This window comes from Mesorhizobium sp. WSM4833, assembly GCF_055811095.1.
The window spans coordinates 461,150-517,311 of the sequence record NZ_JBVVQG010000001.1 but is presented as its reverse complement, the minus strand read 5'-3'; the positions used below and the strand labels follow the sequence as shown (position 1 = coordinate 517,311).

The window sequence follows — 56,162 nt, the reverse complement described above, 5'->3', positions numbered from 1 at the left end:
GGAGGTCGGGTGAGGGGGCGGCGCCGACGGATTCGACCAAGAGAAAGGTCGGGGCAACCGCTCGCGCCCGAAAGCTGCGGGTTGACGAGACCGAGGCTGAATACAGGCTTTGGGGGGAGCTGAGAGGCCGTCATCTCAATGGCTACAAATTTGTGAGGCAAGTGCCGCTTGGACCGTTCATCGCGGACTTTGTTTGTCGCGAGGTAAGCCTGATTGTCGAACTTGATGGTAGTCAGCACGCAGATTCTCCAACCGACCCTTCCAGGACAGCTTGGCTGAACGGACAAGGTTATTCGGTTCTCCGGTTCTGGAATCATGAGGTTTTGGCCGAACGTCGAGCGGTCCTGGATACGATCTTGGCTTGCCTTGACGGAAAGATTTTTACCCCCTCACCCGACCTCCGCTTCGCTCCGGCCACCCTCTCCCCGTTGGGGAGAGGAGGGCGCCAGTCGGCTGAGGCCCGCTAGATGGACACCTTCCGCGACAAGCTCGTTCCCGTCACCTCCATCCTCGTTGGCGTGGTCGCGCTCTGGTATGTCTTCGCCGTCATCCTCAACACGCCGTTCCAGCGCGATCTCGATCGTCGCGCCGGTGAAACATCCACGTTCAGCGAACTCATCGGCAAGACGCTGTCGCAGCCGAAGCCGACATTGCCGGCGCCGCACCAGGTGGCGGTGAATTTCTTCGAGAACACCTTCCTGCGGCCCATCACCTCCAACCGCAGCCTGGTCTACAATGCCTGGGTGACGCTTTCGTCGACGCTGCTCGGCTTCGCTTTCGGCACGGCGCTCGGCATCATCATCGCCGTCGGCATTGTCCATGTGGCGACGCTCGACCGCAGCCTGATGCCGTGGATCATCGCCTCGCAGACCATTCCCATCCTGGCTGTGGCGCCGATGATCATCGTCGTGCTGGGGGCGATCGGCATCAGCGGGCTCGTCCCGAAGGCGATGATTTCGACCTATCTGTCGTTCTTCCCGGTGACTGTCGGCATGGTGAAGGGCCTGCGCTCGCCCGAGATCATGCATCTCGACCTGATGCACACCTACAATGCCAGTCGCGCGCAGACCTTCTGGAAGTTGCGCGTGCCTGCCTCGGTGCCGTTCCTGTTCACATCGATGAAAGTGGCGGTGGCGGCAAGCCTGGTCGGCGCCATCGTCGGCGAACTGCCGACTGGCGCTGTCGCCGGCATCGGCGCCAAGCTGCTCGCCGGCGCCTATTACAGCCAGTCCATCGACATCTGGTCGGCGCTGGTCGCCGGTTCGGTGGTGGCCGCCCTTCTGGTCATGGTGGTCGGCATTGCCGGGCGCCTCGTCGACCGCGCCATGGGCGGGAGGCCGGCATGAACTGGCTGAAACCCTCCTGGCAGGCAGTGCTGGCGATCGTGCTGTGCCTGATCGCAGTGGCGCTCGGCCCGATCGCCGCGCCGAAAGTGGATGCACTGGCGCAGCCTGCAGGGACGTTGATATATCCCTATGTGGCGACGACCTGGCTGATCTTCGGCGTTCTGCTTGTCGCTGCTTTGATCTCGATGGCCAGAATACCGTCCATCGTCGAAGCCGTTGTGCTTTTCATCGGCGCGCATTTGCTCGCGTGGCTGCTGATTGGAGGCATCACCGGTTTCGAAGGCCTGGCGCGGACGCCGTACTTCCTGCTTCTCACCGCCGCATGGCTGCTTGGCTGGCGCTGCGTGGCGGTGCTGTCATCATTGCGTCCGTTCGCCAAATGGGCTCGCACCGCGCTGCGCCTGATCATCCCGGCCATCTTCGGCGCCTGGATCCTGATCATCTGGGAAGCGGTGACGCGTGGGGCCGGCATACCCTTCATCCTGCTGCCGCCGCCAAGTGCCATCGGCGCGCGCATCGCCGGTTCGCTGCCGGTGCTCGGCGCCGATGTCCGCCAGACCATCTTCAAGGCGGTCATCTTCGGCTATGTCGTGGGCAGCGGCGCCGGCTTCATCACCGCGGTGCTCGCAGACCGTGTGCCGTTCCTGCGACGCGGCCTGTTGCCGATCGGCAACATGGTCTCGGCGCTGCCGATCATCGGCGTCGCGCCGATCATGGTGATGTGGTTCGGCTTCGACTGGCAGTCCAAGGCGGCGGTGGTCATCATCATGACCTTCTTCCCGATGCTGGTGAACACGGTCGCCGGTCTGGCCGCCTCCGGCCATATGGAGCGCGACCTGATGCGCACCTACGCGTCGGGCTACTGGCCGACGCTCTTGAAGCTTCGGCTGCCGGCAGCAGCTCCCTTCATCTTCAACGCGCTGAAGATCAACTCGACGCTGGCGCTGATCGGCGCCATCGTTGCCGAGTTCTTCGGCACGCCTGTCGTCGGCATGGGCTTCCGCATCTCGACCGAGGTCGGGCGGATGAACATCGACATGGTCTGGGCCGAAATCGCAGTTGCAGCACTTGCGGGTTCGGTCTTTTATGGCGTGGTCGCTCTTGTCGAAAGAGCCGTCACGTTTTGGCATCCCTCTGTCCGTGGTGGATAGGGGCGATGGGTTTAGGGCACTAACTTCAGAGGGTAACAAAATGAAAAGACTGATTATTCCCGTTCTGGCTGGCGCGATGTCGCTTGCCGCTTTCCAGGCAATGGCCGCCGACAAGGTGACGTTGCAGCTGAAATGGGTCACGCAGGCCCAGTTTGCCGGCTACTATGTCGCCAAGGCCAAGGGTTTCTATGAGGCCGAGGGTCTCGACGTCGACATCAAGCCGGGCGGTCCCGATATCGCGCCCGAGCAGGTGATCGCCGGCGGTGGTGCCGACGTTATCGTCGACTGGATGGGCGGTGCGCTGGCTGCCCGCGAAAAGGGCGTGCCGCTGGTCAACATCGCCCAGCCGTTCAAGAAGGCCGGCATGGAGCTGGTCTGCCCGAAGGACGGCCCGATCAAGACCGAAGCCGACTTCAAAGGTCACACGCTCGGCGTCTGGTTCTTCGGCAACGAGTATCCGTTCTACGCCTGGATGAACAAGCTCGGCCTGAAGACCGAGGGCGGCCCGGACGGCGTCACGGTGCTCAAGCAGAGTTTTGACGTGCAGCCGCTGATCCAGAAGCAGGCGGACTGCATCTCGGTCATGACCTACAACGAGTACTGGCAACTGATCGACGCCGGCTACAAGCCGGAACAGCTGACCGTGTTCAACTACTCGGCCATGGGCAACGACCTGCTCGAGGACGGGCTCTATGCGTCCGAAGACAAGCTCAAGGATCCGGCCTTCGAAGACAAGATGGTGCGTTTCGTGCGCGCCTCGATGAAGGGCTGGAAATATGCCATCGACAACAATGACGAAGCCGCAGGCATCGTCATGGACGGCGGCGGCCAGGACGAGAACCACCAGAAGCGCATGATGAGCGAAGTCGCCAAGCTGATCGACAATGCCGACGGCAAGCTTGACCCGGCGACCTACGAGCGCACCGCCAAGGCGCTGCTCGACCAGAAGATCATCACCAAGGAGCCGACCGGCGCCTACACCACCGCCATCACCGACAAAGCGGTCAAGTAAGCCTAGCCGGCAACACATCTATCCAGAAAGCGGCGCCTCCGGCAGAAATGTCAGAGGCGCCGTTCCTTTATGGTGTTCATGACGAAGCTGGTCTCGATCGAGGCGACGCATTTCAGCCGCGCGATCTTTTCCTTGATGAAGCGCTCGTATTGTTCGAGGCTTCCCGTCACCACTTTCAGCACATAGTCGCGCGAACCGGTGACGAGGTGGCATTCCAGCACCTCTTCCCAGCCGCGGATCGCGTCCTCGAACATCACGATCTCGTCTTCGTTCTGGCGGCTGAGCCGGATGGTGGCGATGGCGACCATGCTCCAGCCGAAGGCTGAGGGATCGACCAGCGTGGTGTAGCCTCTGATGACCCCGGTCTCCTCCAGCCGCCGCACCCGCCTCAGGCAGGGCGACGGCGACAGGCCGATGCGCTCGGCAAGCTCGTTGTTGGTGATGCGGGCGTCGGCCCGCAGCTCACGCAGGATTTTCAGGTCGAAATCGTCGGCTATCTTCTGCTGCATTTTCGGTCTCTCCAGGCAATTTGTTGCGGGGATGCAGCCATGTGAGCCCAAAAATAGCAAGGATTGATGGAACGAGATCGCATAAATTGCCGTTCACTATTTCACTCGAACAGGCAGGAAAAGCCATGACCGCGCCACGCCCGTCGAAAAGCCATATCGGCAACCACAAGCTCCACCCGGAGACGCTGATGCTGAGCTATGGCTTCGATCCGCAGCTTTCGGAGGGCGCCGTCAAGCCGCCGGTGTTCCTGACCTCGACCTTCGTGTTCAAGTCGGCGGAGGAGGGACGCGACTTCTTCGACTACACCTCCGGCAGGAAGGAGCCGCCGAGCGGCACCGCCTCCGGCCTGGTCTATTCGCGCTTCAATCATCCCAACAGCGAGATCGTCGAGGACCGGCTGGCGATTTATGAGGGGACGGATGCCTGTATCCTGTTTTCATCGGGCATGTCGGCGATCGCCACGACACTGCTCGCCTATGCCCGTCCGGGCGACGTCATCCTGCATTCGCAGCCACTCTACGGCGGCACGGAGACGCTTTTGACGCGCACGCTCTCCGGTTTTGGCATCGGTGCTGTCGGTTTCGCGGATGGCGTGGATGAGTCGGCGGTGCGCACGGCCGCCGACGCGGCCGTCGCGAAAGGCCGCGTGTCGGTCATCCTGATCGAGACGCCGTCAAACCCGACCAACAGCCTGGTCGACCTCGCGCTGATGCGCAAGATCGCCGACGAGATCGGCGCGAGCCAAGGGTCAACGCCGATCATCGTGTGCGACAACACATTGCTGGGTCCGGTGTTCCAGCGGCCGATCGAACATGGTGCCGACGTGTCGGTTTATTCGCTGACCAAATATGTCGGCGGCCATTCCGACCTGATCGCGGGTGCCGCCATGGGCAGCAAGGCTATCACCAAGCCGATCAAGGCGCTGCGCGGCGCGATCGGCACGCAGCTCGACCCGCATTCCTGCTGGATGCTCGGCCGCTCGCTGGAGACGCTGTCGATCCGCATGGAGCGGGCCAACGACAATGCTCGGCTGATCGCCGAATTCCTGCGCGACCACGCCAAGGTCGACAAGGTGCACTACCTGCCGTTTCTGGGCGAGAATACGCCGGCCGGCCGCGCCTACAGGGCGCAATGCAGCGGCGCCGGATCAACCTTCTCCTTCGACATCAAGGGCGGGGAGAAGGCGGCTTTCGCCTTCCTCAACGGATTGCAGATCTTCAAGCTGGCGGTGAGCCTCGGCGGAACGGAATCGCTGGCCAGTCACCCCGCGGCCATGACCCATTCGGGCATTCCCTTCGAGGTGCGCCAGCGCATCGGCGTGCTGGAGACCACGGTCAGGCTGTCGATCGGCGTCGAGCATCCGGACGATCTGATCGCCGACCTGACGCAGGCGCTGGCGGCGGTCTGACCGCTATCGCTAAAGCCGGACAGGACGGCCCCTAGGATCTCTATACGTCATCACAAAAACGTGTGGTTGGATACATTGTGCCGCCAGGCCGTTCCGTTGGCGCATGCGCGCGCCGGGGAGCCGCGACGCGTGCACAGTCAATCGGAGGTTCTTCATGCGCACCCAATCCTTCTTACCGGCGCTGTCGGCGCTGGCCATTTCGACCGCTTTCCTGTTCGCATCGCCGGCCCTGGCAGCCATGGAAAAGTTCAAGGCGACACTAGACGGCAGCCAGCAGAGCCCGCCCGTCACCACGAAGGGTAAGGGCACGGCCACTTTCACCTTCGACACGACCAAGAAGAAGCTCAACTGGAACGTCAAATATTCCGGCCTCAGCGGACCGGCGACGGCCGCGCATATCCATGGCCCTGCGGCGATGGGTGAAAACGCCGACCCTGTCATCCCGTTCAAAAAACTCAAGAGCCCGATCAAGGGGTCGGAGACGCTCACTGATGCCCAGGCGGCTGACCTTGAGGCCGGCAAGTATTACGTCAACGTCCACACCAAAGCGAACCCGAATGGGGAGGTCCGCGGCCAGATCGAGAAGGCGAAGTAGCTGACCGTTGAAGGTTGGCGGGACAGCGCCCCCCTCTGTCCTGCGGGACATCTCCCCCTCAAGGGGGGAGATCGAATGTACTTCGGGTTTCGCCAATCGCCAGTGTTGGAAGAAGGGCGAGACGACGAAACTGCCAATCTCCCCCCTTGAGGGGGAGATGCCCGGCAGGGCAGAGGGGGCGTGAAGGAACTCGACTTGCCCCGGTCGGCTCTCAAACCTTGTCGCGGATCTGGGTCATCGTCCGGGTCGGGGTGATCGCTTCGGGGTCGAGCCTGATCTCGACGATCGCCGGCTTGCCGCTGGCGCGGGCGCGTTCGAAGGCCGGGGCGAAGTCCGCCGTCTTCTCAACCGTTTCGCCATGGCCGCCATAGGCGCGGGCGAGAGCCGCGAAATCGGGGTTCTTGAGGTCGGTGGCCACCACGCGGCCGGGATATTCGCGCTCCTGATGCATGCGGATGGTGCCGTAGATACCGTTGTTGACGACGACGACGACGATCGGCAGGTCGTATTGCACGGCAGTGGCGAATTCCTGCCCGTTCATCAGGAAACAGCCGTCGCCGGCGAAAGCGACCACGGTGCGCTCTGGAAACAGCTCTTTGGCGGCGACTGCCGCAGGCGTGCCATAGCCCATCGAGCCTGACGTCGGCGCACCTTGAGTGGCGAAGCGGCGGAAGCGATGGAAGCGATGCACCCAGGTGGCGTAATTGCCTGCGCCGTTGGTGAGAATGGCGTCGTCGGGCAGCATCTTTTCGAGATAGTTCATGATCGGGCCCATCTGGACCGGGCCGGGGCCGCTTTCGGGTGGTGTCGACCAGTCGAGATAGGCGGCATGCAGCTTTGGCGTCTCGGCTGCCCAGACGGGTGCGGAGGCCGGCTTGCGTTTGGCGAAAGCGTCGACGAAGGCGGACGGCGAGGCGTTGATCGCCAATGCCGGCCTGTAAACGCGGCCGAGCTCGCCGGAATCGGCATGGACATGGACCAGTGTCTGGGCCGGGTAGGGGCTTTTCAGCAGCGTGTAGTCCGAGGAGGGCATTTCGCCCATGCGGCCGCCGATCAGCAGCAAGAGGTCGGCCTGCTTGATCGCCGTGGCCAGCTTCGGGTTGATGCCTATGCCGACATCGCCGGCATAGTTCGGATGCAGATGATCGAACAGCATCTGGCGGCGGAAGGAACAGCCGACCGGCAGCGACCAGGCCTCGGCGATCGTGCGCATTTGTGCAACCGCCTCGGCGTCCCAGCGCGTGCCGCCAAGGATGACGAAAGGCCGCTTGGCGTTGGCCAGCAGTTTCTCAAGCGCATCGAGTTCGGCTTCCCCGGCCCGCGTTTCGACCGGTGTGTGCGGCAAGGCGACGGGCGCTTCGACGACACTGGTCAGCATGTCTTCGGGCAGCGAGATCACCACTGGGCCGGGACGGCCCGATGTCGCCACGGCGAAGGCGCGGGTGACGAATTCTGGGATGCGCGAGGCGTCGTCGATCTCGACTACCCATTTGGCGATGTCGCCGAAGAACCTCTTGTAATCCACCTCCTGGAAAGCCTCGCGCTCCTTGGCGTGGCCGGCGACCTGGCCGATGAACAGGATGGCGGGTATCGAATCCTGCATGGCGATGTGGATGCCGGCCGAGGCATTGGTGGCGCCGGGGCCGCGGGTGACGAAGCAGATGCCGGGCTTGCCGGTCAGGCGGCCGTGGCAATCGGCCATCATGGCGGCACCGCCTTCCTGGCGGCAGACGATGGTGCGGATCGCTGAATCGTGCAGCGCGTCGAGCACCGCCAGATAGGATTCACCGGGCACGCAGTAGACGCGGTCGGTGCCGTTGGCTTCGAGAGCGTCGACGATGAGTTGTCCGCCGGTCTTCATTGTCCAGACTTCTCCAGTTCGGCAAGGATTTCTTGCGTGTGCTCGCCCAGGCGCGGCGAGGGGCGCTCATAGACCAGCGGCGTGCCCGACATCACCATCGGCGCGCGCACCGAAGGCAGAAGATTGCCATGGCCGTCGTCCAGGTCGAGCCGCATGCCGCGCGCGATCGTCTGCGGGTCGGCGAACATCTGGCCGATCGTGTTGATCGGGCTCGCCGGCACGCTGGCCGCTTCGAGCTTTGCCAGCAGCGGATCGCGATCAAAAACCTTCAGCGCCTCGACCATGCGTTCGCGCAACTTGGCCCGGTTGGCGACCCGGGCGGGATTGGTGGCGAAGTCGGGATTGGCAGGCAGGTCGTCCAGCCCGACGGCAGCGCAGAATTTGGCGAACTGGCCGTCATTGCCCACCGCAAGGATGATGTGCCCATCCCGGACCGGCACCACCTCGTAGGGGGCGATGTTCATATGCGCATTGCCCATCTGCACCGGCGATCTGCCGGAGACGAGATAGTTCAAATTCTGGTTGCCGAGCGCCGAGATCTGGGTGTCGAAAAGCGCCATGTCGACATGCTGACCTTCCCCGGTCTGCTCGGCATGGCGCAGTGCTGCCTGGATGGCGATGACCGAATAAAGGCCGGTGAAGATGTCGGAGATGGCGACGCCGGCTTTTTGCGGCTCGCGGCCGACCTCGCCGGTGATCGACATCATGCCGGCCATGGCCTGGATGATAAAGTCGTAGCCGGCGCGCGGTGCGTACGGACCGTCCTGGCCGAAGCCGGTGATCGAGCAGTAGACGAGGCGCGGGTTGATCTTGCGCAGGCTATCATAGTCGAGGCCGTATTTCTTCAGGCCGCCGAGCTTGAAGTTCTCGATCAGCACGTCCGAAGTGGCGACCAGCCGGCGCACCGTCTCGGCGCCTTCCGGGGTCGAGAAATCGATGGCGATGGAGCGCTTGCCGCGATTGCAGGAATGGTAATAGGCGGCCGACAGGTTCTCGCCGTCCTTGCCCATGACGAAGGGCGGGCCCCATTTGCGGGTGTCGTCGCCGCCATCGGGGCTCTCGACCTTGATGACATCGGCGCCGAGATCGGCAAGCAACTGCCCGGCCCATGGCCCGGCAAGGATGCGGGCGAGTTCGACGACGCGGACGCCTTTCAGCGGGGGCTCAGCCATGGATCACCGTGGTTGCCGCAATCACTGCGATTGCTGCGAAAGCAGAGCCTCTATCAAGCCCTGCAACGGCTGTCACGGCTCTTGCAATGGGCCAATCCGTCACGCTTTGAGGACTTCGTCGGCCCAGGCGGCGAAATCATCCATGATAATGTCGCGATTCACCTCGTTCAGGCTTTCGTGGCGGGTGTCGGCGTAAACCTTTGAAACCAGATTCGAAAAGCCCATCTTGCGCATGCGATTGGCAAGATGGGTGATCCCTTTGCCATAGTCGGAAGCCGGATCCTTCTCGCCTCCGACGATGCTGACGGGCAGGTCGCGCCGGATACCGGCAAAGCCGGCATCCTTGCCGCCGTTCAGCGCCATACCGACGACGTCGCGCCACATCGACACCGAAGCGTCCCAGCCGCACAAGGGATCGGCAATGTATTTCGCCACTTCCGCTTCGTCGCGCGACAGCCAGTCGAACACTGTGCGGTGATTGGGCACCGCCCTGCCCCAGGCCTGGAAGGTGAGTTTCGGCAGCAGGCGCGATGGCACGTCGGAGCCGAGCCGCATCCGTTCCCAGGCAAGGATGCCGAGCGCAAGCTGCCCAAGCGGGCCTTGGGAGAAATTGCCATTCCAGATTGCTGCCGCGTGAACGCGTGGCGAGTGGCGCAACAGGTAGTTCAGCGCCACCGACGCACCCATCGAATGGCCAAACAGGATGACCGGTCTGTTTGGCCGTTCGCGGGCGATGAGATCATGGATGACGTCGACGTCGGCGATCACCTTGGCGGCACCGTCCCTGTCGGCGAACCTGCCGAGCGGAGCGTCGGACGCCTTGGTCGCGCCGTGGCCGCGATGATCGTGGACATAGACGTCGAAACCGCGCGAGCCAAGAAAATCGGCAAAGCGGGCATAGCGCGCTGCGTGCTCGGCTAGCCCGTGATTGATCTGGACGACGGCGCGTGCCCGGCCATCGGCCTGCCTGACGAAAAGATTGAGCTCGGCACCGGTCGGCGAGGCAACCACGCGCTGCTGGCTGAATGACATGCCGCCTGATCCCGCCCCTGCTTTTGTCGTCGTTGGCTTTGTTTGCGCCGGCCCACATTATGCGTCAATCCGGCAAACCCGCTTTTCGCGACGATGTTTCTTGCGTTCGGTCAGCAAAATATCGCAATTCTGACATGGAGACAGCTTCAGTCTGTCGCCCACTTCTTCAGCCGGGGATTCTCCATGCGCATCGGTGTCGTTTTCGGATTGGCCATGTTGGCGGCGTCGCTGGCCGGGGCCGCGCATGCCGACGTGAAGATGAGCGGCAGCTTCGTCGCCGACGCCGCCTGTCCGGCGACGCAAGCGATCAAGAACGGCAAGAACCCCGGCAATGTCTCGACCGATGCCGGGCAGAGCTATCAGTTGCTTGCCGGCAACAAGGATGCGCCGACGCATTATCTCATCCTGGTGCCGGGCGCCGATCCGGAGCGCCGCTGGGTGAAGGTCAGCTGCGGCCATGTTTCCGGCAGCAGCGCGGCGACCGTGCCGGCCGCGCCTGACGGGCAAGGCAAGCCGGCGGCATCGGGGAAGCCAGAATACGTCTTCGCGCTGAGCTGGCAGCCGGCGTTTTGCGAGACAAAGTCGAACAAGACCGAATGCAGGGCACAAAGTGCCGGCGATTTCGACGCCACGCATTTCACCTTGCACGGCCTGTGGCCGCAGCCGAATGGCAATTTCTATTGCCAGGCGACGGCGAGCGACAAGGCCAACGACAATCCGGCCCACTGGAAAGACCTGCCGTCGGTCAATCTTGACGCCAACACCCGCACGGAACTCGACCAGGTGATGCCTGGAACGGCCTCCCATCTCGAACGGCATGAATGGATCAAGCACGGCACCTGCTACGGCAAGAGCCAGCAGGACTATTTCTCCGACGCGCTGAATTTGATGCGCGCGGTGAACAGTTCGCCGGTGCGCGATCTCTTTGCCAAGAACATCGGCGGCAAGCTGACGGCCGACCAGATCCGCGGCGCTTTCGACACTGCCTTCGGGGCGGGAGCAGGGGACCGCGTGCGCGTTTCCTGCGTCATCGATCCGTCGAGCGGCAGGCGGCTGATCGGCGAACTGACCCTCGGCCTCGCCGGCCCGATCGGCCCGAACAGCGCGCTCAAGGACCTGCTGCTGGCTTCGGTGCCGACCAACAAGGCAGGCTGCCCGACCGGCACCGTCGACGCTATCGGGTTCCAGTAAGGGCGGCTGAACGGCGCCTAGACTGCACGAGCAGCGGTCCACACTTGTCCGTGTGATTGGCCTGATCTGGCAAAAGCGATTGCCGTTCGCCGCCGCATCGCCTACATAGCGGCCAACCTCCATTCAATTCGACAAATCCAGTCGGTTTTTCAGGGAAAGCGCGCGTGGCACGCCAGTTCATCTATCACATGGCCGGCCTCAACAAGGCCTATGGCACCAAGAAGGTGCTCGAGAATGTCCATCTCTCCTTCTATCCGGACGCCAAGATCGGCATCCTCGGCCCCAACGGTTCGGGCAAGTCGACGATCCTCAAGATCATGGCTGGGCTCGACAAGGAGTGGAACGGCGAAGCGTGGCTCGCCGAAGGCGCCACTGTCGGCTACCTGGCGCAGGAGCCGGCGCTCGATCCGGACAAGACCGTGTTCGAAAACATCATGGAAGGCGTCGCCGCCAAGACCGCCATCATCGAGCGCTACAACGAATTGATGATGAACTATTCCGACGAGACGGCCGACGAGTCGGCCAAGCTCCAGGACGAGATGGACCGGCTCAACCTGTGGGATCTCGAACAGCAGGTCGAGATGGCGATGGAAGCGCTGGGCTGCCCGCCCAAGGATTCGGAAGTCACCAAGCTGTCGGGCGGCGAACGCCGCCGCGTCGCACTTTGCCAGCTTCTGCTGCGCCAGCCCGACCTTCTGCTGCTCGACGAACCGACCAACCATCTCGACGCCGAAACCACGGCATGGCTGGAAAAGCATTTGCGTGCCTATCCGGGCGCCGTGATGATCATCACCCACGATCGCTACTTCCTCGACAACGTCACCGGCTGGATCCTCGAACTCGATCGCGGCCGCGGCATTCCCTATGAGGGCAACTACACCAAGTACCTCGAAGCCAAGGCCAAGCGGCTCAAGCAGGAAGGCCGCGAGGACGATGCCCGCCAGCGCGCCATCGGCCGCGAGCGCGAATGGATCCAGTCGAGCCCGAAGGCCCGCCAGACCAAGTCCAAGGCGCGTATCCAGGCGTTCCAGGACCTTTTGGATGCAGCCGACAAGCGGCGTCCGAGCGATACGCAGATCGTCATCCCGCACGGCGAACGGCTCGGCAATGTCGTGATCGAGGCGGAAGGCCTGTCGAAGGGCTTTGGTGACACGCTGCTCATCGACGGCCTGGAATTCAAGCTGCCGCCCGGCGGCATCGTCGGCGTCATCGGCCCGAACGGCGCCGGCAAGACGACGCTGTTTCGCATGATCACCGGCCAGGAAAAGCCGGATGCGGGTTCTGTGCGCGTCGGCGAAACGGTGAAGCTCGGCTATGTCGACCAGAGCCGCGATGCTCTCGATCCGTCGAAGACGGTGTGGGAAGAGATTTCCGGCGGCGCAGAAGTGGTCAAGCTCGGCAAGTTCGAGGCCAACACGCGCGCCTATTGCGCGTCGTTCAACTTCCGTGGCGGCGACCAGCAGCAGAAGGTCGGCAACCTCTCCGGCGGCCAGCGCAACCGCGTGCATTTGGCCAAGATGTTGAAGACCGGCGGCAATGTGCTGCTGCTCGACGAACCGACCAACGATCTCGACACCGAAACGCTGGCCGCGCTCGAAGACGCGCTGGAAAATTTCGGTGGCTGCGCGGTCATCATCTCCCACGATCGCATGTTCCTCGACCGCCTGGCGACGCATATCCTCGCCTTCGAGGGCGACAGCCATGTCGAATGGTTCGAGGGCAATTTCGAGGATTACGAGCAGGACAAGATCCGCCGCCTCGGGCCAGATGCCGTCAACCCGCACCGCATGACCTACAAGAGGCTGACGCGGTAAGGGGTTTTCCGGGCGGCGATCTCAACCGGCATGAGGAGCTCAAATGGCTGATTGGTCCGCCGCCCAGTATCTGAAATTCGAGGACGAACGCACGCGGCCCGCGCGGGATCTTGTGGCGCAGGTGCCCGTCGACTTTCCGCGCCGGGTCGTCGACATCGGCTGCGGGCCTGGCAACTCGACCGAACTGCTCGTCGGGCGCTGGCCGGATGCTGGGGTGAGCGGCTTCGACACTTCGCCCGACATGATCGAGAAGGCGCGGGCTCGCTTGCCCGAGGTCACCTTTGATCTGACCGATGCCTCCAAATGGCAGCCGGCGGAGCCGGTCGACGTGATCTTCGCCAATGCGGTGTTCCAGTGGCTGCCCGAGCATCCCGCAGTCTTCCAGCGGCTGATGGGTTTCCTCGCGCCAGGCGGCGCGCTGGCCGTCCAGATGCCCGACAATATGGGCGAAGACTCGCACCGCCTGATGCGCGAGACCGCCGCCGAAATGCCGTTTGCCGAAAAGTTCAAGGGCGCGGCACGCGGGCCGTTGCCGCCGGTGTCGTCCTACTATGACCTCCTGTCGCCGCACAGTGATCGGCTGGATATCTGGCATACCATCTACAACCACCCGCTTGCCGACGCCGAAGCGATCGTCGAATGGGTGAAGTCGACGGGCCTGAAACCGTTCCTCGATCCGCTGGATTCCGACGAACGGGCGATGTTCCTCGAAAGCTACACGGCCAAGATCGCCAAGGCCTATCCGAAAACGGCTAGCGGTAAGGTGCTTTTGCGCTTTCCACGCATCTTCATCGTTGCCAAGCGGGCCTGATTATCCACGTTGCACGAGGACCAGTCCGGCCTAAACCTTTGGTTTAAGCCGGCGTAAACCGCCGCGGTGAGAAAACTGTTGCGCCGGAGCGTTCCGGCGCCCACATGAAGCCCGCAACGCTTGCGGATGGGACGGACTGGACATGCATCGCGTCATCATCAGCGGCATCGGCGTTGAAATCCCTGAAGCCACAATCACCAATGAAGAGCTGGTGGCCAGCTTCAATGCCTGGGTCGACGCGGAGAATGCGCGCCGCCTGGGCACCGACGAGCCGCCGCTGGCGAAATCGGATAGCGACTTCATCGTCCACGCTTCGGGCGTGCGCACCCGTCATGTCATCGAGCGCGAAGGCATTCTCGACCCGACCCGCATGTCGCCGCGCATTCCGGCTCGGCCCGACGATGCGCTGTCGCTCGAAGCCGAGTTCGGCATCGCCTCGGCAAAGAAGGCTCTCGAGCATGCGGGACTACAGCCGTCGGATATAGACCTGGTGATCTGCTCGGCCTCGCATCACCAGCGGCCCTATCCGGCGATCGCCATCGAAATGCAGGAGGCGCTGGGCACCAAGGGCGCAGGCTTCGACATGGGGCTCGGCTGTTCTTCGGCGGCGGCGGCCTTGCACATCGCCGTCAATTTGGTGCGGTCGGGCGCGCACAAGCGCATTCTGGTGACGACGCCCGAGATCATCACCGGCCATCTCAATTTCCGCGACCGGCAGACGCATTTCATTTTCGGCGACGCTTCGGTGTCGATGGTGGTCGAAGGCCTGGCCAAGGGCGACAAGCGGCCGGGGCGCTTCGAGGTGCTCGACACGCGCATCTGGACGCAGATGTCGAACAACATCCGCACCAATCTGGGCTACCATACCCGCACCGCCCAGGATGATCCTTACATGATCAATCTGGAAGGCAATCTGATCAAGCAGGTCGGCAACAAGGTGTTCAAGGAAGTCACCGTCGCCGGGCAGAAATTCATCGTCGAATTCCTCGCCGAGCACGGGCTGACGCCGCAGGCGATCAGGCGCTTCTGGCTGCATCAGGCCAATGCGCGGATGAATGCGATGATCCTGAAGCTGTCGTTCGGCCACGAGGTCGATCACGACCGCGCGCCAATGGTGCTGGAGCGGCTGGGCAACACGGCGGGCGCCGGGGCCATCGTCGCGCTGTCGGAGAACCACGCCGACATGAAGCCGGGCGATTTCGGTCTGATCTGCGCCTTCGGCGCGGGCTATTCGATCGGCGGCGCGCTGCTGAGAATGCTTTGAGGCTGCCGCGTCATGCTGGTGCGAACGGCACCAGCATCGGAACGCGCGCGGCATAGTCGTCATAGGCGCTGCCCAGTTCGCCGCGCAGGAAATTTTCTTCCAGCCTGGCTTTCGTCACGATGCCGATGATGAGCAGCGCGGTTCCGGCTATGCCCCAGACGGTGCCCTTGGCCGCCATGGTGGCGAGGATCGCCAGCAGCAATCCGGTGTAGATCGGATGCCGGACAAGGCCATACGGGCCGGTGTTGACGACACGGTGCCCGGCCTTGGCGGTGATGGTGCCCGACCACAGCCTGCCGAGATGCAGGCGCGCCCACCAGGCAAAGGCGATGCCGATGGCGATCAGGGCGACACAGATCCAGGCTTCGGGGAGATCAGGCATCCACAGCCTGTGCCGGCCTTCATAGCCGTGCGCCGGAATGAACAGCAGCACCGCGCCGGCTACCCAGAGACCCCGATAGCGGGCCTCCGCCTTGAACCCGGCGCGCTTCTGGGCAGGGTCGGACCACAAAGCGGCGACGGCCCAGCTTCCTGCCCAGATCAACCAAAGCAACGTGATCGCCGTCACAGGTCGCATGATCAGCCTCCGCAAACCGTCTGGACGTCACTATGAAACCGGCACCGCGCGCCGGCAATGCGGTGCGAGATCGATGACAGGTAAGAAAAGCGTGATCGCGATCCTATCGGTGCTGTTGATCGGACGATCAGCACTTTCGACTGGACGCCGCGAAGCGCGCCCGGCTAACTCGCTGGATGACGAATGGAAAGAACGCCATGCCGGATCTCTTCCCCGAGGCTGAAAAGCCGGTTGAAATCATCGCCGCGCGAAAGCTTGCCGCCAGGGCGGCAGCGCTTTACGTGGCGCCGGCAGATCATTTTCAGACGCGCCCGGTGGACGAATTGCGGCTGGGTTTCGACGGCATATCAGGCGATTTCCATGCCGGACCGACGCGGCGCTCGGGCGGGCGCGAGCCCTGGTATCCGCGCGGCACTGAAATGCGCAACGAGCGGCAATTGTCCATCGTGGCAGCGGACGAGCTGGCGGTTGTCGCCGAGCGCATGGATCTGGCCGAGATCAGGCCGGAGTGGATCGGCGCCAATCTGGTGATCGAAGGGGTGCCGAACCTCTCCATGTTGCCGGCCGGCACGCTGCTGTTCTTCAAGGGCGGCGTGACAGTCAAGGTCGACGCGCAGAATGGCCCGTGCCGCATCGCCGGCCGGTCGATCGCGGAGAACGCCGGAATGGCCGACGTCGAAGCCGGCGCGCTGCTGTTCCCGAAAGCGGCGAAGCGGCTGCGCGGCATTGTCGCCTGGGTAGAGAAGCCAGGCACGGTTAGGGCAGGCGAAGAGATATCGCTGCGCGTGCCGGAGCAGTGGATTTATCAAGCCTGAGGGCCGGCTACGCCGCCCATGGAGCGGCGCAGCAAAAGCGCTGGACTTCAGCCCTTGCGGTTCTTCTTCACGCCTTGCGCCATGATGGAAACGTCGTCCCACTTCTCCCAGGTGGCAATGCGGTTGGCGTATTCCTGCTTGATCATCGGCAGGCCGCCATCGCCGAAGAATACCCGCAGCGGCGGCTCGGCGGCGTCGACAATGGCCAGCATGGCCGGCCCGGTGGCGTCTGGATCGCCGGCGACCGAATTGGCGCGGCGCTCGGCCATCTTGGCACGGGCGGGCGCATAGGCCTCGATCGGCTGGGACACCTTGGCCGACGGCCCGGCCCAGTCGGTGGAGAAACCGCCCGGCTCGACCAGCGTCACATGGATGCCGAATTCCGCGACCTCGATGCTGAGCGACTGGCTGAAGGCCTCCAGCGCCCATTTCGAGGCGTGGTAGAGGCCGAGCGAGGCAAAGGCATTGACGCCGCCGATCGACGAGATCTGGATGATGTGGCCGGAACGCTGTGCCCGCATGATCGGCAGTGCGGCCTGAGTGACCCACAGAGCGCCGAAGACATTGGTTTCGATCTGGTCGCGAGCTTCCTGTTCGCTGACCTCCTCGATGGCGCCGAAATGGCCGTAGCCGGCATTGTTGATGACGACGTCGAGCCGGCCAAAACGCTTGTGCGCCTCGGCGACAGCGGCATCGACGGCTTTCTTGTCGGTGACGTCGAGCTTTATCGCGGCAACCCTGTCGCCGTATTTCTCGACGAGATCGGCGAGCGTGCCAGCATCGCGGGCGGTTGCCGCGACGCGGTCGCCTCGGGCGAGTGCAGCCTCGGCCCAGACGCGGCCAAAGCCCTTCGACGATCCGGTGATGAACCAAACCTTGTTTGTCATGATCTTGGAGTCCTTGCCCCTGCGGGCGTGATTTTGGATGAAAGCGGAGGCTTCTCCGCTTTCGGGCATATACGGTCGATCCTCTGATTTTCCAGAGGCGACGGGAATCTTTTGACAAAGACGCCTGAATTATCGGGGATAATTCACCTGAGACGACCAGGCCGGGTCATCGTGCTTTTGCCAGTAGCGCGCCATCAGCCGGCTGGTGATCGGTCCGACCTTGCCATTGGCGATCGCCGCGCCGTCGATCTCCGTCACCGGCATGATGCCGCCCGCAGTGGAGGTGATGAACACCTCGTCGGCCTCGCGCAATGCGGTGACGCTGAGATCGGTCGCCGTGGCGGCAAGGCCTTCTTCTGCACAGAGATCGAAGACGGTGCGGCGGGTGACGCCGGGCAGCACGCCGGTGGCCGGCGTCGACAGTTTGCCGTCCTTGACGCAGAAGACGTTGAAGCCCGGGCCTTCGGCGACATTGCCGTTGAAGTCGAGGAGCAACGCGGTCTCTGCACCGCGGTCATAGGCATCGTAGAGGCCGCGCACCAGATCGAGCCAGTGGTAATTCTTGATCGCCGGGTCGATCGAGGCCGGCGGAATACGCATCTTGTCGCTGATGGCGACGCGCAGGCCGCGCTGCAGCTGCTCGGCGTTGGCGACCGAGCCGAACGGCACGGCGAAGGCCATGAAGCGGTTGACCGCCTGGCGCGGGTCGCGGCTGAAGGTCGGAGAGGCGCCGCGCGTGCACAGCATTTCGACATAGGCGGCGCGATGACCGGACAGCGCTACGCAATTGTGCAAGATTTCGGTCACGCCGTCGCGGTCGAAGGGAATGGTCATGCGCAGCTTTTCCAGCCCGCCGAGGAAGCGGTCGAGATGCAGATCGAGGCGGAAGAAGCGGCCGTTCCAGACATGCACGGTGTCGTAGGTGGCGTCGGAATGCAGAAAACCCCAGTCCAGCACCGAGATCTTGGCCTGCGACATCGGCAGGTATTGGCCGTCGAGAAAGGCGATGCCGTCGGGGTAGGAATGCGGGTCGACATGGCGGTCGCCAACCGCGGGCAGTTGCTTCTCGTCCTGTGTCGTCGCCGTGTGGCTCATCGGGGCCTCCTGTCACGCAAGGCGAGTCAGCAGGCTATCGGCGCAGGGCAGAACGCATAGAGCCACCCGCCCGGTGCTGTTCGGCCTCGATGACGATCTCGCCGATACATTGGATCGGAATTGCCTTAGATTGCGCGCTCTGAACGGGAGGGGGAAGATGGGCAGGCTTGGGGCCGTCATAGCAGCCATGACGATGTTCGCCGCCGCGGGCGAAGCCAGCGCCCAGTGCGCGCGCGAAGGCGAGGAATTGTGCCAGGGCGGGCAGACCTATCGCTGCGAGAAAACCGGCAGCGAATTGACACCGATCTTCCAGAACCTGCCTTGCGCGGTGCCGTCGCTGAGCGGCACCTGGGTCGGCAGCGGCCATCAAAGCCCGGCGGGTGACGCCGGGGCCGACTGGCCGATCGCCATGACCATCAACGATGGCAGCGCGTCGATCGACTATCCGTCACTCGGCTGCGGCGGATTGCTGTCACAGACGTCCAGGGACGGCATTTCGGCGGAATACCACGAGAGCATCACCTACGGTCAGGACAAATGCATCGACGGCGGCAACATCACCGTCAGGTTTTTCAAGGAAAATCTGTCCTGGACCTGGATCGGCCAGGCCGATGGTCAGCCCTATAATGCGGTCGCAGTGCTTAAGCGGAAGTAGCCGTGGTCATTCCTCCTCGTCATCCGCGTCGAGCAGGCGCGTCGCGCGCCAGCGAGTGAGCACGACGTTGGTCTGCTCGATGACGAAGAAACGCGCCGAGTCGCGGTCGTAACCTTCGCTCAGCAGTTTCTCGTAATCTGTGTGCATGTGGCGGATATGGGCAATCGTCGCCAGCCATACGGCGATGCCTGGTGGTAAGGTCTTCATGTGGACCGCGCCGGCGTCGCCGCGGATCTTCTCCATGTCGGCATAGGGTGCCAGCGGCAGAAGTGCTGTCAGCGCCTTGGCGATGGCGCGGCGGCGACCGGTGGGCGCCGTCATCGCCGAACCCCGGGCTCGTCGCGCCCTTCGATGGTCGCCTCCGATATAGCGTCGGTCGAGGCGAAATAGGGTTTTATGTCGATGACCGGAGTGCCGTCGAGCACGTCAATGGCGTCGAGATCGATGCGGCCGGTGTTTTGGTCGAGCCCGACGAGCCTGGCCACATGCAGCCCGATTGGATTGGGGCGGGCAGGGGAGCGCAGCGAAAATACGCCTTTTGCTTCGGCCGCATGGCGTGGTTTCTGCACAATCAGGTCCCGCGGCGCGTGATGCAGCCAGGACAGGATGATGACGTGGCTGGCGCGCTCCAGCCCCCGTAAGCCATTTCGATAGGGCGCGTCGATGGTCAGCACTGCCTTCTGCCCGGTCTCGCGCGCGGCGCGCATGTTCTTCGGGCAGGTTTCGCGCGTCGTCCACGGCGAGGCAATGCGGCCGATGAAGACGATGCCGTCATCCGGCGGCATCAGTGCGGGATCGTTTTCCAGCCTCTGCTCGCCTTCGCGGGCCTCGAACATCTCACGCGGTCCAGTCATGGCCCATGTCTCTTAAAACGCCACACAAGCGGCATTTTCTTGTCCGGAAGCGACATAGCGCTTGCAAGGTTTCGAAAACTGACATAAACATATGTTTATATCTTTTCAAAGAGAATACGCTGATGCATGTCTCGCTCGACACTATGGTGGATACGTTAAAGGCGGCGGCCGAATCCAGCCGATTGCGCATACTGGCACTTCTGTCGCGCGGTGACCTCACCGTTTCCGATCTTACCGAAATTCTCGGCCAGTCGCAGCCGCGCGTTTCGCGGCACCTGAAGCTGCTTCTGGAGGCAGGGCTGATCGGCCGCTACCAGGAAGGGTCCTGGGCCTTCTTCCGCCTGTCGGATGCGGATTCCGCGCGTGACTTCGTCATGGGCCTGGTTTCCGGCATTCGCGGCGCCGATCCGCAGGTCGAGCGCGATCTTGAGCGCCTGGCCTCGGTCAAGCGCAAGCGGCAGGACCGGGCGGTCGAGTATTTTTCCGTGAATGCGGCAAGCTGGGACCATATCCGCTCGCTTCATGTGCCGGACCGCGCCGTCGAAGCCGCAATGCTGAAACTGGTCGGCAAGCGGCCGTTCCAGTCGATGCTCGATCTCGGCACCGGCACCGGGCGGCTGCTCGAAATCTTCTCGCCGCTCTATCGGCGCGGTGTCGGCATCGACATGTCGCGCGAGATGCTGACCGTGGCGCGCGCCAATCTCGACAAGGCCGGCGTTTCGAACGCGCAGGTTCGGCAGGGCGACATCTTCGCGCCGCCGGTCGAGCGCGATGCCTTCGATCTCGTCACCATCCATCAGGTGCTGCACTATCTCGACGATCCCGCCCGCGCCATCCACGAGGCGGCGCGGCTTTTGCGTCCGGCAGGACGCCTGGTCATCGTCGATTTCGCGCCGCATGCGCTGGAATTCCTGCGCGAGGAGCATGCGCATATGCGGCTCGGCTTTTCCGACCGGCAGATCGCCGACTGGTTTTCGGAAGCCGGCCTCGATCTCGAAGATTCCCAGGAGTTCGAGCCGCGCGGTGGCAATGAGGCGAGGCTCACCGTGAAACTCTGGCTCGGCCGCGATCGGCGCCTGCTGATTGCCGATCCTTCCAACGACACAAGGCAGGCCAAAGCGAACTCGATGGGGGAAATCGCATGAACCAGTTCCGCTTTTCCCGCCGCCCCGACATCGGCGACAAGGTCAGGGTTTCCTTCGAATTCTTCCCGCCGAAGACGGACGAGATGGAAGCGAGGCTGTGGGAGACGGTCACAAGGCTGGAGCCGCTGAAGCCGAAATTCGTCTCGGTGACTTACGGCGCCGGCGGCTCGACACGGGAGCGCACCGCGCGCACTGTAAAGCGCATCTTGACGGAAACCGGTATTCCTGCAGCGGCGCATCTGACCTGCGTCGGGGCAACGCGCGACGAGGTCGATGCGGTCATCCAGGATTACAAATCGATCGGCATCAACCGGTTCGTGGCGCTGCGCGGCGACCCGGCCTCCGGAGTTGGCGAGCCCTACCGGCCGCATCCCGGTGGCTACGAGAATGGCGCGGAACTGGTCGCCGGGCTCAAGACGATCGCGGATTTCGACATCTCCGTCGCGGCTTACCCGGAAAAGCATCCGCAAAGCCCCGATTTCGCCACCGACATCGAGATGCTGAAGCGCAAGGTCGACAATGGCGCGACGCGGGCGATCACCCAGTTCTTCTTCGACAACGATCTCTACGAGCGCTATGTCGAGCGCGTCCGCCGCGCCGGCATCTACATCCCGATCGTGCCGGGTATCCAGCCGGTTCACAGTTTCAAGCAGGTCGCGAACTTTTCAGCGAGGGCGGGCGCGCATGTGCCCGGCTGGCTGGCGGAGCGTTTCGAAGGCCTCGACAAGGACCCGCAGACGCATGCGCTGGTGGCATCGGCGGTGGCAGCCGAACAGGTCATGGACCTGGTCGAGCGCGGTGTCGGCGATTTCCACTTCTACACCATGAACCGCGCCGATCTGGTCTTTGCCATCTGCCATATGATCGGTATTCGCTCGCACGAGGCGGCGGCCGCCGGATCAGCCGCGGCATGAGGTCGGGCTCAACAACAAAAGGCCGGGAAAAACCCGGCCTTTTGAATTGGTTGGACTATTTGGGTGCTGGTCTTCCCCGCTTTGGCGGTCAGGGAAGGAAGCCCATAATGAGGGCTCCGATAAAGGCGAACGCAGCACAGATCATCAATGCGTTGATAGGCCTCGTAAGTCCCATGACATAGCCTCCTCTTAAAGAGCTATGTCATGGAGTCTAGGTTCATTTGTGCCACAGGCAAGCGGAAAATGTGCTGCATTGCGACGTGATTGTGAAATCCGCGACATGTCTTTTGCCGTTAGGCTTTGAAACTCCTAGGCAAATACCGACTTCAGACCTGTGAATAAAATGTGGCCGGCTCGTGTCGCTGCCGTGTCATGGCAGCGCTACCGCCGCGAAAGTCGAATGCGACTTTCGCGGCGATGTGGGGGTTCAAAGGACGCGCTAACGTCTTCCAAGGACGCGCCCGTCGATGGTGATGAGGCCGAGCGCGATCAGCACCACCCCGCCGATTTCGAACAGCTCCAGCCGCTCGCCTAGGAACAGGAAGCCGAGCAGCATGGCACTGGCCGGCACGACAAGCGTGACCAGCGAGGCGTTGGTAGCGCCCGCCGAGGCGACGAGGTTGAAATAGAGGATGTAGGCGACGGCTGTGGACAGAAGTGCCAGCGCCAGCACCGCCGCCCAGACCGGCGGCGAGGCCGAGAACAGGCCGGATGGGCCGTAGGTGAAGAGCACGATCGGGATCATGATGATGGTCGAAGCGGTCAACTGCCCGGTGGCGACGACCGGCGAGGGCACGCCCTTGAAGCGGCGGGCGACCATCAGCGCAATGCCATAGGACAGCGAAGCGCCGATCAGCGCGAATTTGGCCCAGACGGGGCCGCCGAGCCCGGCAAGCAGGCCGGGGCCGATCATGACGGCCGTACCGGCGATGCCGAGCGCAATGCCGGCGAGCTTGTTCCAGGAGAGCTTTTCGTCCGATGTCAGCGTATTGGCGAGAATCAATGTCCAGAACGGCGTCGTCGCGTTGAGCACCGAGGCGACGCCGGCGCCAAGCTCCGTCTGGCCGGCGAAGATCAGCGAAAAGGGCACCACATTGTTGGTGAGCGCCAGCAGGAAGAACAGGCCTGCATGCGGAAGCGCGAGACGGAAGGACGGGCCGCGCAGGCCGAGATAGATCTGTAGCGCGATCGCGGCGATGGCGACGCGAAACAGCACCAGCACCAGCGGATGAAGTTCCGCCACCGCGATGCGGGCAAAGAAGAACGAGCCGCCCCAGATCGCGCCGAGCAGCAGGAGCTGCCCCCAGTCCTTGAGCACCATCGGCCCGCGCGGTGCTGATGTCGCGGCTATTGCCATGTGAGTCGCCCTCCCAGACGGCCTGAATGCCAGTCAGTCAGGCAGAAGCCATATCGGACTCAGTGACAAGAGCCACCCGAAACCTGATCGCTGGCAAGCGTTGCTGGCAAAGACCTAGCGCCCCAGCGTCAGCCGCACGAGACACAGAATTGTTTTCATTAGCCGCTAGCTTGGATTAATTGTGCGCAGCCGAAGTGAGGATTCGTCCATGCAGCGATTCGAGAATGCCCGCGAGGCGGCACTGGCGCTTCGTCCGGACGATCCGGTCTATTGCTTCCGCCCGCAAGTGCTGATGGCGGATGCCAGGCAGTTCATGGGCATGTTCCCCGGCAAGACCGCCTATGCGGTCAAGACCAATGGCGAGCAGATCGTGCTGAAGACGCTGGTCGAAGCCGGCGTCAAGGCTTTCGACGTCGCTTCGCCGGGCGAGTTCGCCGCCGTGCGTGCCGTTTCCCCCGATGCCGAGATGCTCTACATGCACCCGGTCAAGGCGCAGTCGGACATCAAGCTGGCGCTGGAGAAATACGCCATCCGCGTCATTTCGCTCGATCATGAGGACGAGATCACCAAGCTGACGCGAGTGGTGCGGGCTCTCGACATCGATCCGGGCTCGATCAGCGTGTTCGTGCGGGTGCAGACCAAGGGGCATGCCGCCTACGAACTGTCGAAGAAGTTCGGCGCCGGGCCGGCCTATGCCGTCGAGCTCGCGGAGCGGCTGAACCGTACCGGCTACAAGGTCGGCCTGTGCTTCCATGTCGGCAGCCAGATCGAGGATCCCGACACCTATGAGCGGGCGCTGGCTTCCGCCGACTGGGTGCGCAACCGGCTGACCTTCGATATTGCCGGGCTCGATGTCGGCGGCGGTTTCCCCGCCGAATACGGCCACGACCCCAATCGCAAGCAGATCGAGATGCCGTCGCTTGGCCAGATCATGTCGCGGCTGTCGGGCGATCTGAAAGAGTATCAGTTCGACCAGATGCCGCTGGTGGCTGAGCCCGGCAGGGTGATCGTGGCGCGCTGCCTGTCGCTGATCGTGCGGGTGTTGCTGCGCAAGGGCAAGCGGCTCTACATCAATGACGGCATCTGGGCATCGCTGTCGGATTCATGGACCGGCAAGATCACGCTGCCGGCGCGCTTCATTCCCGACCCGGCGATCCGCTCGCGCAATGGCGAGGAGAAGAACATCGTGCCGTTCAAGGTCTGCGGCGCGACCTGCGATTCCGTCGACATCCTGTCGCGGCCGTTCTGGCTGCCGGAAACGGTCGATACCGGCGACTGGATCGAGATCGGCCATATCGGCGCCTATTCGCTGTCGCTGAGGACCCGCTTCAACGGCTTCTATCCCGACACCTTCGTCGAGGTGACGACGCCGTTCGACGAGGGCGACGCGCCACAGGGGTTTGCCAGTTTGGAGACGATGGCGGATTGAGGGGAATAAGGCAGTAGGGGAATAGGGGAATAGGGGAATAGGGGAATAGGGGTGGCGGCAGTCACTGCTTCGGGCTAATTTGCCCTATTGCCCTATAATTTTCCCAACAGCTCCGGCGTCGGCCAGCCATCCACCGGCAAACCTAGCCGCGTCTGCTCCTTGCGGATCGCCTCGCGGGTGTTGGTACCCAAAATGCCGTCGACGGTGCCGACATCGTAGCCCTTGGCTTCCAGCTTGGTCTGCAATGCCTTCATCTGCTCATTGTTGAGACCGGTCTCGGGATTGCGCGGGTCCAGCGGCGGCGCGCCTGCCAGCCGTGCGGCAAGGTTGGCTGCCGTCAGCGCATAGGTGAAGGACTGATTCCATTCGAGATAAACGTCGAAATTGTCGTAGGCGAGGAAGGCTGGCCCCTTGCGGCCCATCGGCAGCGCGAGGCCTGCTTTCAGGCCGTTATCGACCAGCGGCGCGCCGCTGGGGTAGGTGACGCCCCATTGCGCCCACTGCGACAGCGGCAGCTTGTTGGTGCGACCGGTCTGATCCCACGGCATGTCTTCGGGCACGCGGACTTCCTGGATCCAGGGCTGGTCGCGTTTCCAGCCGCGCGACAGCACCTTGTTGGCAGTGGTCATGATCACATCAGGCACGCTGCCGCGCAGGTCGATCTTGCCGTCGCCGTCGCCGTCGACGCCGCGTGCCAGATAGTCGGAGGGCAGGATCTGCGTCTGGCCGATCTCGCCGGCCCAGGCGCCCCTGACATCGGCCGGCAGCACGCCGCGATCGATCAGTTCCAGAAGCGGCACCAGCTGTTGCCGGAAGAGCTGCGGCCGGCGGCAATCATGGGAAAGCGTCACCAAGGCGCTCAGCGTGTGGAAGTCGCCCTGCACGGCGCCGAAATCGGTCTCTAGCGCCCAGAAGGCGGCGACGATCGGCGCCTGGACGCCGAACTGCTGGTCGGCGCGGGCGAAGACATCCGCGTATTTCTTCATGTTCGCCGCACCTTGCTTCAGGCGATAGGCCGAGATCATCCGGTTGGAAAACTCGACAAAGGTTTGGGTGAAGACGCCCTGGGCGCGGTCGCGCGCCAACACCTTGTCATCTAAGGTTGCCGCTTCAAGGGCGTCGAGACCCACTGTACCTACGCCGGCCGCCTTGGCTTCCGCGGCGACGCCCTGCTTCCAGGATTCGAAGTCGCCGCCGCATTCCTGCGCCATCGCCGGCAAGGCCGTGGCGCACAGGGTCAGCGCAGCCGCGAGGACTTTGGAACGCAGTCGCATCAGCTTCCTTTCGAAACGAACAGGGGGTCATTTGTTGTGCTCCCCCCCGGGAAGCCCAACGCCCTGAATTACCGGCGGTTGCACTCTTTACCGCTGGCTGTGTCGAAAAGCAGGCGGCAGGCCCGGTGTCAACGGTGTTCTGCGGCAGCTTCTCTGCTGGAGTGATTTGATGCAGGGCAGTGCTGCCGTTGCACCGGTTCAACGGAAGCTCTGCTGGAGTGATTTGATCCAGGGCGGTGCTGCCGTTAAACCGGTTCAACGGAAGCTCTGCTGGAGTGCTTTTGATCCAGGGCGGTGCTGCCGTTGAACCTGACGTCAACGGGTGTTCTGCCGCAGCCATTTGTTCCAGGCGGCTTCGCTGCCGTTGAAGACGTTGATGTCGGACTTGCCGGTCATGCCGGGAACGATGCCGGTTCCGGTGTACTGCCAGAAGGTGAAGGGGTGGCTGCCGTATTTCTCACGCGGATGGCCGGCGACGGAACGCAGCCAGTAGGGATAGCCGCGGAACCCCGACAGCCCGTTGTCGTCGAAGAAGTCGACGGAAGTGTAGATGATCGGCTTCTTGCCGTAATGGCGTTCGACGATTTCGAGGAAGGTGGTCATCTCCGCGCGCACCGTGGCGGCGTCGGGACGCAGCCTGCAGGTCGGCGATTGCGGGTTCCATTCCATGTCGAGGACCGGCGGCATCGCCGAGCGATCGACGGGGACGTTGCGGATGAACCAGCGCGCCTGAACGGCAGCCGGGGTGCAGAAATAATAGAAATGATAGGCGGCTCGCGGAATCCCGTTGGCCTTCGTGCGCGCCCAATGCTCGCTGAAATACTCGTCGAAACGGTCGCCGCCCTCAGTCGCCTTGATGAAGGCGAAGGAGATGCCGCTGGCCCTGGCAGCCGGCCAGTCGACCGAGGTCTGGTATTTGGAAACATCGGTGCCGTGGACGGCATAGTTCCACGGCGCGCCGCTCTCCCATTCATGCGGCTTGGAGTCGGCAAAGCGCGGCGCGCGCACGGCAACCGTCGGGCTGCTCGAAGCGGATGGCGACAGCGGCGAGAGATCGTCGACGGTCGAGCAAGCACCAAGCAGCGCTAGCATGATCAGGCCCGCAAGACGGCGCATCGCAATTCCCGAGCCGGATTCAGCCGGTCGCTGATGGGTCTCTACACTGTTGGCCTGCTTTGTGATCGGGCCCCCTCCGAACGATCGCCCCACAGCATCGCTCAGCATATCCTGTGATCGCCGATCATGGTTGATAATCCGTTGATGACGCTCGACAAGCATTGTGATTTTGCGGAAGCAATGGCGGCAAATCGATGACATAAGGGTCGGGCAGGGCCCGGAGGAAATAAATGCGGATCGTGGTCAAGATCGTCAAATGGCTGCTTGGCCTGATCGTCCTGGCGGTCGCAGCACTTTTTGCCTGGCTTTATATCGCGCCACCGGAGTTGATCAGGGTCGGCTCGGGCTACTCGGCCAAGATCGTCTGTTCGAACGTTTTTATCGCCGGCCGCGATCCCAATGAGGTGCTGGCCGTCGACGTGCAGGCACCCGGGCATCCCCTGCTGCGGTTAATGCGGGTTTCGGTGGACAAGAACAGGGGAACGGTGTCTGCCGGCCTGTTCGGTTTCCTCGGCAAGAGCGTCGCCGTAGCCCGCGACGGGCTTGGCTGCGCTTCGGTTCCGGACGGCGACGTAGGAAAGGTGCGGCGGACCGCGATCCAAGCGGAGCCGTCCGCAGTCACCATGGGCGACCTGTGGCCGGAAGGCGAACGGGTCGAGGCATCACAGGATCCGGTTGTTGCCAAGCTGCTGGACGATGCGGCGCTGATCGGCACCGGCATGCGCGCGGTCGTGGTGGTCAAGAATGGCCGTGTCGTCGCCGAGCGCTACGGCGATGGCTTTTCCGCCAGGACGCCGCTGCTCGGCTGGTCGATGACCAAAACGGTGAATGCCGCCATCGTCGGTACGTTGGTCAAGGACGGCAAGATGGCTTTCGACAACAAAAACCTGTTCGCGCCGTGGAAGGCGGACGGCCGCGCCGCGATCAGCCTTGCCGACATGATGGCGATGTCGAGCGGGCTGGAGTTCAACGAGGATTATGGCGACGTCGCCGACGTCACGCGCATGCTCTATCTCGAACCTGACATGGCGGGCTTTGCCGAATCCAAGCCGCTGGCTGCAGAGGTCGGCAAACAGTTTTCCTATTCGAGCGGCACGGCGGTGATGCTGTCGCGCCTCTGGCAGGACGCGGTCGGCGACAAGGCCAGGGCGCTGACGTGGCCGCGCACGGCGCTATTCGAGCCGCTCGGCATGCACAGCGCGGTGCTTGAAACGGACGAGCAGGGCACCTTCGTCGGCTCGTCCTATCTCTACGCAACCGCGCATGACTGGGCGCGCTTCGGCCAGTTCCTGCTGCAAGGCGGGGTGTGGAACGGCAACCAGATCCTGCCGGCCGGTTTCGTCGACTGGATGCGAGAGCCGGCATCCGCCTCGAAGGTCTACGGCAAGGGCCAATTGTGGATCGAGGCCCCGGGCGATGAGGAAAACCCCGGCGCCGGCGTCGCGGCAGGCCTGCCCAAGGACACGTACTGGATGGAAGGCCATGACGGGCAGACGGTTGCCATCATTCCCTCGGAGCAGTTGGTGGTGGTGCGGCTGGGGCTGACGCCTGCCAAGCTTGGCCATCGGCCGCAGACGATGGTGGGGGCGCTGATGAAGGCGCTGCATTAAGGTGCATTGACATTCAGGTGAGGTCGGCCTGCAAATGGCGGTTTCACCTTGGCTAGCCGCGCCGCCCGATAACCGCCAGCCAGGCATAGCCGCGATAAAGCGTGCGGAAACGGAAGCTTGCGCCGGTTCGCCGAGATTCCGATTCCAGCACTTCGCGCAACGATTCACGCGGCGCGACGTGGAATTTTTTCAGCCAGCCGCGCAGCAGCGCACGGAACCAGCCGGGCAGCCCTTCTTGCTGGCCGAAATCGACGATGTGCAGCGAACCGTTCGGCGACAGGGCGGCAAGTGCCGCCGATACTGTTTTTTCCCAGCCGGGGATCATCGACAGCGAATAGGACACGAAGACACGGTCGAAGCGTTCGACATGGAAGAGTGCACGGGCATCGAAATCGGTGGCATCGCCCCTAGCCAATATGACGCGACCGGACAGGCCCTCGCGGTCGATCGCCTTTCCGGCCGTCTCCAGCATTTCGGCCGAAATATCGAGGCCGAAAAAGCGCGCGTCGGGATAGCGGCGGGCGGCGAGGATGACGTTGCGGCCGGTGCCGCAGCCGAGTTCCAGCACGGTGCCACCGACAGGCACGTCGAGCCCCGAGATCATTGGGTCGCGGCCGAGCAGGTAGTATTTGCGGGTCAGGTCGTAGATGTGGCGCTGCCAGCGGTAGACGCCGTCCATCAGTTCGGCATGGCTGGCCTTGAATTCGGGGCTGGCCGGCAACTCGCTGGTGCTCATGCCGCGCGCTTCACGTAGAGGTGGAAGCCGCCATAGATGGCCGAGCGGTCGCGGGCCGAAAATTCGCGCGAAGCCTGGTCCTGATAGTCCCATTGGTCGAGCAGCGAGCTGGAGACGCGACCCGGCAGCAGGCTGGGCTCGGCGGCGGTGCGGAAGATGACGCGGGCGCCGGTCGAAGCCGTGCGGGTGATTTCCGCCCACAGCGCGTTGAGCTGATCGTCGGTCATCCAGTCCTGTGCGTCGAGCAGGACGAAGCGGTCGACCGTGCCTGCATCCTTGCCGGCGAGAAACTCGATCAGATTGGCATGGTGGATGGCGACGCGGCCGACATTGCCGCGGATGGTCTCGTAATTCTGCTTTTCGAGATAGGCGGGCAGGGCGGCCTCGCCGGGGTTCGGATAGCGGCGGGCAAAGGCCTGCCAGGCGAAGTAGTTATTCTCCAGCGGAAAATCGCAAGCGAGTTTTTCCAGCCGGGCTTTCAGCACGCTGGCCATGGTGCCGTCGCCAGAAGTGATCAGCGAATCGTACTGCGCCGGTGGAATGCCGAGGCCGAACAGTGAAGCCTTGCGCGACGTCGCCCATCTCAAAAGCTTGTTGTCGAAGACCGGCGCCAACTCCTCGTTGAAGAAGCGGCGCTGCTCGCCGATGTTCCTGGCCTGCATGATGCCGGCTGGGTCGACGCCGAAGAATTTTCCCGTGCGATGGCCCATGGCGATGAACAGGCCGAGCAGGCCGGTCTGGTAGAAATTGCGGTCGAACACAGTGATCCTACGGCGGCCGCGCCAGTTGCGGCGCTCCCAGTAGTGACGGCTGACAGGATCGAGATGCGGCGCGATGAAACGGTCATACGCTCTCGAATTGTGGCTGGTGTCGGCGGCGCCGAAGAAGCGGAACAGGTCGCCCTGCGATGGCAAATGGCGCACCGCCTCCAGCTTCATGCGGTTCAGCGCGATGTGCGCGGTGTTGAGGTCGACGGCGTCGACCCGGGCCGGCGAGCGCGTGAGGTAGGCCAGGATGTTGCAGCCGCCGGAGGCGATAGTGACGACGCGGTGGCCCTGGCCAAGCTGCATCGCCTCCATGTCGACATCGGGGTCTTCCCAGATCTGCGGATAGACGAGGCCGGAGAACAGGAAGGCGAACAGCCGCTCCGAAATGCCGGCCTTCGACAGCGGGCGGTTCTGGTAGACGGCCTTTCCAACTTCCTTGCCGCGGCGAAAAACCAGATCTGCGGAAACGTCCGTCATGGCAAGATGATTCCCCATTTGCTTTGCCGCAAGCGGGTAGCGCAGGGCCATGACAGGCCGGTGACAGCCTGTTGACGCCTCTTCTTACGGTTTACCAAATCCCCCCGGCGTCGGCGTCGTCAGGATGACGGCGTCTCCTGCCTGCAGCACGGTCTGGTCGCAGGCTTTCAGCAGGTCGATCGTGCCGTCCTTGCGGCGGATCTTGGTCGAGCCGACCTCGCCATCACCGCCTCCGTCCAGCCCTTGCGGCGGCCGGTTGCGGTGCGAGGACAGGATCGCGCATTCCATCTTTTCGAGGAAGCGGATGGTGCGTTTGGTGCCGTCGCCGGCGCTCCATCTGCCCTTGCCGCCGGAATCTTCCCGAATGTGGAAATCCTCCAGCAGAACGGGAAAGCGCAGCTCCAGCACTTCGGGATCGGTGAGGCGCGAATTGGTCATGTGGGTGTGGACGCCGGAGGTGCCGGCAAAGCCGCGGCCCGAGTTCATCTGGCCGGCCGGCGAGCCGGAGCAGATCGTCTCGTAATATTGATACGTCTTGTTGCCGAAGGTCAGGTTGTTCATCGTGCCTTGGGCGTTGGCCATGGCGCCCATGGCGCCGAACAGCGCGTTGGTGACATGCTGCGAGGTCTCGACATTGCCGGCGACGACGGCGGCGGGGTAGGCGGGTTTCAGCATGCAGCCATCGGGAATGATGATCTTGATGGGCCGCAGGCACCCGGCATTCATCGGGATCATATCCTCGACCATGACGCGGAAGGCGTAGAGCACGGCGGCGCGGGCCACCGGCTCGGGCGCGTTGAAATTGTTCTTCATCACCGGCGAGGTGCCGGTGAAGTCTACCGTCGCCTCGCGCTTTTGCCGGTCGACCGTGATCTTCACCTTGATGATCTGGCCGGTGTCGGTCGGGTATTCGTACTCAGAACTATCCGGCAGCCGCTCCAGCACGCGGCGCACGCTTTCGGCGGCATTGTCCTGGACATGGCCCATATAGGCCTCGACGACATCGAGGCCGAAATGCGTAACCATCTTGCGCAGTTCGGCTACGCCCTTCTCGTTGGCGGCGATCTGCGCCTTGAGGTCGGCGATGTTCTGGTGCGGATTGCGGGCCGGGTAGCGGTGATCGGTGAGCAGCGTTTCCAGCTCCTTCTCGCGGAAGCGGCCACGGTCGACGATGCGGAAATTGTCGAACAGCACGCCTTCCTCGTCGACCGTGGTGGCGAGCGGCGTCATCGAGCCGGGTGCCGTGCCACCGATATCGGCATGATGGCCGCGCGAGGCGGCCCAGAACAGGATTCTTTCCTTGGCATCATCGAAGACCGGCGTCACGACAGTGATGTCCGGCAGATGCGTGCCGCCATTGTAGGGTGCGTTGAGGGCAAAGACGTCGCCGGGGTGGATGTCGCCGGAATTCAGCCGGATGATGGTTTCGACCGAGCGGTCCATCGAGCCGAGATGCACCGGCATGTGCGGCGCATTGGCGACCAGCGCGCCGGTACGGTCGAAGACGGCGCAGGAAAAATCCAGCCGTTCCTTGATGTTGACGGAATAGGCGGTGTTCTGCAGCGTGACGCCCATCTGCTCGGCGATCGACATGAAGAGGTTGTTGAAGACCTCCAGCATGACCGGATCGGCCTCGGTGCCGAGCGCTGCCTGCCGGCGCTTTTTCTCGACGCGGCGCAGGAGCACATGGTTCCTGGCGGTGATTTCGGCCAGCCAGCCCGGCTCGATGACGATTGTCTGGTTCGGCTCGATAATCAAGGCAGGTCCCGCAACCCGGTTTCCCGGCTTCAGCGCCTCGCGGCGGAAGATGGGTGAAGTGCGCCACTCTCCCTCGGTGAAGATTTCGCGGGTCTGTGAAGGGCTTACGGCAAGGTCTTCGGTTCGCGATTCAGTTTCGTCGCGCCCAGTACCGCCGGTGTCGGTGCCTTCGACGCCGACGGTCTCGACGATCATCGGCTTGTCGTCATAGACGAAACCGAACTGCGCCTTGTGGGCGATTTCAAAATCGCGCCTGGCCTGGAAAATCGAATCCGCCTCGAAATTCACCGGCAGTGTCGTGTCGGTGCCGTCGTAGCGAATGTGCAGCACCGACTTCGTGGCGACCGTATCCTCGCCGATGCCTTGCGCCGCGAGTTCGGCGACAACGGCTTTTCTCAAGATGGCAATGAGGTTGCCGATCTCCGTTCTGGACTCTTCGGCAAGCGGTTTCAGCAGCGCCTGCTGGCGCGAGGCAAAGACCGAGGACAGGCCGATGCCATAAGCCGACAGAAGACCTGAGAAGGGATGGATCAGCACCGCTTCCATGCCGAGCGCATCGGCGACCAGGCAAGCGTGCTGGCCGCCGGCGCCGCCAAAACAGTTCAAAAGATATTCGGTGACGTCGTAGCCGCGCTGCACGGAGATCTTCTTGATAGCATTGGCCATGTTTTCGACGGCGATGGTGACGAAGCCCTCGGCGACAGTCTCGGGCGACCGGCCGTCGCCGATTTCGGCGGCGAGTGCGGCGAATTTTGCCCGTACCGTCTCGACGTCGAGCGTCTGGTCCTGGCCGGGTCCGAAAATGGCCGGGAAGAAATCGGGCTGCAGCTTGCCCAGCATCACATTGGCGTCGGTGACGGCGAGCGGGCCGCCGCGCCGGTAGGCTGCCGGGCCGGGATTGGCGCCAGCCGAATCCGGCCCGGCCCGGAAGCGGCTGGCCTCGTAGTGCAGGATCGAGCCGCCGCCGGCGGCGACGGTATGGATGCGCATCATCGGCGCGCGGATGCGCACGCCGGCGACCTCGGTGTCGAAGGCGCGCTCATATTCGCCGTCATAGTGAGCGACGTCGGTCGAGGTGCCGCCCATGTCGAAACCGATGACCTTGTCGAAGCCGGCGAGCCTGGCCGTCTCGACCATGCCGACGACGCCGCCGGCTGGTCCTGACAGCAGTGCGTCCTTGCCCTGGAACATGTCGGCGGCGGTGAGACCGCCCGACGACATCATGAACATCAGGCGGGGAAATTGATCGCTCTCCCCCACAAGGGGGGAGCTTGGCGCCGCACCCAACTCTCCCGCCACCCTTTGCACATAGCGCGACAGGATCGGCGACAAATAGGCGTCGACCACCGCGGTGTCGCCGCGGCCGACCAGCTTGATCAGCGGCGAGACCTCATGGCTGACCGAGACCTGGCTGAAACCGAGTTTGCGGCAGACTTTCGCCACCGCCTTCTCGTGGTCGGGGTATTTCCAGGCGTGCATGAAGACGATGGCGACCGCATCGATGCCATCGGCCCTGGCCTGTTCGATCGCCGGCCGGCAGGCGGCGATATCGAGCAATTGTTCGACGCAGCCATCGGCGCACACACGCTCGTTGATTTCGATGACGCGCTCGTAGAGCTGTTCGGGAAGGATGATCTCCTTGGCGAAGATGTCCGGGCGCGCCTGGTAGGCGATCTTCAGCGCATCGCGGAAGCCCTTGGTGATGAGCAAAAGCACGCGGTCGCCCTTGCGCTCCAGCAGCGCATTTGTGGCGACCGTGGTGCCCATCTTGATGTCGCCGATCAGGCCGCTCGGGATCGTGTCGCCGGCCGACAAGCCAAGAAGGTCGCGAATGCCCTGGATGGCGGCATCGTTATAGGCTTCGGGATTTTCGGAGAGAAGCTTGCGCGGGTGCAGCCCGCCTTCCGGATCTCGGCCGATGATATCGGTGAATGTGCCGCCGCGGTCGATCCAGAAATCCCATTTTTCGGTCATGACAGCCCCTGGCGCTCTTCTGTTCGATCGGTGTTTCGGCACATGCTGTTAGTTCGCTACGGCCTGAGCGGCAATCGCAAATGAACCAGACGATGTTACATGCGGAAACGCAACGTTACGAAACTCATGGCCGGCTGACGCATTTGTCCTTCGACCGCTCACGGCAACGTGAGCGTGTGTTGAAGGAGAGACAAATGAAAAAGCTCATTCTCGCGTCCGTTTCCGGTTTGGCCTTGCTTGGCGTCGCCGCCTGCAGTGACAGCGGTACGGACAACACCACCACCCAGAGCACCAACCCGCCGGCCACGGAGGAACCGATGAAGCCGGCCACCCCGGAAGCCACGCCGCCGGCCGCGACGCCTCCGGCAACGGATAATTCGACCACGAAGAGCATCACACCCGAGAAGCCCGCCGAGCCGGCTCCGGCAACACCAGCTCCTGCGCCCGCGCAGTAGTGAGCAAGCAGTACTTCTTGTGATGAATGAGGAAGGCCGGCTCGCGCCGGCCTTTCTCATGTCGTCCGAGCGCCGTGGGCCAATCCCTCTCGCGCGCCGGATCGATTTGTCGCGCAAAGCCTGCGGCACTGTCCCGGCTTGATAGGAGGGAGCGGTGGCTCTAAGAAGCAGGCCATGTCGATTTGGGATCGCCTCGGCGAGTTCATCACCCGCGTTTCATCCTCAACCTCGTCGGGTGTCGCCGACGTTGTCGAGGCTGTGCGTACGGTTTTCTCCGGCGATGCGGATTTGCGCCGGCGTGTCGCCTTTTCGGTGGCGATGATCGCGCTGTCGGCCAAGATGGCCAAAGCCGATGGCATCGTCACCCAGGACGAGGTGCGCGCCTTCCAGGAGATATTCGAAGTGCCGCCGAAGGAGACGCGCAACGTGGCGCGGCTGTTCGATCTCGCCCAGCGCGACGTGGCCGGTTTCGAAACCTATGCCGAGCGGATGGCCCAGATGTGCGGTTCGGGCCATTCCAACTGCGTGATGCTTGAAGACATACTCGACGGTCTGTTCCATATCGCCAAGGCCGACGGGCTGGTGCACGAGCGCGAAGGCCATTTCCTGCACCGCATCGCCGAGATTTTCCGCATCGACGAAGCGCATTACGAAGCCATCATGGCCCGGCACGTCAATCTCGGCGCCGGGGATCCCTATGTCGTGCTGGGCATCGAGCGCGGCAAGCCATTCGAAGAGGTCAGGAAACGCTATCGCAAGCTGGTTTCCGACAATCATCCGGATCGGCTGATCGCGCGCGGCCTGCCTCAGGAATTCATCAAGATCGCGACCACCAGGGTGGCGGCGATCAACGCCGCCTACGAGATGATCGAGCGGGGCCTGCGCCACGCATGAGCGGCTTTCTGCCCGACGAGCCACGTGCCGAAGTCAGGGTATCGCCGAATTTCGGCCCGCGGCGCGAGACACCCAGGCCTGACATGATCGTGCTGCACTACACCGGCATGGCGACCGGCGCCGGGGCCGAGGCCTGGCTTTGCGATCCGGCCAGCGAGGTCTCGTCGCATTATCTGGTCCACGAGAATGGCCATATCGTGCAGATGGTCAGGGAAAGCGACCGCGCCTGGCATGCCGGCAAGAGTTCGTGGTTCGGACGCGCCGACATCAATTCCTGTTCCGTCGGCATCGAGATCGTCAATCCCGGGCATTCGCTGGGCTATCCCGGTTTTCCCCGGCGGCAGATCGATGCCGTGATCGGGCTGTGCCGGGGGATCGCCGGTCGGCATTCGATCGCCGCCGAGCGGGTACTCGCGCATTCCGATGTTGCGCCGGGGCGCAAAATCGATCCCGGCGAGAAGTTTCCGTGGCGGACGCTATTCGAGGCCGGTGTCGGCCATCTCGTTACGGCCGCCCCCGTCAGGCGAGGCGCTACTCTGACAACCGGCGACACCGGCGGCGATATCGAAGCGTTGCAGTCGATGCTGGCGCTCTACGGCTATGGCGTTGAAATATCCGGCGTTTTCGACCGGCAGACGGAGGCGGTGGTCGAAGCATTCCAACGGCATTTCCGGCCGCGCAAGGTGGACGGCGTTGCCGACGGCTCGACGCTGCGGACGCTGCAAAGGCTGCTTGCTTCCGTGAAGCGCTAATCCCCGGGAGACCTCTCCCAAGCAATTCTTTCCAATCCTTAAGTTACAGGCTGTCACTCAAAGTGACTTGCCTGGCCTTGTTTGACACCAATTCGGGCGTCAAACGGCTGACGTGTAGATGTCGGACCCCAAGCCCCCCGGGTTGTTCCGACGTTGGTTAGGCGTTGCTGCGTGAACATCTTCGCGCGGTTCAGACAGAACAGGATCACATGCAGAAATTTACCGTTTTAACGGCAGCTCTTGCTGCCGGCGTAATGACTTTTGCCTTCAGTGCGGCGCATGCAGCGTCATTCAGCCCGCGGGCCGATCAAGGGTTTCCCGTGGTATCCGCAAAAAGCGGCAAGGCAGGCCACGACGCCAAGGCAACAAAGCAGGCATCCGCCAAAGCGGAGACGAAGCGGGCTTCCGCCAAAGCGGAAAAGGCAAGCTGGTCCAAACCGAAGAAGTCCATTGCCAAAAGGCAGACGAAGCGCGGCCGCAAGACCGTCGACATGACGAGAACGGCATCGATCGGCCTCAGGAACGCGGCGGAGTCGACGGCCGCGGTGGCGAGCAGCGGCCAGTATTCCGCAATCGTTGCCCGCTATGCGGCGATCGAAGGCGTGCCCGTGTCGCTCGCCTCGGCGGTCATCAAGATCGAGAGCAACTACCGGCCCAACATCGTCGGCAGCGCCGGCGAGATCGGCCTGATGCAGATCAAGCCGGCCACGGCTCGGATGATGGGCTATAGCGGCTCCGCCAAGGGCCTGTTCGATCCCGACACCAACATCAAATACGGCATGAAATACCTTGCCATGGCACGGAGCCTCGGTGGCGGCACGACCTGCGGCACCATTCTGAAATACAATGCCGGGCACGCCGCAACGCGGATGAACCCCGTGTCGGCAGCCTATTGCGGCAAGGTCAAGGTGCAGATGGCTGCGCTTGGATCGCCCGCATAAGTCAGCTTTTTCGTTTGCGTTTTCGGGCGTGAACCCCTTTATACGCTCTGCCAGCTGGCTGGGCGGCCGCACCCGCAAACGCCGAAAGGTCGTGGGTGAGGAAAGTCCGGGCTCCATGGAAACACGGTGCCGGTTAATGGCCGGCGGGGGCGACCCCAGGGAAAGTGCCACAGAAAGCAAACCGCCACGATCCGGCTTGCCGGATTCGGGGCAAGGGTGAAAGGGTGGGGTAAGAGCCCACCGCGCGACTGGCAACAGGAGCGGCACGGTAAACCCCACCGGGAGCAAGACCGAATAGGGACGGTGCGAGGGGAAACCCTCGAGGGCTGTTTCCGGCTCACCGTCCGGGTAGGTTGCGTGAGGCGCATGGCAACATGCGCCCAAGATGAATGGCCGCCACGTTCTCGCCTCGCAAGGGACGAGGGCCATACAGAACCCGGCTTACAGGCCAGCTGGCAATTTCTCTCCCCCGATATCAAGAGAAATCTCTTGAAATCAGCAGGTTGCGCCCTCGGGCGCGCCTGTTGATTCAAGCCTGTCCGGCCGTTCATCCGAGCCGGGAGCCGCTGATCCCGTCCAGCGACGTCTCGATCGCTTTCCAGAGCTCTTCCACCGGCTCGCAGCCGACCGAGAGGCGGACGAAACCGGCGGAGACCGCATCGCCTCGCTTCAGGCGCCGCTCGGCGGAGGTGTGGACGCCGCCGAAGGATGTCGCGGCCTGCATCAGGGCACAATTGTTGATGAAGTCCTCGGCTTTGTCTTCCGAGGCGAGTTCGAAAGAGATGAGAAAGCCGAAGCGCTCCATCTGGGCGCGGGCTAGGTTGTGCGACGGGTCGCCTTCCAGCCCGGGATAACGCAGGCCGCTGATTGCCTTGTGGCCCTGCAGCCGCCGCGCGATGACTTCCGCCGAGGAACACATGCGATCGAAGCGCACATCCAGTGTCTCCAGGCCGCGGTGCACCAGCCAGGCTTCGAACGGACCGGGAATGCTGCCGGAAACTTCGCGCCAGCCGGTCACGGCGGCGATGATATCGGCATTGCGACTGGCGACATGGCCGAACAGCACGTCGGAATGGCCATTGGGTGCCTTGGTGTCGGCGGCAACGACGATGTCGGCGCCGTGGTCGAGCGGTCGTTGGCCGAAAGGGGTCATGGTCGTGTTGTCGACCACAAGGATCGCGCCGGCTTTGTGGACAGCATCGGCAACGGCGGCGATATCGCAGATATCCAGCCCCGGATTGGCAGGGGTTTCGACAAATGCCAGCCGATAGCCATCGAAGCCGCCATCGAGGAAGGTCGAAGTCGGCCTGACATCATAGGTGATGCCGAGCGGCTTGAGGAAGCGCTCGGCCAGCGCTCGTGTCGTGTGATAGCCGTCCGATGGCAGCAGGATACGGTCGCCGGCCTTGAGCACGGCAAAAAACGCCGCCGAGATTGCCGCCATTCCGGAAGGGAACGCGACGCAGGGCGCGTCCTCCAGATGGGCCAGCATATGCTCGACCGCGTCCCAGGTCGGGTTGCTGAATCGCCCGTACTGGTTGAAGCCGGTGGCATCGCCGGGCGCATGAAAGATGGCGGCCATGGTCAGCGGCAGGGGAATGGAATCGCCCATGGCAAGCCCGCTGCGACGCAGGTGAGGAAGCGCTGCAGCGCGTGACTTTGCTGTTTCAGACATCGAATTTCAGACCCTGTTGGTGACCGGCTGGATGTGGCGAGACGCTATGCCCGGCAGCGGCTCGCGGCAAGGCGCGTCCGGGTTGGGCCAGGCGGCTCTAAACGCTTCGTTAGGCTTAATAGACCATAAAGACGAGACGTGTCGTCACGGCTGCTCTCATTGGTCGCGGCGCGCGTGTTTGTGAAGCCTATTCCCGTTGACGCCCATAGTGCCCCATGATATCCCATCCAGACATCAAAGCCTTCGTTCCGTGTCAGGGTAAAGCGTACGCCAATCGGGCAGCCGCGGCGGCTGCGCGTTTGCTGGTTTTTGGCTGTGCGGACGAGGTTGATACGGGGCAGGGAACGCGCTGCGGCGGCGCGTGCGACAAGATGCAGAGGGGTGCGGCGGCGCAAGCGGCTGTAGCGTTTAATGGACCGGTTTCTGTCAAACACGGTGAGCAGGATCGATGCGAAGGGGCGGGTGTCCGTTCCCGCGCATTTCCGTGCCGTCGTGCAGAAGCGCGGCTATTCGGAACTCTATGCGCTGCGCTGCCTGGACCTGCCGGCGATGGATGTCGGCGGGCTCGACCTGCTCGACCGCTACGAGCAGCGCATAGCGCTCGAGGATCCCTTCCTGCAGACGGCGGACGATATGTCGTTCTTCTGCCATGGCGACGGAACCTTCTTGAAACTCGACCAGGACGGCCGCATCACGATGAGCGATTTCCTTCGCGAACACACCGGCATTTCGGCGGAAGTGGCCTTTGTCGGGCGCGGCAATTTCTTTCAGATCTGGGAGCCGGGACGGCTTGCCGCCTACGGGGCGCAGGCACGGGCACGGCTTTTGCAGCTTCGGCAGGGGACGAAGCCTGGGGAGCGACCGGAATGACGGCAGGCCACGGCGATGACCTTCCTCGCGCCGTAGATGGGCACGCCGTTGGCGGATCGGCCCGCCACATTCCGGTCCTCCTTGCCGAAGTGCTCGAAGCACTGGCGCCGGCGCAGGGCGACCTCATCATCGATGGCACGTTCGGCGCCGGCGGCTACACCAGGGCCATTCTGGCGACAGGCGCCTCCGTGGTGGCGATCGACCGCGATCCGGATGCCATTGCGGCCGGGCGCGATCTTGAAGTGCAGTCGGGTGGTCGGCTGCGGCTGGTGCAGGCGCCGTTCTCGACGCTGGACGAACATGTCGAGAGCGCCGACGGGATCGTGCTCGACATCGGCGTGTCCTCGATGCAGCTCGACCAGGCGGAGCGCGGGTTTTCGTTCCGCGCCGACGGGCCGCTCGACATGCGCATGGCGCAATCGGGCCTCAGCGCCGCCGACGTCGTCAATTCCTTCAAGCCGGGCGATCTTGCCCGCATCTTCGGCTTCCTCGGCGAGGAGCGCCATGCCGGACGCATTGCCCGCATGATCGAGGCGCGCCGCGAAAAGCGCCCGTTCGAGCGCACGTTGGAACTCGCCGACGCCATCGAGACGCATATCGGCCGGGCGCCGAAGGACAAGATCCATCCGGCGACGCGCGTCTTCCAGGCGCTGCGCATTTTTGTCAATGACGAGCTTGGCGAACTGGCCAAGGCCCTGTTTGCGGCCGAACGCGCTCTGAAGCCGGGCGGACGGCTCGCCGTGGTCACCTTCCATTCTCTGGAAGACCGCATCGTCAAGCGTTTCATCGCCGACCGGGCCGATGTCGCGACCGGCTCGCGTCACCTGCCCGAGGCGCATGCGCGCACCGCGACGTTCCGCAAGGCGGGCGGCGGCGTGACGGCCGGCGACGCCGAGGTGGCGGCCAATCCGCGCGCCCGTTCGGCCAGGCTGCGCGCGGCGGTCCGCACCCAGGCGCCGGCGCGCGGCAGCGACTTTTCGATTTTCGGCCTTCCAAAGCTTCCCGGTATCGACCGGCCGGGGGAGAGGTAGCTAAGTGTTTCGTACCAGCGACATTGTCCTGATCGCCGTCATGGTTGCGGTCGCGGCCCTTACCTACAAGGCCAAGCGCGAGGCCGAGGAACAATTGGCCGCCGTGCAGAAGATCCATGCGCAGATACGCTATGAGGAGGACACGATCGACCTGCTCAAGGCCGACTGGAGCCTGCTTACCCAGCCGTCGCGGCTGCAGAAGCTCGCCGAACTCTACAAGTCGCAGCTCGAACTCGAGCCGGTCAGCGCCCGCCAGATCGGCGGTGTCGGCGACCTGCCGGCCAAATCCCTTGACATCCAGGACATCTTGTCGGGACGCCAGGGCGGCATGGCTGATAGTTCGGGCGGCAAGGCGCCGTCGGACGGCAGGGATCCCGTGGTGACCGGAGGCATCGCCCAATGATCGGTAAACTGCTGAAACGTCGCGCCAGGACGAGTGAAGATGGATCGATCGTGGTCGAGGGCGCCCGCAAGGCGACCGGCGGCAAGGGCAGGACGCGCATCGTCATGACGATGGCGGTGTTCTTCGGCATCTTCTCGACCATATCAGGGCGGCTGGTCTATCTCGGCTTCCAGACCCCCGATATGTCGGGCGGTCCGCAGAGCCGGGTGACGGCATCGCGGCCCGACATCGTCGACCGCAACGGCGAAGTGTTGGCCACGGACATCAAGACGGCGTCGCTGTTTGCAGAACCACGCCGGATTGTCGACGCCGACGAGGCGATCGAGAAGCTGTCGACGGTGCTTCCCGACATCGACTATGAGCAGACCTACCATAAGCTGAAGAGCGGCGCCGGTTTCGTCTGGCTGCAGCGGCAGCTGACGCCCAAGCAACAGTCCGACATCATGCAGCTCGGCATTCCCGGTTTCGGCTTCCGCACCGAAAAGCGCCGCTTCTATCCGAGCGGCGAGACCTCGTCCTACATTGTCGGGCTCACCAACATCGACAACCAGGGCATCTCCGGCATGGAGAAATATGTCGACGAGCAGGGGCTGAGCGACCTGCAGGCGTCGGGCCTTGCCATTGCCAAGGATCTCAAGCCGGTAAAGCTTTCGATCGATCTGCGCGTGCAGCATGTCGTGCGCGACGAGATCGCCGCCGGCCTGGAGCGCTATCGTGCCATGGGCACCGGCGCCGTTGTGCTCAACGTCAAGACCGGCGAAGTGGTGGCCATGGCCTCGGTGCCGGATTTTGATCCGAACAATCCCTACAACGCACAAGACAAGGACCGGCTGAATCGCATGTCGGCGGGCCTCTACGAGATGGGTTCGACCTTCAAGAGCTTCACCTCAGCCATGGCGCTCGATTCCGGCAAAGCGACGATGGCGAGCCGCTTCGATGCTTCGCATCCAATCCGGGTCGGCCATCAGGCCATTCACGATTTCCACGGCAAGAACCGTGTGCTGTCGTTGCCGGAGGTGTTCCTCTACTCGTCCAACATCGGGTCGGCCAGGGAAGCCGAGATGGTCGGCATCGAGGGGCATCGCGAATTCCTGCATCGCCTTGGCATTCTGGACAGGATGCAGACCGAATTGCCGGAGACTGCCCGTCCGACTGAACCGAAGGTCTGGAAACAGGTCAATTCATTCACCATCGCCTTCGGCCATGGCGTGTCGACGACGCCGCTGCAAGCGGCTGTGGGCTGCGCGGCGTTGATGAATGGCGGCTTCCTGATGAACCCCACCTTTCTGGTGCGGACGCAGGCGGAAGCGATGGCCACCGCCAAGAGAGTGGTGAGCGAAAAGACCGTCGAAGGCATGCGCTACCTCTATTCGCTCAATGCCGAAAAGGGCTCTGCCAGAAACGCCAGAGTCCCCGGCTACCGCGTTGGCGGCAAGACCGGAACCGCCGAGAAGGTCATCAATGGCCGCTACTCGAAGGACTTGAATTTCAACACCTTCGTCGCCGCCTTCCCGATGGACGATCCGCAGTATCTGGTGTTTACCATTGCCGATGCCCCGCACCCGGAAAAGCCCGGCATGACGGATGTCGCGGCCGCGAATGCTGGGGTTATGGCCGGCAATATCATCAGGCGTTCAGCTGCCATGCTTGGCGTGAAGCCAGATTTCAGCCATGAAAATGGTGCAACGCTGGTTTCCTATCAGTGATTCTTAGGGCGCGCCGGCAACAGCGCGCTATTTTGTTGCGGTGAACGGGACTCGATGAAGCTCAGAGATCTAGCCGGTATCCTGCCCGTCGAGGGAATAGCTTCCGTCGATCTGGAGGTTACAGGGATTTCTTCGGATTCCCGCCAGGTAAAAGCGGGCGTTGTCTTTTTTGCGCTCGCCGGAACCAAGGCCGACGGTGCCGTTTATGCCGCAGATGCCGCCGCGCGCGGTGCGGCCGCGATCGTGGCGGGCAAGGGCAGCACCATTGCCGGGCTCCCGGTTCCGGTGCTGGCGGTCGACGATCCGCGCCTGGCGCTGGCGCAGAGTGCGGCACGCTATTTCGGCAAGCAGCCTGAGATCATGGTCGCGGTGACCGGCACCAGCGGCAAGACCTCGGTCGCAGCCTTCACCAGGCAGATCTGGGAGCAAGCCGGTTATGCCGCCGCTTCGATCGGCACCACCGGCGTGGTGGCGCCTGGGCGCAACGACTATGGTTCGCTGACGACACCCGATCCGGTCGCCCTGCATCAATTGCTGCGGGAATTGGCCGATGCCGGCGTCACCCACGCCTCGATGGAAGCCTCCAGCCATGGGCTCGACCAGCGCCGCCTCGACGGCGTGAAGCTGGCCGCCGGCGGCTTCACCAATCTCGGCCGCGACCATATGGATTATCATCCGACCATCGAAGATTATCACCGCGCCAAATTGCGCCTGTTCGACACGTTGCTGCCGAAGGGCGCGCCGGCCGTGATCTTCGCCGACGATCCATGGTCGGCGCCGACGACCGTGGCCGCAAAGGCTGCCGGGCTCAATGTGCTGACGGTCGGCCGCCATGGCGACTTCCTCAGGCTGAAACGGGTCGAGCACGAACGCCACCGCCAGCGGGCCGAAGTCGAGGCCGACGGCGTGCTCTACGAGATCGACCTGCCGCTGGCCGGTGATTTCCAGATTTCGAACGCGCTGGTTTCGGCGGGTCTTGCCATTTCCACGGGAACACCTGTCGCCAAGGCCTTAATGGCGTTGGAGAAACTGAAGGGCGCGCCGGGCCGGCTCGACCTCGTCGGCACCACCGGCAATGGCGCGCCGGTCTATGTCGACTATGCCCACAAGCCGGACGCGCTGGAAAACGTGCTGGCTTCGGTGCGGCCGTTCACCACCGGCCGCGTCATCGTCGTGTTCGGCTGCGGCGGCGACCGCGACCGGGGAAAAAGGCCGATCATGGGCGAAATCGCGACGCGGCTTGCCGATGTCGTCATCGTCACCGACGACAATCCGCGCTCCGAAGTGCCGGAAACGATCCGTGCCGCTATTTTGGCCGCTGCTCCAGGTGCCATCGAGATCGGCGACCGGCGCCAGGCGATCCACGAAGCGGTCGCCATGCTGCATGCCGGCGACACGCTGATCGTGGCCGGTAAGGGCCACGAGGAAGGCCAGACGATCGGCTCCGAGACCTTGCATTTCTCCGATCATGAGGAAGTCCGGGCGGCACTCACGGAGCGCGCAGCATGAGCTTGCTGTGGACCTCCGAAGCGCTGGTTGCCGCCATGGACGGGCGGCCGCTCGGGCCGATGCCGGATGGCATTTCAGGCATTTCGATCGACAGCCGCAGCCTGCAGCCGGGCGACGCCTTCTTCGCCATCAAGGGCGAGGCGATGGACGGCCATGACTTCGCAACCGCCGCCATCAAGGCTGGCGCTGGCGTGCTGGTGGTGGCCGAAGGCAAGCTGCCGTCGCTCGGCCGGCTGACAGCGCCGATCATCGTCGTCGAGGACGTGCTGGTCGCGCTGGAAAAGCTTGGAGTTGCATCGCGCGCCCGCTCGAGCGCGAAAATCATCGCTGTGACCGGTTCGGCCGGCAAGACCACCACCAAGGAAGCGCTGCGCCATGTGCTGCAAGCCGTAGGCAAGGTGCATGCCTCGGCGCAGTCCTTCAACAATCACTGGGGCGTGCCGCTGACCTTGGCGCGGATGCCTGATGATTGCGACTATGCCGTGTTCGAGATCGGCATGAACCATCCCGACGAGATCCGTCCGCTGGTCAAGATGGTGAGGCCGCATGTCGCCATCGTCACCATGATCGCGGCGGCGCATCTCGGCTTTTTCCGCAATCTGGACGAGATCGCCAAGGCCAAGGCCGAGATTTTCGAGGGGCTGGAGCCCGAGGGGGCCGCCGTCCTCAACCGCGACGATGCCCGCTTCAAGCTGCTCGACAAGATGGCCCATGCCGCCGGTGTCGAGCACGTCTACGGCTTCGGCGTGAATGCGCGCTCGACCTTCAAGCTCACCAAATGCGAACTGCATGCCGATCATTCCGACATCACCGCCAGGATCGGCGGCCACGAAGTGACGGCGCGGATCGGCGCGCCCGGCCGCCATATGGTGCAGAACGTGCTGGCGGTGCTGGGTGCGGCGCATCTGGTCGGCGCCGATCTCGACAAGGTTGCTTCAGCACTGGCCGATCTCTCCGCGGAGCGCGGGCGCGGCAAGCGCCATGTGCTGCGCCATCCCGGTGGCTCGACTTCGAGCCACCCCGGCGGGTCGATCACGCTGATCGACGAGAGCTACAACGCCAATCCGGCATCGATGGCTGCAGCCATGGCATTGCTCAACGCGACGCCGGTGACGGGCGAGGGCCGCCGCATCGCCGTGCTCGGCGACATGCTCGAACTCGGCGACCATTCGACCAAGCTGCATGCGGCCCTTGCCGATCTCATCGTCGGCACGGGCACGCAGACCGTCTTCCTCGGCGGTCCGGAAATGCGGGCGCTGGCCGAAGCGCTGCCGGCTGAGATCAAGACGGAATACCGCGCCGGTGTCGAGGAGCTGAAGCCGGTGCTGCTTGCCGCGCTCAAGCCGGGTGACGTGGTGATGATCAAATCGTCGAAGGGCATCGGTTTTGCAAAACTGGTCGATGCGCTGCTGGGCAAATTCCCGGCTGAATCGACAACCAGAAAACAGACCTAGGTCGGGGGACGAAAGCGCATGTTCACACTGCTCGTCGATTTTGCGGACAAGGTCTCGGTCTTCAATGTCTTCCGCTACATCACCTTCCGCACCGGTGGCGCGCTGATCACGTCGGCGCTGATCGTCTTCATCTTTGGACCGACCATCATCAATTCGCTGCGGCTGCGGCAAGGCAAGGGCCAGCCGATCCGCGCCGACGGGCCGCAGACACATTTCAAGAAGGCCGGCACGCCGACCATGGGCGGGCTGATGATCCTGTCGGGCATCATCGGCTCGTCGCTTTTGTGGGCGAACCTGTCCAGCATCTATGTCTGGGTGGTGCTGCTGGTGACGCTGGGCTTCGGCTCGATCGGCTTTTACGACGACTATCTGAAGGTCACCAAGCAGTCGCATCTCGGCTTTTCCGGCAAGGCACGGCTGGCGCTGGAATTCGTCATCGCCGGCATCGCCGCTTGGGTGATCATGCACAATGGCCAGGCGCCGTTCTCGTCGTCGCTGACTTTTCCCTTCGCCAAGGAATTCATCGTCAATCTCGGCTGGTTTTTCATTCCGTTCTCCTGCTTCGTCATCGTCGGCGCCGGCAATGCGGTGAACCTGACCGACGGCCTTGACGGCCTGGCGATCGTGCCGATCATGATCGCGGCTGCCTCCTTCGGCGTCATCGCCTATCTCTCCGGCAACGCCGTGTTCGCCGAATATCTGCAGATCCATTTCGTGCCCGGCACCGGTGAACTCGCGGTCGTGCTCGGCGCGGTCATCGGCGCTGGCCTCGGCTTCCTCTGGTTCAACGCGCCGCCGGCGGCTATCTTCATGGGCGACACCGGCTCGCTGGCCATGGGCGGCCTGATCGGCACGGTCGCGGTCGCCACCAAGCACGAGATCGTGCTGGTCATCGTGGGCGGATTGTTCGTCGTCGAAATCCTGTCGGTCATCATTCAGGTCGGCTATTTCAAGATGACCGGCAAGCGGGTGTTCCTGATGGCGCCGATCCACCATCATTTCGAAAAGCTCGGCTGGACCGAAAGCCAGGTGGTGATCCGCTTCTGGATCATCGCCGTCATCCTGGCGCTGGTCGGCCTGTCGACCCTCAAGCTGAGATAGGAAGCCCTTTGATCCCCGCCGCATCCTTTTCAGGCAAGCGCGTTTCGCTCTTCGGGCTCGGTGGCTCGGGGATCGCGACGGCGCGCGCGCTGATCGAGGGCGGCGCGGACGTGCTGGCCTGGGACGACAATCCCGACAGTGTGGCCAAGGCCGCCATTGCCGGTATCGCGACCGCTGATTTGCGCGGCGCCGACTGGGCGAAATTCTCGGCCTTCGTGCTGTCGCCTGGTGTGCCGCTGACGCATCCCAAGCCGCATTGGACGGTGGAACTGGCGCGCGGCTCAGGCGTCGAGATCATCGGCGACATCGAGCTTTTCTGCCGCGAGCGAATGCTGAGCGCGCCAAATTCGCCTTTCATCGCCATCACCGGCACCAACGGCAAGTCGACGACGACCGCGCTGACCGCGCACATCCTGAAAGCCGCGGGACGCGATGCCCAGATGGGCGGCAATATCGGCCGCGCGGTGATGACGCTCGATCCGCCCGAGCCCGATCGGCATTATGTGGTCGAATGCTCGTCCTACCAGATCGATCTCGCGCCCTCGATAAACCCGACGGCCGGCATCCTGCTCAATCTGACGCCCGATCATCTCGACCGCCACGGCACCATGCAGCACTACGCCGCGATCAAGGAGCGGCTGGTGGCCGGCAGCGAGACGGCGATCGTCGGCATCGACGATTCCTGGTGCGCGCAGATTGCCGAGCGGCTGGAGCGGGCGGGGCGGCATGTCATCCGCATTTCCAAGCGCCTGCCGCTGACCGACGGCTATTTCGCCGATGGCAGCAATTTGATGGAAGCTGTGCACGGCCGTTACAGCCGTGTCGCCTTCCTCGAAGGCATCGGCTCCTTGCGTGGCCAGCACAATGCCCAGAACGCTCTGGCTGCGGTCGCCGCTTGTCTCAAGATCGGGCTGGAGCTTGGCGAGATCCAGTCGGGACTGGAAAGCTTTCCCGGCCTCGCGCACCGCATGGAGCAGGTCGGCCGCAAGGACCATGTGCTGTTCATCAACGATTCCAAGGCGACCAATGCCGATGCTGCGGCGCCGGCGCTGTCGAGCTTTCCACGCATCTACTGGATCGCCGGCGGCCTGCCCAAGGAAGGCGGCATCGAACCCTTGCGCGGTTTCTTCCCGCGCATCGCCAAGGCCTATCTGATCGGCGAGGCGGCGCCGGCGTTTTCGGCGACGCTGGGCGAGGCCGTGCCCTACGAGATTTCAGGCACGCTGGCCGCGGCGGTCGAGCACGCCGCGCATGATGCGGCTAAGGACGACAGCGGCGAGGCGGTGGTGCTGCTGTCGCCGGCCTGCGCCAGCTTCGACCAGTTCAAGAATTTCGAAGTTCGCGGCGAAGCCTTCAGGCAAGCTGCGAATGCTATCGAGGGTGTGAAACCCATCGGAGGGGCACGATAATGCAGAGCCGTCTCGACAAAAGTCCGGTTGCGACCTGGTGGTGGACGATCGATCGCTGGTTCCTGGCGGCGTTCCTGTCGCTGATGGGCCTCGGTATCGTGCTGTCCTTCGCGGCGAGCCCGGCGGTCGCCGAACGCATCGGCCTCGACAGTTTCCACTTCGCCACCAGGCAGATCATCTTCACCGTACCGGCGCTCGGCGTGATGCTGGCTGTATCGTTCCTCGATTCCAGGCAGATCCGGCGGATGGCGCTGATCATGCTGTGCCTGATGCTGGTGCTGATGGTGGCGGTGCTCTACATCGGCGTCGAGGTGAAGGGCGCACGCCGCTGGGTGTCGCTTGCCGGCCTGTCGATCCAGCCGTCGGAATTTTTGAAACCAGCCTTCGTCATCATGTGCGCCTGGCTTTTCGCTGAGCACAAGCGCCAGCCCGACATTCCCGGCAATCTGTTCGCCATGTTGCTGCTGGTACTGGTCGTGTCGCTGCTGGTGGCGCAACCGGATCTCGGCCAGACCATGCTGACGACCGGCACCTGGGGCATCATGTTTTTCATGGCCGGGCTGCCCTGGCTGTGGATCGTTGCGCTGGGTGCCGCCGGCGTCGGCGGCGTTTTCGCCGCCTATACGGTGTTCCCGCACGTTGCCTTGCGCATCGACAAGTTTCTTACCGGCGAAGGCGACACATTCCAGGTCGATATGGGACGCGACGCGCTGATCAATGGCGGCTGGTTTGGCGTCGGACCAGGTGAGGGCACAGTCAAGCGCGTTATTCCCGACAGCCATGCCGACTTCGTCTTCTCGGTCGCAGGCGAAGAGTTCGGACTGATCATGTGCTTCTTCATCATGTCGATATTCGCCTTCATCGTGCTGCGCGGCCTCAACACGGCGCTGAAGGAGCATGACGATTTCACCCGCTATGCGGTCGGCGGCCTCGTCACCGTCTTCGGCCTGCAGGCGGTCATCAACATGTGCGTCAACCTCCAGCTTGTGCCGGCCAAGGGCATGACGCTGCCGTTCATCTCCTATGGCGGCTCTTCGCAGATCGCCATCGCCATCTCGATGGGGATGGTGCTGGCGCTGACACGCAAGCGGCCGGAAAAGCGCAAGCAGATGGGCTTTGGCCTGTCGCAACGCGCCGTGCCGGCGGAGTGATATGGCCAGAGGCGTCATCCTTCTCGCGGCAGGCGGCACCGGTGGGCATCTTTTCCCGGCCGAGGCGCTGGCGCATGAGCTGAACGAGCGCGGCTGGTCGGTGCACCTGGCAACCGACGACCGTGCCGAGCGTTTCGCCGGCCATTTTCCGGCCGCTGCCGTCCACCCGATCCAGTCGGCGACGATGGGCTCGAAAAACCCTTTTGCCCTGCTTGGTGCCTTCTGGAAAATCTGGCGCGGCGTGCGCCAGGCTTCTGCCGTCATCGCCAGGATCAAGCCGGATGCTGTCGTCGGCTTCGGCGGCTATCCAACCTTGCCGCCGCTCTACGCGGCGACACGGCGCAAGGTACCGACCCTGATCCATGAGCAGAACGCGGTGATGGGGCGCGCCAACCGGGCGCTGGCCGGCCGTGTCGACGCCATCGCCGGCGGCTTCCTGCCGCAGGACAGCAGTGCTGCCGGGGTCAAGACGGTGACGACGGGCAATCCGGTCCGGCCTGCGGTGCTGGAAGCGGCCAAGACTGCCTATGCGGCATCTGCCGGGCATCAACCGTTCCGCCTGCTGGTTTTTGGCGGCAGCCAGGGCGCCCAATTCTTTTCCGATGCCGTGCCGGGAGCCATTGCGCTGCTTTCCAACGCCCAGCGCAAACGGCTGGTCATTACCCAACAAGCGCGCGCCGATGACGTGGCGCGGGTCAAGGCGGCCTATGCCACCCTTGGCGTCGCCGTCGAGGTCTCGCCCTTCTTCACCGACATGGCGGCACGCATGGCGGCCGCTCATCTGGTGATCTCACGTTCCGGCGCCTCGACCGTCTCGGAGATCGCCGTCATCGGCCGGCCGGCGCTGCTGGTGCCTTACCCCCATGCGCTCGATCACGATCAGGCGGCGAACGCGGCGGCCCTTGCCGCTGCCGGCGGCGGCGAAGTGCATCCGCAATCCTCGCTCTCGTCCGAACGCATCGCAGCGCTTGTCGGCGGGCTGATGGACGACCCCGATCGGCTGACGGCAATGGCGGCGGGTGCGAAATCGGCCGGCAGGCCGGACGCGGCACGGTTGCTCGCCGATCTTACAGAGGCTATTGCGTCCAAAAAAACAGTTTCGGATTTCAGGAAGGGGACGCAAGCATGAAGATGCCGCAGACCATCGGCCTTGTGCATTTCATCGGCATTGGCGGCATCGGCATGAGCGGCATTGCCGAAGTGCTGCACAATCTCGGCTACAAGGTGCAAGGGTCCGACCAGGCCGAAAGCGCCAATGTGCAGCGGCTGCGCGACAAGGGCATTGAATGCTTCGTCGGCCATAGGGCCGAGAATCTCGGCGATGCCGAGGTGGTGGTCGTCTCGACGGCGATCAAGAAATCCAACCCTGAGCTGAAGGCCGCGCGCGAAAAGCTGCTGCCGATCGTGCGCCGGGCCGAGATGCTGGCCGAACTGATGCGCTTTCGCCAGGCGGTGGCGATCGGCGGCACGCATGGCAAGACGACGACGACCTCGATGGTGGCGACCTTGCTCGATGCGGGCGGGCTCGATCCGACCGTGATCAATGGCGGCATCATCAATGCCTACGGCACCAACGCCCGCATGGGCGACGGCGAATGGATGGTGGTCGAGGCCGACGAGAGCGACGGCACCTTCCTGAAACTGCCGGCCGAGATCGCGGTCGTCACCAACATCGACCCCGAGCATCTTGACCACTATGGCAGCTTCGACAAGGTGCGCGAGGCGTTCCGCCAGTTTGTCGAGAACGTTCCGTTCTACGGTTTTGGCGTGATGTGCACCGATCACCCCGAAGTGCAGGCGCTGGTCAGCCGCATCGAGGACCGCCGGGTCATCACCTATGGCGAGAATGCGCAGGCCGACGTGCGCTTTACCAATCACCGCATGTCAGGTGCCATTTCGGAATTCGACGTGGTGATCCGCGACCGCAAGACCGGCGGCCAGACTGTCATAGCAGGCCTGCGCCTGCCGATGCCCGGCCGTCACAACGTCTCCAACGCGACGGCAGCAATCGCGGTCGCGCACGAACTCGGCCTGTCGGCCGAGGCGATCAAGAAGGGCCTGTCGTCCTTCGCCGGCGTCAAGCGCCGCTTCACCCATACCGGTTCGTGGGACGGCGTCGAAATATTCGACGATTACGGCCACCATCCGGTCGAGATCTCGGCGGTGCTGAAGGCGGCGCGCAGCGCCACCCAGGGTCGTGTCATCGCCATTGCCCAGCCGCATCGCTTCAGCCGGCTGCATGATCTGTTCAACGAGTTTTCCACCTGCTTCAACGACGCCGACACAGTAATGGTGGCGCCGGTCTACGCGGCCGGCGAAGAGCCGATCGACGGCGTCAGCTCGGACGCGCTGGTGTCGCGCATCCGCGCCGGCGGTCATCGCGACGCGCGCTACATCGAGGGCCCGGCGGCGATTGCGCCCATCGTCCGCGATCTGGCCAAGCCGGGCGATTTCGTCGTCTTCCTTGGAGCCGGCAACATCACCCAATGGGCCTATGCGTTGCCCAAGGAGCTTGGCGGGACCGTCTCATGATGCACGGCCAGGCCCTGATCGACAGACTTGGCGACCGGCTTGCCGGCCTGCGTGGCCGCCTGACGCCGAACGCCGAGATGGACAAGATCACCTGGTTCCGTGCCGGGGGGCTGGCTGAAGCGTTGTTCCAGCCGGCCGATGAGGAGGACCTTGCCGCGTTCCTGAAAGCCGTTCCCGAAGAGATACCGCTGACGGTCGTCGGCGTCGGCTCCAACCTTCTGGTCCGCGATGGCGGCATCGAGGGCTTTGTCATTCGGCTTTCGGCCAAGGGTTTCGGCGATGCCGAGGTGATTTCGCCAATCAGGATCAAGGCGGGAACTGCTACCCCCGACAAGCGCGTCGCAGCGGTGGCGCTCGAGGCCGGCATTGGCGGCTTTCATTTCTACCACGGCATTCCGGGTGCAATCGGCGGTGCGCTGCGAATGAATGCCGGCGCCAATGGCGTCGAGACGCGCGAGCGCGTCATCGAAGTGCGAGCACTCGATCGCAAGGGCAATGTGCAGACGCTGAGCAATGCCGATATGGGATACGCCTATCGCCATTCGGCGGCTCCTTCCGGGCTGATCTTCACCTCCGCCGTGTTCGAAGGCTTTGCCGAGGACAGGGCGACCATCAAGGCTGCGATGGAGGCCGTGCAGAACCATCGTGAGACCGTGCAGCCGATCCGCGAGAAGACCGGCGGCTCGACCTTCAAGAATCCCGACGGCACATCGGCCTGGAAGGAGATCGACAAAGCGGGCTGCCGCGGCCTGATGATCGGCGGCGCGCAGATGTCGCCGATGCATTGCAACTTCATGATCAACACCGGAACCGCGACCGGCTACGACCTTGAATATCTCGGCGAGACGGTGCGCACGCGGGTGCTGGAGAATTCCGGTATCCGGCTGCAATGGGAAATCAAGCGCATCGGCAATTTCCGGCCAGGGCATGCCGTTCAGGAGTTTCTCGGGCAGCTCCTTTAAGGTGCGCTGATATTCAGGTGATGCTCCGCTCCGGTTCTCGAAAGCCATCGTTTTCGACTCGGCCTGACCTGAATCTCGACACACCTAGCGCGTGTTGAAGTTCATGTGATGCATGAACTTCAACGAGGCGAAAAACGGTCCGCGACCGTTGCCGCAAAGACTCAACGACACGCTTTTCGCATCCATTTTCTCAGAAAGTGAATCTCTCGGAATCGTAAGCACTTGCCAGTGAATCAACTCTCTGATTCTCTGCTCGAAAGCGTTTCCTGATTTGAGTCGTTCGACGCGTTTTCAGCGTTTTCCGTCTGGGGGGGCAACCTGCCGGGAGACTCTGACTCAATGTTGCGGAAAATCTGGTTTTGGTCCGCCGTGAGAGAGGGGATGCCGGGGAATGAAAAACAAGCATGTGGCCGTCCTGCTGGGTGGTTTTTCGTCCGAGCGGCCCGTGTCCCTGTCCTCCGGAAAGGCTTGCGCCGATGAGCTTGAGAAGGAAGGTTACCAGGTCACCCGCGTCGATGTCGGGCGCGATGTCGGCTCCGTGCTTGCCGAGCTCAAGCCCGATGTCGCCTTCAATGCGCTGCACGGCCCCTTCGGCGAGGACGGTACCATCCAGGGCATCCTCGAATATCTCGGCATTCCCTACACCCATTCCGGCGTGCTCGCCTCGGCTCTGGCCATGAACAAGGAGCAGGCCAAACGGGTTGCCAAGGCAGTCGGCATCGTGGTCGCCGAATCGAAGGTCGCCAGCCGCTTCGCCATCCAGAACAAGCATCCGATGAAGCCGCCCTATGTGGTCAAGCCAGTCAATGAGGGCTCAAGCTTCGGCGTCGTCATCGTGCATGAAGGTCAGTCGCATCCGCCGCAGGTTCTTGGCTCGTCGGAATGGAAATATGGCGATACCGTCATGGTCGAGCGCTACATTCACGGCAGGGAGCTGACCTGCGCGGTGATGGGCGATGTGGCGCTGGGGGTCTGCGAGATCATCCCGACCGGCCATTCCTTCTACGACTATGATTCAAAATATGTCGCCGGGGGATCAAAGCACGAATGCCCCGCAAAAGTTTCACCGAATATTTACCAAAAAATACAAACACTGGCGCTCAAGGCTCACCAAGCGATCGGCTGTCGGGGCGTTTCCCGGTCGGACTTCCGTTATGACGATCGGCATTCCGAAAACGGCGAGATTGTCTGGCTCGAGGTCAACACCCAGCCGGGTATGACGCCGACGTCCTTGGTGCCTGAAATCGCCGCCCAGGCCGGGCACTCGTTTGGCGATTTGTTGAGTTGGATGGTGGAGGACGCTTCGTGTCTGCGTTGAAATGGGGACAGGGTAGGGAGAGGGGCGCGGCCGGTCCGGCGCTGTTCGGCCTGTCGTTGTCGTTGGACCATTTCGTGCTGCCGCGGATGCTGCGCCGCCCGGTGCGCATTATGGCGCGCCTCGGTGTCGGGGAATTCCAGGCGCCGCGCTTTTCCGCGGCCATGATGTCGGCCGTGCTGATTTTCTCGAGCAGTGCCTATGGCGCCTATCTCGGCGGTCATGTCGACGGTATCGTGCAGAGCATCACCGCCCGTACCGGATTTGCCGTCGATCAGGTCAAGGTGGTGGGCAATCGCCAGACCTCGGAAATCGATATACTCGACAGGCTTGAACTCGACGGCTGGACGTCGCTGATCGGCTTTAATGCCGAGGCCGCGCGGGAACGAATTGCGACCTTGCCGTGGATCGAGGTCGCGGCGGTGCGCAAGGTCTATCCGCATACGCTGGAAGTGCGTGTCGAGGAGCGTGAGGCTTTCGCGCTCTGGCAGCAGGGTGACGAGCTTTCGGTCATCGAGAGGAATGGCGCCATGATCGCGCCGTTCTCGGGCGGCAAGCAGGTGCTTCTGCCGCTGCTGATCGGCACCGGCGCGCCGGCGAGCGCGCCCGATTTCCTGGCCAAGGTCGAAAAATATCCCGAGCTCGCGAACCGGATCAAAGGTTATATCCGTGTCGGCGAACGGCGCTGGGACCTGAAGCTGGACAATGGCATCACCATCAAGCTTCCCGAGGACGACGAGGATCAGGCGCTCGCCGAACTCGTGAAGATGGATCATGACAACGGTTTGCTGTCGCGCGACATCGCCGCCGTCGACATGCGCCTGACGGACCGGCTGGTCGTGCAGTTGACGGCGGAAGCGGCGACGCAGCGCGAAGCCGCCCTCAACGAGAAACCCAAGAGCCTGAAGCGCAAGCCGGAGACGAAGATATGAGCTGGCTTGGCAGTCCTGGCGATGCCGCGTCGCGCCGGTCTGGCACCCTGACGGTGCTGGATGTCGGTTCGAGCAAGGTCTGCTGCATGGTGGCCAAGCTCAAGCCGTGCGATGACGGCAAGCTGCTGCGCGGCCGTTCGCACCGGATCCAGGTGATCGGCATCGGCCATCAGAAGTCGCAAGGCGTGAAGTCGGGTGTCGTGGTCGATCTCGACAGGGCGGAGCATGCCATCCGCCTTTCCGTCGACGCAGCCGAGCGCATGGCCGGGCTGACGGTCGATTCGTTGATCGTCAACATGACGGCCGGCCGGCTGAAGAGCGAAGCCTTCTCCGCCACCATCAATCTTGGCGGCCACGAGGCCGACGAGGCCGACATCAAGCGCGTTCTCGGTGCTGGCGCCAAGCAGGCGCTGAAGGCCGAGCGCGAAGTGATCCATTCGCTTCCCGTCGGCTTCTCGCTGGA

Annotated in this window: 51 protein-coding genes and 1 other RNA gene (2 of these 52 running past the window's edge); 36 read left to right on the top strand and 16 right to left on the bottom strand. The window is 63.3% G+C overall.

The genetic code is table 11. From position 1 onward, the window contains the following. The 4 genes in view from AC0L2D_RS02545 to AC0L2D_RS02530 are tightly spaced (at most 40 nt apart) and all read left to right on the top strand, a layout consistent with a single transcriptional unit that may run on beyond the window. Nucleotides 1-467 carry the 3' portion of an endonuclease domain-containing protein gene (locus AC0L2D_RS02545; RefSeq protein ID WP_473540282.1) on the top strand. The gene continues 70 nt to the left of window position 1, outside the view, so only the last 467 of its 537 coding nucleotides appear in the window; its start codon lies off the left edge, out of view; its stop codon occupies nucleotides 465-467. After that, nucleotides 468-1,346, top strand: coding sequence for an ABC transporter permease (locus AC0L2D_RS02540; RefSeq protein WP_224621764.1), 879 nt, complete (start codon nucleotides 468-470; stop codon nucleotides 1,344-1,346). Continuing rightward, the gene (locus AC0L2D_RS02535) at nucleotides 1,343-2,497 is read left to right on the top strand and encodes an ABC transporter permease (RefSeq protein WP_024501499.1); all 1,155 of its coding nucleotides are present in this window, start codon (nucleotides 1,343-1,345) and stop codon (nucleotides 2,495-2,497) included. The genes AC0L2D_RS02540 and AC0L2D_RS02535 overlap by 4 nt, the downstream gene beginning before the upstream one ends. 40 nt (nucleotides 2,498-2,537) lie before the next feature. Then, the gene (locus AC0L2D_RS02530) at nucleotides 2,538-3,509 is read left to right on the top strand and encodes an ABC transporter substrate-binding protein (protein ID WP_013530916.1); all 972 of its coding nucleotides are present in this window, start codon (nucleotides 2,538-2,540) and stop codon (nucleotides 3,507-3,509) included. A 50-nt stretch (nucleotides 3,510-3,559) separates the two neighbouring features. On the opposite strand, the gene AC0L2D_RS02525 is transcribed toward AC0L2D_RS02530, so the two are convergent. Further along, complete coding sequence (locus AC0L2D_RS02525; protein ID WP_024501498.1) at nucleotides 3,560-4,018, bottom strand: Lrp/AsnC family transcriptional regulator; 459 nt, start codon at nucleotides 4,016-4,018, stop codon at nucleotides 3,560-3,562. A 125-nt stretch (nucleotides 4,019-4,143) separates the two neighbouring features. On the opposite strand from AC0L2D_RS02525, the gene AC0L2D_RS02520 reads away from it, so the two are divergent. Together AC0L2D_RS02520 and AC0L2D_RS02515 are read left to right on the top strand one after the other, a co-directional pair. Continuing rightward, nucleotides 4,144-5,427, top strand: coding sequence for a cystathionine gamma-synthase family protein (locus AC0L2D_RS02520; RefSeq protein ID WP_473540281.1), 1,284 nt, complete (start codon nucleotides 4,144-4,146; stop codon nucleotides 5,425-5,427). Nucleotides 5,428-5,581: 154 nt separating this feature from the next. Next, a complete protein-coding gene (locus tag AC0L2D_RS02515; protein ID WP_013530918.1) occupies nucleotides 5,582-6,022 on the top strand; it encodes a CHRD domain-containing protein in 441 nt (146 codons plus the stop codon). 211 nt (nucleotides 6,023-6,233) lie between these two features. Here AC0L2D_RS02515 and AC0L2D_RS02510 read toward each other — a convergent pair whose 3' ends face one another. From AC0L2D_RS02510 to AC0L2D_RS02500, 3 genes are all read right to left on the bottom strand, one after another. Then, nucleotides 6,234-7,883, bottom strand: coding sequence for a thiamine pyrophosphate-binding protein (locus AC0L2D_RS02510; protein WP_473540280.1), 1,650 nt, complete (start codon nucleotides 7,881-7,883; stop codon nucleotides 6,234-6,236). Continuing rightward, nucleotides 7,880-9,055 carry a CaiB/BaiF CoA transferase family protein gene (locus AC0L2D_RS02505; RefSeq protein WP_027160659.1) on the bottom strand — a complete coding sequence of 392 codons (1,176 nt, stop codon included), beginning with the start codon at nucleotides 9,053-9,055 and terminating at the stop codon, nucleotides 7,880-7,882. Before AC0L2D_RS02505 ends, AC0L2D_RS02510 begins: the two co-directional genes overlap by 4 nt. A gap of 99 nt (nucleotides 9,056-9,154) precedes the next feature. Then, nucleotides 9,155-10,087, bottom strand: a complete 933-nt coding sequence (locus tag AC0L2D_RS02500) for an alpha/beta fold hydrolase (protein WP_063172503.1) — start codon at nucleotides 10,085-10,087, stop codon at nucleotides 9,155-9,157. Nucleotides 10,088-10,270: 183 nt separating this feature from the next. On the opposite strand from AC0L2D_RS02500, the gene AC0L2D_RS02495 reads away from it, so the two are divergent. From AC0L2D_RS02495 to AC0L2D_RS02480, 4 genes are all read left to right on the top strand, one after another. After that, on the top strand, nucleotides 10,271-11,278 hold the full coding sequence (locus AC0L2D_RS02495) for a ribonuclease T2 family protein (RefSeq protein ID WP_473540279.1): 1,008 nt from the start codon (nucleotides 10,271-10,273) through the stop codon (nucleotides 11,276-11,278). A gap of 164 nt (nucleotides 11,279-11,442) precedes the next feature. Beyond that, nucleotides 11,443-13,092 (top strand): energy-dependent translational throttle protein EttA, encoded by a 1,650-nt coding sequence (gene ettA, locus AC0L2D_RS02490; RefSeq protein ID WP_013530923.1) that lies wholly within the window; start codon nucleotides 11,443-11,445, stop codon nucleotides 13,090-13,092. Nucleotides 13,093-13,135: 43 nt separating this feature from the next. After that, the gene (gene tam / locus AC0L2D_RS02485) at nucleotides 13,136-13,903 is read left to right on the top strand and encodes a trans-aconitate 2-methyltransferase (protein ID WP_473540278.1); all 768 of its coding nucleotides are present in this window, start codon (nucleotides 13,136-13,138) and stop codon (nucleotides 13,901-13,903) included. A gap of 142 nt (nucleotides 13,904-14,045) precedes the next feature. After that, the gene (locus AC0L2D_RS02480) at nucleotides 14,046-15,167 is read left to right on the top strand and encodes a beta-ketoacyl-ACP synthase III (RefSeq protein WP_027160654.1); all 1,122 of its coding nucleotides are present in this window, start codon (nucleotides 14,046-14,048) and stop codon (nucleotides 15,165-15,167) included. Between the two features lie 10 nt (nucleotides 15,168-15,177). On the opposite strand, the gene AC0L2D_RS02475 is transcribed toward AC0L2D_RS02480, so the two are convergent. Beyond that, nucleotides 15,178-15,744 (bottom strand): methyltransferase family protein, encoded by a 567-nt coding sequence (locus AC0L2D_RS02475; protein ID WP_473540276.1) that lies wholly within the window; start codon nucleotides 15,742-15,744, stop codon nucleotides 15,178-15,180. 197 nt (nucleotides 15,745-15,941) lie between these two features. On the opposite strand from AC0L2D_RS02475, the gene AC0L2D_RS02470 reads away from it, so the two are divergent. Then, complete coding sequence (locus AC0L2D_RS02470) at nucleotides 15,942-16,559, top strand: MOSC domain-containing protein (RefSeq protein WP_473540275.1); 618 nt, start codon at nucleotides 15,942-15,944, stop codon at nucleotides 16,557-16,559. Between the two features lie 47 nt (nucleotides 16,560-16,606). Here the strand turns inward: AC0L2D_RS02470 and AC0L2D_RS02465 are convergent, their stop codons facing one another. Continuing rightward, the gene (locus AC0L2D_RS02465) at nucleotides 16,607-17,446 is read right to left on the bottom strand and encodes an SDR family oxidoreductase (protein WP_473540274.1); all 840 of its coding nucleotides are present in this window, start codon (nucleotides 17,444-17,446) and stop codon (nucleotides 16,607-16,609) included. A 129-nt stretch (nucleotides 17,447-17,575) separates the two neighbouring features. Further along, nucleotides 17,576-18,541 (bottom strand): D-amino acid aminotransferase, encoded by a 966-nt coding sequence (locus AC0L2D_RS02460; protein ID WP_275952718.1) that lies wholly within the window; start codon nucleotides 18,539-18,541, stop codon nucleotides 17,576-17,578. Nucleotides 18,542-18,698: 157 nt separating this feature from the next. Between AC0L2D_RS02460 and AC0L2D_RS02455 the strand changes: the two genes are divergently transcribed. Beyond that, nucleotides 18,699-19,196 carry a hypothetical protein gene (locus AC0L2D_RS02455; RefSeq protein WP_473540272.1) on the top strand — a complete coding sequence of 166 codons (498 nt, stop codon included), beginning with the start codon at nucleotides 18,699-18,701 and terminating at the stop codon, nucleotides 19,194-19,196. A 6-nt stretch (nucleotides 19,197-19,202) separates the two neighbouring features. Here the strand turns inward: AC0L2D_RS02455 and AC0L2D_RS02450 are convergent, their stop codons facing one another. Then, nucleotides 19,203-19,517 carry a DUF2293 domain-containing protein gene (locus tag AC0L2D_RS02450; protein ID WP_013530931.1) on the bottom strand — a complete coding sequence of 105 codons (315 nt, stop codon included), beginning with the start codon at nucleotides 19,515-19,517 and terminating at the stop codon, nucleotides 19,203-19,205. Further along, nucleotides 19,514-20,050, bottom strand: a complete 537-nt coding sequence (gene tsaA, locus AC0L2D_RS02445) for a tRNA (N6-threonylcarbamoyladenosine(37)-N6)-methyltransferase TrmO (protein ID WP_473540270.1) — start codon at nucleotides 20,048-20,050, stop codon at nucleotides 19,514-19,516. The genes AC0L2D_RS02450 and tsaA overlap by 4 nt, the downstream gene beginning before the upstream one ends. A gap of 122 nt (nucleotides 20,051-20,172) precedes the next feature. Between tsaA and AC0L2D_RS02440 the strand changes: the two genes are divergently transcribed. After that, nucleotides 20,173-21,195, top strand: a complete 1,023-nt coding sequence (locus AC0L2D_RS02440) for an ArsR/SmtB family transcription factor (protein ID WP_024501485.1) — start codon at nucleotides 20,173-20,175, stop codon at nucleotides 21,193-21,195. Continuing rightward, a complete protein-coding gene (metF, locus tag AC0L2D_RS02435; RefSeq protein WP_013530934.1) occupies nucleotides 21,192-22,109 on the top strand; it encodes a methylenetetrahydrofolate reductase [NAD(P)H] in 918 nt (305 codons plus the stop codon). The genes AC0L2D_RS02440 and metF overlap by 4 nt, the downstream gene beginning before the upstream one ends. A 439-nt stretch (nucleotides 22,110-22,548) precedes the next feature. Here the strand turns inward: metF and AC0L2D_RS02430 are convergent, their stop codons facing one another. Next, nucleotides 22,549-23,466, bottom strand: a complete 918-nt coding sequence (locus AC0L2D_RS02430; protein ID WP_473540268.1) for a DMT family transporter — start codon at nucleotides 23,464-23,466, stop codon at nucleotides 22,549-22,551. Nucleotides 23,467-23,674: 208 nt separating this feature from the next. On the opposite strand from AC0L2D_RS02430, the gene AC0L2D_RS02425 reads away from it, so the two are divergent. Beyond that, nucleotides 23,675-24,895: an alanine racemase gene (locus tag AC0L2D_RS02425; RefSeq protein WP_013530936.1), complete on the top strand. Its 1,221-nt coding sequence runs from the start codon at nucleotides 23,675-23,677 to the stop codon at nucleotides 24,893-24,895. Between the two features lie 92 nt (nucleotides 24,896-24,987). Here the strand turns inward: AC0L2D_RS02425 and AC0L2D_RS02420 are convergent, their stop codons facing one another. After that, nucleotides 24,988-26,169: a lytic murein transglycosylase gene (locus AC0L2D_RS02420; protein WP_063172498.1), complete on the bottom strand. Its 1,182-nt coding sequence runs from the start codon at nucleotides 26,167-26,169 to the stop codon at nucleotides 24,988-24,990. Nucleotides 26,170-26,484: 315 nt separating this feature from the next. Then, a complete protein-coding gene (locus AC0L2D_RS02415; RefSeq protein WP_013530938.1) occupies nucleotides 26,485-27,285 on the bottom strand; it encodes a glycoside hydrolase family 25 protein in 801 nt (266 codons plus the stop codon). A gap of 230 nt (nucleotides 27,286-27,515) precedes the next feature. On the opposite strand from AC0L2D_RS02415, the gene AC0L2D_RS02410 reads away from it, so the two are divergent. Then, nucleotides 27,516-28,895: a serine hydrolase domain-containing protein gene (locus AC0L2D_RS02410; RefSeq protein ID WP_473540265.1), complete on the top strand. Its 1,380-nt coding sequence runs from the start codon at nucleotides 27,516-27,518 to the stop codon at nucleotides 28,893-28,895. A 52-nt stretch (nucleotides 28,896-28,947) separates the two neighbouring features. Here AC0L2D_RS02410 and AC0L2D_RS02405 read toward each other — a convergent pair whose 3' ends face one another. The 3 genes from AC0L2D_RS02405 to AC0L2D_RS02395 are packed head-to-tail and all read right to left on the bottom strand — an operon-like array spanning nucleotide 28,948 to nucleotide 34,607. Next, the gene (locus AC0L2D_RS02405) at nucleotides 28,948-29,631 is read right to left on the bottom strand and encodes a class I SAM-dependent methyltransferase (protein WP_063172497.1); all 684 of its coding nucleotides are present in this window, start codon (nucleotides 29,629-29,631) and stop codon (nucleotides 28,948-28,950) included. Continuing rightward, entirely contained in the window at nucleotides 29,628-30,926 is a 1,299-nt protein-coding gene (locus tag AC0L2D_RS02400) for a BtaA family protein (protein WP_063172496.1), read from the bottom strand. Before AC0L2D_RS02400 ends, AC0L2D_RS02405 begins: the two co-directional genes overlap by 4 nt. Before the next feature lie 33 nt (nucleotides 30,927-30,959). Beyond that, nucleotides 30,960-34,607, bottom strand: coding sequence for a hydantoinase B/oxoprolinase family protein (locus tag AC0L2D_RS02395; RefSeq protein WP_063172495.1), 3,648 nt, complete (start codon nucleotides 34,605-34,607; stop codon nucleotides 30,960-30,962). A gap of 194 nt (nucleotides 34,608-34,801) precedes the next feature. Here AC0L2D_RS02395 and AC0L2D_RS02390 point away from each other — a divergent pair, with 194 nt between their 5' ends. The 5 genes from AC0L2D_RS02390 to rnpB all read left to right on the top strand — a co-directional run bounded on the left by AC0L2D_RS02390 (nucleotide 34,802) and on the right by rnpB (nucleotide 38,109). Next, entirely contained in the window at nucleotides 34,802-35,062 is a 261-nt protein-coding gene (locus AC0L2D_RS02390; protein WP_063173721.1) for a hypothetical protein, read from the top strand. Between the two features lie 174 nt (nucleotides 35,063-35,236). Beyond that, the gene (locus AC0L2D_RS02385) at nucleotides 35,237-35,956 is read left to right on the top strand and encodes a J domain-containing protein (RefSeq protein ID WP_063172494.1); all 720 of its coding nucleotides are present in this window, start codon (nucleotides 35,237-35,239) and stop codon (nucleotides 35,954-35,956) included. Further along, nucleotides 35,953-36,708: an N-acetylmuramoyl-L-alanine amidase gene (locus tag AC0L2D_RS02380; protein WP_064993827.1), complete on the top strand. Its 756-nt coding sequence runs from the start codon at nucleotides 35,953-35,955 to the stop codon at nucleotides 36,706-36,708. The genes AC0L2D_RS02385 and AC0L2D_RS02380 overlap by 4 nt, the downstream gene beginning before the upstream one ends. Before the next feature lie 209 nt (nucleotides 36,709-36,917). Beyond that, nucleotides 36,918-37,649 (top strand): lytic transglycosylase domain-containing protein, encoded by a 732-nt coding sequence (locus AC0L2D_RS02375; protein WP_013530946.1) that lies wholly within the window; start codon nucleotides 36,918-36,920, stop codon nucleotides 37,647-37,649. Nucleotides 37,650-37,699: 50 nt separating this feature from the next. Beyond that, nucleotides 37,700-38,109, top strand: an RNA gene (rnpB, locus tag AC0L2D_RS02370) — RNase P RNA component class A. An 87-nt stretch (nucleotides 38,110-38,196) separates the two neighbouring features. On the opposite strand, the gene AC0L2D_RS02365 is transcribed toward rnpB, so the two are convergent. Next, entirely contained in the window at nucleotides 38,197-39,324 is a 1,128-nt protein-coding gene (locus tag AC0L2D_RS02365) for a cystathionine gamma-lyase (RefSeq protein ID WP_473540264.1), read from the bottom strand. A gap of 411 nt (nucleotides 39,325-39,735) precedes the next feature. Between AC0L2D_RS02365 and mraZ the strand changes: the two genes are divergently transcribed. The 15 genes from mraZ to ftsA form a co-directional block, all read left to right on the top strand. Continuing rightward, nucleotides 39,736-40,194 (top strand): division/cell wall cluster transcriptional repressor MraZ, encoded by a 459-nt coding sequence (gene mraZ, locus AC0L2D_RS02360; RefSeq protein WP_013530948.1) that lies wholly within the window; start codon nucleotides 39,736-39,738, stop codon nucleotides 40,192-40,194. Then, on the top strand, nucleotides 40,191-41,225 hold the full coding sequence (rsmH, locus tag AC0L2D_RS02355) for a 16S rRNA (cytosine(1402)-N(4))-methyltransferase RsmH (RefSeq protein ID WP_027160638.1): 1,035 nt from the start codon (nucleotides 40,191-40,193) through the stop codon (nucleotides 41,223-41,225). The genes mraZ and rsmH overlap by 4 nt, the downstream gene beginning before the upstream one ends. A 4-nt stretch (nucleotides 41,226-41,229) precedes the next feature. Then, complete coding sequence (gene ftsL / locus AC0L2D_RS02350; protein ID WP_013530950.1) at nucleotides 41,230-41,628, top strand: cell division protein FtsL; 399 nt, start codon at nucleotides 41,230-41,232, stop codon at nucleotides 41,626-41,628. Beyond that, entirely contained in the window at nucleotides 41,625-43,334 is a 1,710-nt protein-coding gene (locus AC0L2D_RS02345; RefSeq protein ID WP_013530951.1) for a peptidoglycan D,D-transpeptidase FtsI family protein, read from the top strand. The genes ftsL and AC0L2D_RS02345 overlap by 4 nt, the downstream gene beginning before the upstream one ends. A 54-nt stretch (nucleotides 43,335-43,388) precedes the next feature. Next, nucleotides 43,389-44,843, top strand: coding sequence for a UDP-N-acetylmuramoyl-L-alanyl-D-glutamate--2,6-diaminopimelate ligase (locus tag AC0L2D_RS02340; RefSeq protein WP_024501469.1), 1,455 nt, complete (start codon nucleotides 43,389-43,391; stop codon nucleotides 44,841-44,843). After that, nucleotides 44,840-46,297: a UDP-N-acetylmuramoylalanyl-D-glutamyl-2,6-diaminopimelate--D-alanyl-D-alanine ligase gene (locus tag AC0L2D_RS02335; protein WP_473540263.1), complete on the top strand. Its 1,458-nt coding sequence runs from the start codon at nucleotides 44,840-44,842 to the stop codon at nucleotides 46,295-46,297. The genes AC0L2D_RS02340 and AC0L2D_RS02335 overlap by 4 nt, the downstream gene beginning before the upstream one ends. 18 nt (nucleotides 46,298-46,315) lie before the next feature. Beyond that, the gene (gene mraY, locus AC0L2D_RS02330) at nucleotides 46,316-47,398 is read left to right on the top strand and encodes a phospho-N-acetylmuramoyl-pentapeptide-transferase (protein WP_013530954.1); all 1,083 of its coding nucleotides are present in this window, start codon (nucleotides 46,316-46,318) and stop codon (nucleotides 47,396-47,398) included. An 8-nt stretch (nucleotides 47,399-47,406) separates the two neighbouring features. Continuing rightward, the gene (murD, locus tag AC0L2D_RS02325; RefSeq protein ID WP_473540262.1) at nucleotides 47,407-48,807 is read left to right on the top strand and encodes a UDP-N-acetylmuramoyl-L-alanine--D-glutamate ligase; all 1,401 of its coding nucleotides are present in this window, start codon (nucleotides 47,407-47,409) and stop codon (nucleotides 48,805-48,807) included. Then, nucleotides 48,807-49,958: a putative lipid II flippase FtsW gene (gene ftsW, locus AC0L2D_RS02320; RefSeq protein ID WP_013530956.1), complete on the top strand. Its 1,152-nt coding sequence runs from the start codon at nucleotides 48,807-48,809 to the stop codon at nucleotides 49,956-49,958. The genes murD and ftsW overlap by 1 nt, the downstream gene beginning before the upstream one ends. Nucleotide 49,959: 1 nt before the next feature. Continuing rightward, entirely contained in the window at nucleotides 49,960-51,087 is a 1,128-nt protein-coding gene (gene murG / locus AC0L2D_RS02315) for an undecaprenyldiphospho-muramoylpentapeptide beta-N-acetylglucosaminyltransferase (protein WP_024501465.1), read from the top strand. Beyond that, the gene (gene murC / locus AC0L2D_RS02310; protein ID WP_473540260.1) at nucleotides 51,084-52,490 is read left to right on the top strand and encodes a UDP-N-acetylmuramate--L-alanine ligase; all 1,407 of its coding nucleotides are present in this window, start codon (nucleotides 51,084-51,086) and stop codon (nucleotides 52,488-52,490) included. Before murG ends, murC begins: the two co-directional genes overlap by 4 nt. Continuing rightward, the gene (gene murB, locus AC0L2D_RS02305; protein WP_473540259.1) at nucleotides 52,487-53,452 is read left to right on the top strand and encodes a UDP-N-acetylmuramate dehydrogenase; all 966 of its coding nucleotides are present in this window, start codon (nucleotides 52,487-52,489) and stop codon (nucleotides 53,450-53,452) included. The genes murC and murB overlap by 4 nt, the downstream gene beginning before the upstream one ends. Nucleotides 53,453-53,843: 391 nt before the next feature. Continuing rightward, nucleotides 53,844-54,770 (top strand): D-alanine--D-alanine ligase, encoded by a 927-nt coding sequence (locus AC0L2D_RS02300; RefSeq protein WP_024501463.1) that lies wholly within the window; start codon nucleotides 53,844-53,846, stop codon nucleotides 54,768-54,770. Then, the gene (locus AC0L2D_RS02295) at nucleotides 54,758-55,699 is read left to right on the top strand and encodes a cell division protein FtsQ/DivIB (RefSeq protein ID WP_024501462.1); all 942 of its coding nucleotides are present in this window, start codon (nucleotides 54,758-54,760) and stop codon (nucleotides 55,697-55,699) included. The genes AC0L2D_RS02300 and AC0L2D_RS02295 overlap by 13 nt, the downstream gene beginning before the upstream one ends. Next, nucleotides 55,696-56,162: the 5' end (the start) of a cell division protein FtsA gene (gene ftsA / locus AC0L2D_RS02290; protein ID WP_013530962.1), read on the top strand. 841 nt of this gene lie beyond the right edge of the window; only the first 467 of its 1,308 coding nucleotides appear in the window; the start codon lies at nucleotides 55,696-55,698; its stop codon lies off the right edge, out of view. The genes AC0L2D_RS02295 and ftsA overlap by 4 nt, the downstream gene beginning before the upstream one ends.

Coding starts and splice junctions, on each gene's coding strand:
- AC0L2D_RS02340 (WP_024501469.1), top strand. CDS start 43,389: ATGAAGCTCAGAGATCTAGCCGGTATCCTGCCCGTCGAGGGAATAGCT.
- AC0L2D_RS02365 (WP_473540264.1), bottom strand. CDS start 39,324: ATGTCTGAAACAGCAAAGTCACGCGCTGCAGCGCTTCCTCACCTGCGT.
- AC0L2D_RS02335 (WP_473540263.1), top strand. CDS start 44,840: ATGAGCTTGCTGTGGACCTCCGAAGCGCTGGTTGCCGCCATGGACGGG.
- AC0L2D_RS02465 (WP_473540274.1), bottom strand. CDS start 17,446: ATGACAAACAAGGTTTGGTTCATCACCGGATCGTCGAAGGGCTTTGGC.
- AC0L2D_RS02395 (WP_063172495.1), bottom strand. CDS start 34,607: ATGACCGAAAAATGGGATTTCTGGATCGACCGCGGCGGCACATTCACC.
- AC0L2D_RS02495 (WP_473540279.1), top strand. CDS start 10,271: ATGCGCATCGGTGTCGTTTTCGGATTGGCCATGTTGGCGGCGTCGCTG.
- AC0L2D_RS02380 (WP_064993827.1), top strand. CDS start 35,953: ATGAGCGGCTTTCTGCCCGACGAGCCACGTGCCGAAGTCAGGGTATCG.
- AC0L2D_RS02500 (WP_063172503.1), bottom strand. CDS start 10,087: ATGTCATTCAGCCAGCAGCGCGTGGTTGCCTCGCCGACCGGTGCCGAG.
- tsaA (WP_473540270.1), bottom strand. CDS start 20,050: ATGACTGGACCGCGTGAGATGTTCGAGGCCCGCGAAGGCGAGCAGAGG.
- AC0L2D_RS02345 (WP_013530951.1), top strand. CDS start 41,625: ATGATCGGTAAACTGCTGAAACGTCGCGCCAGGACGAGTGAAGATGGA.
- mraY (WP_013530954.1), top strand. CDS start 46,316: ATGTTCACACTGCTCGTCGATTTTGCGGACAAGGTCTCGGTCTTCAAT.
- AC0L2D_RS02525 (WP_024501498.1), bottom strand. CDS start 4,018: ATGCAGCAGAAGATAGCCGACGATTTCGACCTGAAAATCCTGCGTGAG.
- AC0L2D_RS02455 (WP_473540272.1), top strand. CDS start 18,699: ATGGGCAGGCTTGGGGCCGTCATAGCAGCCATGACGATGTTCGCCGCC.
- AC0L2D_RS02535 (WP_024501499.1), top strand. CDS start 1,343: ATGAACTGGCTGAAACCCTCCTGGCAGGCAGTGCTGGCGATCGTGCTG.
- rsmH (WP_027160638.1), top strand. CDS start 40,191: ATGACGGCAGGCCACGGCGATGACCTTCCTCGCGCCGTAGATGGGCAC.
- AC0L2D_RS02460 (WP_275952718.1), bottom strand. CDS start 18,541: ATGAGCCACACGGCGACGACACAGGACGAGAAGCAACTGCCCGCGGTT.
- AC0L2D_RS02425 (WP_013530936.1), top strand. CDS start 23,675: ATGCAGCGATTCGAGAATGCCCGCGAGGCGGCACTGGCGCTTCGTCCG.
- murB (WP_473540259.1), top strand. CDS start 52,487: ATGATGCACGGCCAGGCCCTGATCGACAGACTTGGCGACCGGCTTGCC.
- AC0L2D_RS02410 (WP_473540265.1), top strand. CDS start 27,516: ATGCGGATCGTGGTCAAGATCGTCAAATGGCTGCTTGGCCTGATCGTC.
- AC0L2D_RS02470 (WP_473540275.1), top strand. CDS start 15,942: ATGCCGGATCTCTTCCCCGAGGCTGAAAAGCCGGTTGAAATCATCGCC.
- tam (WP_473540278.1), top strand. CDS start 13,136: ATGGCTGATTGGTCCGCCGCCCAGTATCTGAAATTCGAGGACGAACGC.
- AC0L2D_RS02400 (WP_063172496.1), bottom strand. CDS start 30,926: ATGGCCCTGCGCTACCCGCTTGCGGCAAAGCAAATGGGGAATCATCTT.
- ftsW (WP_013530956.1), top strand. CDS start 48,807: ATGCAGAGCCGTCTCGACAAAAGTCCGGTTGCGACCTGGTGGTGGACG.
- AC0L2D_RS02510 (WP_473540280.1), bottom strand. CDS start 7,883: ATGAAGACCGGCGGACAACTCATCGTCGACGCTCTCGAAGCCAACGGC.
- AC0L2D_RS02540 (WP_224621764.1), top strand. CDS start 468: ATGGACACCTTCCGCGACAAGCTCGTTCCCGTCACCTCCATCCTCGTT.
- mraZ (WP_013530948.1), top strand. CDS start 39,736: ATGGACCGGTTTCTGTCAAACACGGTGAGCAGGATCGATGCGAAGGGG.
- AC0L2D_RS02515 (WP_013530918.1), top strand. CDS start 5,582: ATGCGCACCCAATCCTTCTTACCGGCGCTGTCGGCGCTGGCCATTTCG.
- AC0L2D_RS02375 (WP_013530946.1), top strand. CDS start 36,918: ATGCAGAAATTTACCGTTTTAACGGCAGCTCTTGCTGCCGGCGTAATG.
- AC0L2D_RS02475 (WP_473540276.1), bottom strand. CDS start 15,744: ATGCGACCTGTGACGGCGATCACGTTGCTTTGGTTGATCTGGGCAGGA.
- murC (WP_473540260.1), top strand. CDS start 51,084: ATGAAGATGCCGCAGACCATCGGCCTTGTGCATTTCATCGGCATTGGC.
- AC0L2D_RS02390 (WP_063173721.1), top strand. CDS start 34,802: ATGAAAAAGCTCATTCTCGCGTCCGTTTCCGGTTTGGCCTTGCTTGGC.
- metF (WP_013530934.1), top strand. CDS start 21,192: ATGAACCAGTTCCGCTTTTCCCGCCGCCCCGACATCGGCGACAAGGTC.
- AC0L2D_RS02450 (WP_013530931.1), bottom strand. CDS start 19,517: ATGACGGCGCCCACCGGTCGCCGCCGCGCCATCGCCAAGGCGCTGACA.
- AC0L2D_RS02300 (WP_024501463.1), top strand. CDS start 53,844: ATGAAAAACAAGCATGTGGCCGTCCTGCTGGGTGGTTTTTCGTCCGAG.
- AC0L2D_RS02530 (WP_013530916.1), top strand. CDS start 2,538: ATGAAAAGACTGATTATTCCCGTTCTGGCTGGCGCGATGTCGCTTGCC.
- AC0L2D_RS02385 (WP_063172494.1), top strand. CDS start 35,237: ATGTCGATTTGGGATCGCCTCGGCGAGTTCATCACCCGCGTTTCATCC.
- AC0L2D_RS02520 (WP_473540281.1), top strand. CDS start 4,144: ATGACCGCGCCACGCCCGTCGAAAAGCCATATCGGCAACCACAAGCTC.
- AC0L2D_RS02480 (WP_027160654.1), top strand. CDS start 14,046: ATGCATCGCGTCATCATCAGCGGCATCGGCGTTGAAATCCCTGAAGCC.
- murG (WP_024501465.1), top strand. CDS start 49,960: ATGGCCAGAGGCGTCATCCTTCTCGCGGCAGGCGGCACCGGTGGGCAT.
- AC0L2D_RS02420 (WP_063172498.1), bottom strand. CDS start 26,169: ATGCGACTGCGTTCCAAAGTCCTCGCGGCTGCGCTGACCCTGTGCGCC.
- AC0L2D_RS02505 (WP_027160659.1), bottom strand. CDS start 9,055: ATGGCTGAGCCCCCGCTGAAAGGCGTCCGCGTCGTCGAACTCGCCCGC.
- AC0L2D_RS02405 (WP_063172497.1), bottom strand. CDS start 29,631: ATGAGCACCAGCGAGTTGCCGGCCAGCCCCGAATTCAAGGCCAGCCAT.
- AC0L2D_RS02415 (WP_013530938.1), bottom strand. CDS start 27,285: ATGCGCCGTCTTGCGGGCCTGATCATGCTAGCGCTGCTTGGTGCTTGC.
- AC0L2D_RS02440 (WP_024501485.1), top strand. CDS start 20,173: ATGCATGTCTCGCTCGACACTATGGTGGATACGTTAAAGGCGGCGGCC.
- AC0L2D_RS02430 (WP_473540268.1), bottom strand. CDS start 23,466: ATGGCAATAGCCGCGACATCAGCACCGCGCGGGCCGATGGTGCTCAAG.